Here is a 44,575-nt window from a genome sequence, read left to right on the forward strand (position 1 = left end):
TCGGCGATGTTGTTATGGGCGATGAGTGCAGCGTATGGTTTAATGCTGTGCTTAGAGGCGATGTGAACTATATAAAAATGGGCAACAAGGTCAATGTTCAGGATGGCGCAGTTATACATTGTACTTATCAAAAGAACCCGACCAATATTGGCAATAATGTATCTATTGGCCATAACGCTATTGTGCATGGTTGCACTGTTCATGACGATGTATTGATTGGAATGGGAGCGATTGTAATGGACAGGTGTGTGGTCAACAGCAACTCCATTATCGCGGCAGGAGCAGTCGTGCTGGAAGGTACCATTGTAGAAGCGGGAAGCATTTACGCGGGGGTACCCGCTAAAAAAGTAAAAGACATTTCGCCAGACAAAATCAGCGGTGAAATTGACCGCATCGCTAATAACTATACGAAGTATGCTTCGTGGTTTGAAAATTATAATGCGGTAAAGGAAAATAATATTTAGCAGCACTGCGTTATACATTACTGTTTGTTCTTTTCCGTCTGCAAAAAGTGTTTTACCTTTTAGCTGCTCAAATTGGAAGTGTTCATTGATATTCTTGAATTTAAACGATGAAGAGAAATACAATTTGTTGAAGGGTGCGACGCAACGATGTACAGAAAAGAACTAATGCTGGTAACCAAAAAATTAAAACATGAAAATTGTTCTTGCCGTTATTTTGATTTCAATGTGTGGAGCTTTTATGTCTTGCGCTGCAGGCAAAGGTTGTCCGAGCACCGGAAGCAACGTGGGTGCAGAGAAAATAGCAAGCGGTGACCCCCAAGCAATGAAACAGTTGAAAAAAGCAGGTAAGTTTAAATCTTAAACCCCTGGCAGAAAGTCTAATATCCAATATTTATATGAGCTACCACCTCACCTCTGCCACAGGCAGAATAGAAGCAGTTATTGATGATAACTGTGGAATGAAAAAATTTTTTAGCATTGCGAACATGTTAGTGAGCGAGCATAAAATAAAATTAATAGCTAAAGAAGAGAACAGCGATACGATTGACTGGTACTTCAAATACAAGGGCCACCACCTTAACCTGCATTACAACATTTACAATGGAGTGTCTATTTGCAATAGCAACATACGGGATAACGACGTTGTGACAGAACTTGCCTCGTCGTTACAAGAAAAGTTTTACTAGTACGCTTTACCATCCATTGTATCCAAAATCGTCATGTAACTAACATAACGATCTACATGAATTTTACCTGTGTTTACAGCCTCTTTTATAGCACATCCCGGTTCATTTGTATGCATACAATTGTTGAACTGGCAATCGTTTAGCCGGGTTCTCATCTCAGGAAAGTAATGGGAGAGCTCCTGCTTTGTCATATGTACCAGTCCCAGTTCGCGTATGCCGGGCGTATCTATTACTTTACCCCTCAGCGGAAGGTCAAACATTTCGGCAAAAGTGGTGGTATGCATTCCCTTGCCGCTCCATTCGCTTACCTCCTTGGTGCGGAGATTTAGCTCAGGAAAAATTGCATTTATAAGTGAAGATTTACCTACCCCGCTGTGGCCACTGAGTAAAGTTGTTTTATCTTTTAACCGCTCTTTTACTTCGTCTACCCCCATGTTGTTTACCACACTTGCTAGTATTACCACATAACCGATTGCTTCGTACATGGCTTTTAACTCATTAAACTTATCCATCTCTTTCTGCTTATAAACGTCTGCCTTATTAAAAACAATAACGGCAGGAACATGAAAAGCCTCACACGAGACTAAAAAGCGATCAATGAAACCTTGCGATGTTCTTGGGTCTTTAATGGTAGCAAATAAAAAACTTTGGTCGAGATTTGAGGCTACTATATGATGCTGGTTTTTGTTGTGGGGCGAAACCCTGGCGATGTAATTTCTTCTGTCATGTATGGAAGTGATTGTAGAAGTACTCTCTAATTCATTTTCCAGGTCCATCTCTACCACATCGCCTACCGCTATTGGGTTTGTAGAGGTCAGTCCGCTAATTTTTAAAACACCTTTTATCCGGGCGTTAAAAATCTTTCCGTCCTCAGTCTTTGTCACGTACCAACTTCCCGTTGATTTATAAATAAGCGCCTTCATAAAACCGAAGTTAATACATGTCTAAATCGAATGATGACTCCGCCTAAAAATTGAAGAAGTTCAATGTTGCGTGAAATAAAAAAAGCAACCTTGTGGCTGCTTTTTTATAAAAAAGAATTAATTGTTATTTTACTCTTTCAACGTACTCACCGGTCAGTGTATTAATACGAATAAGTTCGCCTTCATCCACAAATAGAGGAACCATTACAGTTGCACCACTTTCTACAGTTGCAGGTTTCAATGTTCGTGTAGCAGTATCACCTTTTAGCCCTGGTGCGCTATACGTAACCTTCATCACAATTTTATCAGGAAGCTCAACGTTCATTGGCTGATCGGTTTCAGTATTAATCAGTACCGAAACTTCTTGCCCGTCCCTTAAAAACTGCGGAGCGCTGATCATGCTTTCCGCCAACGAAAGTTGCTCAAAAGTCTCGTTATCCATAAAGTTGTAGCCACTTTCATCTTTATACAGAAATTGGTACGGCTTCTTTTCAACTCTCACAGGGTAAACAGTGTCACCGCTATTCCACGTATGTTCAATGCTGCGATTGTTGTCTAATCCTTTCAGCTTAGCCCAAAACTTAGCAGCAGCCCGAGCTGTTTTGTTCTGCCCAAATTCAACTACAGTATAAAGACTGCCATCGAGTTTCAAAATCATCCCGCGGCTGATGTCTGATGTATTTGCCATAAAAAATATTTAATTCAAATTCCTTTTAAACCTTTTAATTTAAGAGCCGCAAAAGTAGGTAATGGATCTGAATTTTCAATTTGAAGTTGTAGGGGTGCTATTAATGATACCGGCCGTTATTTTCATAGCATCATCCTTGTGTCGCAATCACTTTATCTGCAAAGCAATGTTGATCTTCAAGTTTAGTTTACCAGGCGTTTCTATACTTACATCCGGTTCATCGCCTGGTTGATATTCCATCTTTGCTATTGACTCTTACTTTTTTTATACCTGGCAATTAAATCCACAACCTGCTGATTTTGTAAAACAGCGGGGTAAAGGTCTATAAACTTTTTAACTTGTCTTGGAGATTTGGTTATTGCCTTCTCAAGCTGTAGAAGTGCTTCTTTAGATCTTTTCATAGCAAACAGGCAAGCACTGTGATAAAATATAAACAAAGATTTACCCTCCGTTATTTTAATGGCAGCAAGACACTGTTCGATCGCCTCTCCAAAAAACTCTGCTTTAAACAGGCATCTTATTAAAGCCTCCCATCCTGCAATGCTTTTTGGCCGGGTTCTTACCACATTTCCAAAAAACTGAATAGCCTCCTTAAAGAGTCTCAGTTGCATTTTACATTCCCCCATCGCCAGGTTGTATTCGGGAAGGCTACGATGAATTCTCATGGCACTGTCCAGTTGTTTCACTGCACTTTCCCACTGTTCCTCGTTGATATAAGTGAGAGCCATTTTATAGTATAACTTACTATCCTCGGGGTTTAAATGTGAAGCTTTCCTGTAGTTGAACCTCGCCTGAGCAAAATTTCCAAGTTTGTGATAACAGTGACCTATTGCCTCGTAAATCACATCCTCGGGACGGCTTAGCTCTAAAACCTTTTCCAGCACTTCGATCGCCTCCTTAAATTTCCTCAAGCGTAAATAGGCATCACCCATGTTACGATATGCGTAGTCAAACTTTTCGTCAATAGTTACGGCATATAGGTAAGCATCAATAGCTTTTTCGTACAACTTTAAACCCTGGTATGCCGCTCCCAGGTTAAACCACGCTAATTCGCTGTAAGGAAAATCTTCTATAATCTGAAGGTGGAGTGTAATACTTTCTTCGTTTCTTCCGGTAAAATCCGTCCAGAAGCAAATTTTATAAAGCGCTTCTTCATTCGTCGGATCTTCTTCTAGTATTAGTTTCAAGCAGTCAAATACTTTATCAAATTCTTCGTAATCATCGTATACATCGGCTAGTTCAAAAAGTAATTCAATTCTTTCTTCGCCTTCAAATTGTAATAACGCTGCTTCTAAAAGTTCGACTGCTTTATTTTGCTGGTCAAGTGCTAAATATGCATCGGTCTTTAAGATAAAAAGATTGATGTCGTTACTGTCATAAAGTTCTGCTTTCTCAAGAATTTCAAGTGCATCCCAGTACTTTCTTCCAGCAAGCAATAGATCAGCTTTCTTAATCATTAAAACGGATGAAAAAGGGAATTGCTCAATTCCAAGGTCTGCCGCTTCCATAGCCTTCAACAGTTCGTCCTTTTCATCAAAATAGTCAATGATTCGTTCAAATGACTCTTCTTCTAAAAATGAGTGTTGTCGTCCTGTCCTCAAATTTTCAAACTGCTTTAGCAATTCCCGCATTTCTTCTTTGTCTTCTCTGTATGAATTTCCTGCCATTTTCGTCTCTTATATTTGAAAGTTAAGCCACCCTTTAAAAAAAACAAATTTCTTTTTAACTTTTTTTATTCTTCACTGTCTATAATAAAAAGAACAAAAAGTTGTTAAATAATGAATAATACTAGTAAATTTGTACAGTAAATGAAAAATCTATATAACATACAACTTAAAAAAATAACAATTGCCCTGCTTCTGGTAGGTGCTACTCATATTGCTATGGGTTCTTTTACCGGTTCAACCAATAAAAGAACTAAAAACATCTATTCATTAAAGAACTTTAATAGAAATTTCTATAAACCTCTCTCTCCGTTTTCTTTAAGGGCGGGTTTTGAATATAGAGGGCTGCAATTGCTAAGCCAAAAGAAGGAATTAAACGGCGATATAACCTATAATTCTATGATGCGTTTTGAAAAAGGTAATACTACTTACATATATCCATATACGCATAAAGTAACCGTTCCCAGGTTTAAGTCTCCTACTCCTCCCGCTTTTCGTTAATTACATTCCAGTTTTAATTTTTAAGTTACAGTACTCTGTACCCGCTTTTCGGTACATCAAATTTAGCAACTGGAACTGGCACTAAAGATATTTTTGATGCTGTAAAAGTAACTTTAGTCTTTCCTTGTTCAAACTCAGCCTCGTATTCCAAAACAAAGCCGGGCAGATCTCTAAACTGATATTCGTATTCGGTAGTTGAAGGAACAATTGCAGATGTATAATAAACATCATAAGCTGAACCGTCTGCTAAAGTTGCTATTACTTTGCTGCAATCGTAGCCTAGTATGGTTTTCTTTTCGTTTGTTTTTGTGAATTTTATTCCCTCGTATTTCTTATTCTTTTCTTTTCTTTTGTTACCATCCAGGTAGGAGATGTATTTTGTATTTCCCAATTCCCTTAAAATAATGGTGCTGTCATTTTTTGAGTCATAAATCATTGTTTGTTTAAAGTTGGGCGTTTCAAGATCGCTCCTGCTTCGTGCCCCCTTTATATAAACAATTTTTGTCGTACCCGACATGGTTTTTAAAGCCGAAGCGGCAACTTTCGCGTCTTGTACTGTTACATCAAAATTTACGGTGCAGTCGGAGATGATTTTTGTTTCCTGCGCAAAAGATTTAGCACTAACAAGAAAAGCTAAGGACAATATTGTTACTATTATTTTCATCTTTATTTATGTGTAGAAACAAATATACTATGGTAATGACATCAAAAAGCCGAAGCAATTACTTCGGCTTTTTGATGTCATTATACCTGTTACTTTTTATTGTTGTTGGTTTTTTGTTTAAGATCCTGAACCTTCTGTTGCGATTCCATCATCTGCGAGTATCGCTCCTGCCATTTCGATTTCGTTTTGGGCTTTTTCCTCGTTTCTTCCATTTTTGCCAAAATTTTGTCGTGATCTATAATATAATTTTGAATGACAAACTGAAGAATAAGGGTGATAAGGTTTGAAACAGTATAATACCAGGTTAACGCCGATGGTAATTGGTTAAATATAAACAGTAGTATGAAGGGAAAGAAGTATGGCATATACTTCATTACCGGGTTTCCCTGGTCGGGGGTCATGCTCATATTATAAATAGAAATAAGGAAGCTGGTCACAACTGCGGTAATCGTGAAAAGACTGATATGGTCACCAAATCCGAAAGGAATAGAAAAAGGTAGCCTTGCAACTACATCATACGACGAGAGATCTTTTGCCCATAAAAAACTTTCCCCTCTTAACGCGATTTCTGAGTTGAAAAAGCTATACAACGCAAAAAAGATGGGAATTTGTAAGACAGCAGGAATACAGCCCCCCAAAGGGTTAACGCCCGCCTCCCGAAACAATTTCATTTGCTGCATTGCAAAAGCTTGCTGATCGTCTCCCAATTTCTTTTTCAAAGTGTCTAGCTCTGGCCGCAACACCTTCATTTTGGCACCACTTAAATAACTTGTATAGGTTAGTGGCGATGTAACAAGCCTGATAAAAATTGTAAGTAGGGCAATTACCCATCCATAACTACTAATAAAACTTGCAAAGAAATTGAATACCGGAATTATAATATACCTGTTTATGTACTTCACAAAGGAGAACATGCCCGAACCAAGGTCCACGATGCTTTCCATTTTAATATTGTATTTCTTGAGAATGTTAAATTCGTTCGGGCCGTAGTAGAGCGCCATAGGTATAGTAGCTGACGCTGCGGAAGGTAGCTGTATCTTCATATTTGCTACCGCTTTCCCAACTATTTTACTGGTGTCGTTGTCTTCAGGAACAGTAATGTTGAAGTCGCCTCCATTAAAATTATTCTTTGCAATAAGCGCCGAATTGAAGAACTGTTGTTTTACAGAAATCCAGTTTACAGGCTTCTCAAAAGTAGCCGTTGTGCTTGTTGTTGCAGTTTCAAAATCATAACTTCCATCTTCAACATAGCAAAGTCTCGATTGTCTTCTCTCGTAAATAATATCGGTTTGCTTCTTGTTCGCTTGCACCTGCCAATTGAAATTTAAGGTGTTTCCGGTCAATAGGGTATTTGCGCCGTTAATGATGATATTCCAATCTACCATGTAATCGTTAGGCTTAACGATATATTGATGAGTAATGCTTTGACCGTCAACAGAAGTAAGTGAATAGCTAATCACTTGTCTTCCATCTGCGTCCTTAGTTACAGCCGGGGAATTAAAAAAGAGGCTGCTTGTTGGAGCAGACTGATTTGGAGAGGTATTAATGGTATAAGCAATATTATCAAATTGAGAACCGCCCATTACTGCATTAGAGCTGTCAAACGATTTAAACCTTTTAAGTTCAATGCTTTTAGGTTGCGCTCCCTTGTTAGTAAAGGTGATTTTTATAAGTCCATTATCAACTGGTGTAAGTTGTTCAGTTCCATTCGCCGCACTCTGAAAATTTCCAGCTACCGCCAATTTATTAGTAGAGTCTCTTTTTAAAGAATCTAAGGCAGCCACGGCGGGATCTATTTTAGGAGCCGTTACTGCCCGTACACGCGCAATTGAATCTTCTGTCCGTCGTTTATCTAAAAGAATAGCTTGTTGTTGGCGGCTTGAAAACCAAAAATATCCGAGAAAAAGAATTCCTATCAACACAAAACCAATGACCGTATTTTTATCAGTCTTCATATCAAAGTAAAAATTAGGCGGCAAAGGTAATGATTTGCACTTTAGATAGAATTTTGAAGCAGTAGTTACAGGAAACGAAGACCCTTGTTCTCTCTATCGACGCAGTATTGTTAGGGAAAAAATTGTAGTTAAAGTATAGATAAAAGCTTTTCTAAAAACTTTTTGTAAGCGGCAATGTTTTTATTTTACCGTAGTATTTTAGTACTTCCCCTCTTCAACCACCTGTAGTTATTATTTACTTTTTAACTTATTTTGATGAATAAAGCTATTTCATCTATTTCTCAAAGGGAGCAGTATAACCCGACCAAATGGGATGCTTTTTTATGGTGGTTGAGCACAGCAGAAAAAGAATTGCTGATACAATGTGTAGTAGACAGAAACCGGTATAAAATTATCGGTACCACTGTTTTAGCGACATGGAGTTTTGCTACCCTTGCATGGACCTATTTCTGGTGGACTATTACAACTAATGTTATTCTGTCCGTTTTGCTTGGGCTGTTTATGGGTTTTATTATACTTACCATTGACCGGGCGCTGATAAAAGGCATGAATAAGTTTAATAAAAATAAAATTGCCCCTTTATTGCTTCGAAGTATTTTGGCAATTACTCTTGGAACTTTCATGGCCCAGCCAGCTATCCTTTTTATGTTTGATAAAGAAATTAAGCTTCAGGCATCGCTTGATAACGAATTAAGAAAGCGGGCGAAACAACAAGAACTTGATTCTCTTTTTAATCCTCAGAAAAATATTTTGAATACAGAAAGGGCACAGTTGCAAAGCCGGTTGACCGGCAAATACAACGAGGTATCAATGGCGCGCCAGGAATTTTTAGCAGAAATAGATGGAACAGGAGGCACAGGCAAGGTCGGAATTCAAAATATTGCTCGTGCAAAGAAAGCCGAATACGAAAAGCTAGACAGTCAGTACAACCAGGTTAGTTCTTCTCTTCAACCCCTCATACGTTCTATAGATAGCAATCTTACGTCTATCAATAGCCAAATTAAAAAAGAAAATGATGTTTTTGGAGGGTTACTAAATAACGGATTTCTTACAAGGATCGAAGCACTAAATAACCTTGTAAAGAAAAACGGAGCGCTGCAGTGGCGATATATTTTGATTGTAGTAATTCTAATGTTAATTGAATTAATGCCTGTTTTAGCCAAAACCCTTTTACCTGCCGGAACATACGACGAAAAGGTGAAATTGACAGAGGATATGGAAAAAGAAATTGCCGAAGCAAACCAGCTAAAAGAAAAACAGTTAAAAGAGTTGTATAACCGCCTGGCACAGGAAAATGACACTACGTTTATTGAGCAATTTTTTGCTTCAAGCAAGGCGGGACGGAATGAGAAAATGAAATCTCAGTTAGCCAAATGGAGCGAAGATCACGATGAACCTTTTGATGGGTTTTGGGAGCGTTTTAAAAAAGATATGCTCACGAAACAGGAGAATTAAAAGAATTCTTTGTTTGCAAGCTTTTGTGCTTAAATGGTCATTGTTGTGTCACTCACTTGTACTGTAGTTTCTTTGATCGTCTGTAAATAATCATTGGGTGGGGGCTTGTAGTAGGAGGTGACAAATTTGAAATTGCTGCATCATACGAAAAAGTACAAGAGTGCGACGCAACAAAAATTAACCATAGTTCTTATGCCCGGTAAACAAATTATTTACTACATTCTCAATAAGCAACAGCTGTAACAATTTGAATACTTCTCATATATCTATGGTAAGTTTCACTAATAGCATTTTGGGAAGGCAACAGTACCTGATTTTAAAAAGTTAGCTGGTAATAGTTCTCCAACCGATCTAAAGTCTATTCCATTTAATAATAGAAATTCTGCAAAACATACTGCAAATTTGCACTGGTAAGCATTAATAGTTTGTAAAATAGAAAAGGCAATATGCCGGTATTTAACCAATCCCGTAAAAGGGTAATCCAATTAATTTTTCTTGTTGTTTTTCTTGTTATTGTAGGGCAGTTATTCAACCTACAGATTACATCGGGCAAATATAAAAAGCTGGCAGACGATAATGCCGTTGCAAAGAAGATTGCTTACCCAAGCCGTGGTATAATCTTCGATCGTAAAGGGAAAGCTATTCTCGATAACATCGCTCGTTTCGATTTAGTAGTTACGCCTTCGCAAGTAAAAGGAATTGACACCTTTGCACTTTGTAGTCTGCTGCAAATTGATACTGCTGAATTCAACAAACGCATAGTTACCTCTATTATTAAAAACGGAAAATACCGGCCAAGTATTTTCGAACCTTTTATAACTCCGCAGTTACAGGCACAGTTAGATGAAAACATGTACAAGTTTTCGGGTTTTGACCTTTCGGAAAGACCCGTGCGCACTTACCCTTACAAAGCTGCAGCCCATATTTTGGGGTATGTTGGAGAAGTGGATACTGCAATTATTAGAAAGTCGGGCTATTTCTACCAGATGGGTGATTTGGTTGGACGTAGTGGTTTAGAGAAAACGTACGAAAAGGTTTTAATGGGTCAAAGAGGTATTAATTTTCTTATTAAAGACAATAGAAACCGAATACAGGGGAGTTATGATAAGGGCGCTTTTGATACATTGCCAGAAGCAGGAAGAAACTTATATACCAGTATAGATATTGAATTGCAACAGTTAGCCGAGAAATTGATGAAAAACAAGATTGGCGGACTGGTAGCAATTAACCCAAAGACCGGAGGAATATTGGCTATGACATCTGGTCCAAGTTATGATCCTAATGATTTGGCAGGTGCTGCCTTTAGAAAAAATTGGGGTAGGATGGCGCTGGATACTGCACGGCCTTTATACAATCGGGCCATTAAAGGACAATACCCTCCAGGTTCCACCTTTAAACCTTTGGGTGCATTGGTTGCGCTTGATCAGGGGCTTATCACCCCTTCATATGGTTACTCTTGCCCCGGCCGGTACTATGGTTGTGGAATAGGAAAGCCAGCCTGTACCCATTTTGGTGCAGGTCATGCCGCTAATCTCAGAATCGCCCTCGCCAACTCCTGCAACTCTTATTTTGTCCAGATTTTCCGCATGGCTCTTGATAATCCTGCTTTTGCAAATACCACAAGTGGTTATCTTAAATGGAAAGAGTATATGAACTCCTTTGGAATGGGGGTAAGGTTGGGTGTAGATCTTCCAAGCGAAGACAAAGCCTCAATACCGGATACCAGTCGTTATAATAAAGACTTTGGTGGCAACCGCCGCTGGAACAGTTGCAATGTTTTAACGCTTGGCATCGGTCAGGACCGTATGACCGCCACTCCGCTGCAAATGGCTAACGTAACAAGTATTATAGCTAATCGGGGGTATTATTATACTCCTCATCTTGTAGATAGCATACAGGACGAATCCATCGATGACACAGCTTTTATGAGCAAGTACAGAACTAAACATAAGGTTACAAATATATCTGACTCTGCTTACCAGGCAGTGGTAGACGGTATGTATGATGTAACGGTGTATGGTACAGCAAATTTTCTTAGAATCCCCGGAGTCCAGTATTGTGCAAAAACGGGAACAGCACAAAACCCTCATGGCAAAAACCACTCAATATTCACCAGTTTTGCCCCTCGCAAAAAACCACAAATAGCTGTGGCCGTAGTAGTCGAAAACGCAGGGTACGGTGCCACCTGGGCGGGCCCTATTGCAACGCTGTTAATGGAGAAATATTTAAACGACACTATTTCTTCTGAAAGTATGGCTACGTTGGAAAGGGTATCAAAGGCTGATTTGATTCCAGCGGCTATCAAGCATTGGTATTATCAAAAGGACTCTATCAGGCAAGCTAAGGCTGGTTTAAAAGAAGTAAGTATAGATACTGTTATAGAACAACCTGTGGTAGTGGCCAAGAAAACTACTTTCGATCCTGAAGCTGAACCAAATAGAAAGGATACAGGAGACCTGATCTTAGAAAAACCAGCGATGCTTTTACCCAATGAAAAAAAGAATATTTTAGATACCCTTCAGAATGACAAATAATAATACAATTTCGAAGGGGGTAGACTGGAGCATGATTATTTTATATGGAACCCTTGTCATTATCGGCTTGCTGATGATTTTTGCGAATGAGTATAAAGAAGGAGAAAGCATCTTTCAACCAGTCCTAAGCCAGTCAAAAGATTACGGTAAGCAGGCGTTATGGGCGGGAATATGTTCGGTACTTGCTGTTTTTATATTACTTACCGATAGTAAATTTTTTACCGCAACTGCGAATCTTCTGTATGGAGTAGGGATTGTACTTTGCCTGGCTGCTCTTGTTATAGGCTCAGAGGTTAAAGGTTCAAAATCGTGGCTTGTACTTGGCGGGTTTCGATTGCAACCTTCGGAGCTGTGCAAAGTTTTCACCTGCCTAGCTTTAGCAAAATATATAAGTCGGCAGGAAACTGACTTTAGTCGGACTAAATCGCAGGTTATTGGCGCAGCAATATCTTTATTACCGGCAATAATTACCGTTGCACAAAATGAAACAGGACTAGCGTTGGTTTATTTCTCTTTTTTCCTTGCCATGTATCGCGAAGGACTGCCTCCTTTTATATTAATTACAGGTGCTTCCCTTGCAGTTATATTAATTCTTTCATTAATTGTTGCTCCTAATACTCTTTTTATTGCTTATGCTGTTTTAGCTGTTTTAACAATATTCTTTTGCCGTGGTCTGTTTAAACGAAACCGGGCCTTGCTCTGGATTATAATAGTAGTATGGGCGTTTGCGAGCGTAATATCATCTGTTGCTATCCCATATCTTATTAATAATGTAATGAAACCTTATCAAAGAGACAGAATTTATAGTCTTGTTGGTAAGCCTTACATTCCTCAAGACCCCGAAGAACGCGCTGAACTTGAACGAGTGAAAGCCAAAACAAGAGGAAGAACACAAAATCAAAGTGAATACAATGTAATTCAATCTAAAATAGCCATAGGTTCAGGAGGTTGGACGGGTAAAGGTTACTTAAAAGGAACTCAAACAAGATATGATTTTGTACCTGAGCAACGTACAGACTTTATTTTTTGCACGGTCGGAGAAGGCTTCGGTTTTCTGGGTAGTATTGCTTTTCTCTGTTTATACGCTATATTACTATTTAGAATTGTAATAATTGCCGAAAGGCAAAGAAGTATTTTTAGCCGCGTATACGCGTACGGTGTAGCAAGCGTTTTCTTCTTTCATATTACCATAAATATTTGTATGACTATCGGGCTTGCTCCTGTTATTGGTATTCCGCTTCCTTTAATCAGCTATGGCGGATCTTCTTTACTTACCTTTACTATTTTATTGTTTATTCTCATCAGGCTTGATGCAGACCGGCAGATGATTCTGCGATAAAGTATAGTTTAATGTAAGCCGTTTCTACTACTATTTTCATTCTTTCGTTGCGTATTTTTGCGCCAATAAAAGAAGTAGCTATTTAGGCTAGCCGAAGAGGTTAGTAATTAAAAAAGTATCACTTTCGAGAATTAGAATATATGAAAATTATACCGTTGAGTGAAGGGGTTTTTACAATAGACAAAACGAAAGTGTTTATTCCTTTTGGGGCAGCGGACAATGACAATGACTTACAAAAAATACCGGCTGGAAGCTTGCTGGTAGAAGTGCAGCCATTTGTTGTAATAACATCAAAAGACATATTATTGCTTGACACTGGTCTCGGTTTTACGGTTGATGGTAAGTTGCAGATTTATAAAAATATGGAGGAAAATGGAGTAGATCCGGCAGCAGTTACAAAAGTATTGCTTACTCACCTTCATAAAGATCATGCTGGTGGAGTAAGCGTGAAAGATACATTGGGGCATTACTCTTTAGCCTTTCCAAACGCTACCTATTATCTTCCTAAAGATGAACTTGACTACGCTTTTGAAAAAGGCTTTCCAAGCTATATTTCTCAAGAATTTGATATCCTATCCAATAACAATAAGGTGATACTTTTAGAAGAAAATGGAAGTATAGACGATTATATAACGTACACGCTGGTAGGAGGACATAGCCCCTTTCATTATGCCTATTGGGTTAAGGAAGATGATGAAATAATTTTCTTTGGGGGTGACGTAGCACCGCAATTACAACAAATGAAAAGCAGACTTGTTGCAAAATACGATTATGATGGAAAGAAGAGTATGGAGTTGAGGCAGAGGTGGTGGCAGCAGGGAATTGAAGAAGGATGGACTTTTTTATTTTATCACGACGTAAAAATGCCTTTTTATTCTGCCAAGGCTACAAGTTAATTACTTCATAAGGTAAAAAAAAGGCCTGCCCTGAAAAGAGCTGGCCGTTGCTAACCTATGAAAAACACCTCATTTATAATAAGGTAAAATTGTTTTAACAGTCTATTTTATGTTCCTTCTCGATTAATATTACGCTTAATTAATTCTTTTCGCAACATTTCCGTAAAGTTTTTCTCGGCAACAAATAGCTTATTTACTCTTTCATCGGTTCCCAAAACGGCCTTAAAGTCATCTTTATACTTCTTCCTAATATTTAAAAATTTCTCTTCTAACACTAACTGATCGCTCTGGTCTTCTTTCTTGATACTTTTAATTTCATTCTTATAATTATTGTATATAGGCCACAGCTTATCTGATTCGTCCGAGGTAAGTTCGAGTTCTTTTGTTATATATTCAACTTGTAAGGAATCTGCTTTTTTACTGCTTTGGGGGGGCTGGGCAAAACAAAAGTAATTAATGTTTATAAGAAGTACTATTAATAAAGTCAATTTTTTTTTCATATCAAACTGCAATTTACATTTTATCTTTTTCTCCATTTTCCTGTAAAAACTCCTGTATTTCTTCATCTGACATTTTACTTACCGCTCTTTTAATATCGTTATTCTTTTGACGGTCTGTTCCAACAGTTGAAGCGATATTTTCAGTTGGTGACGCTGTCTTTATAAATTCTTCTATTTCCTGTTTGCTTAATTTTTCAACCTCAGAAATAGCCTCAACGTGATGAGCTTTAGTATTTGTATCCTCTTTACCTACAAACATAAAAATGCCAACAGCTAATAATGCAATTATGATAGCTGCTGCTAAAAAGCCTACTATCCTTCTTAAGCGATTAATGGCGACTACCTTAGACTTCTGTTCCAAAAAAGGCTTTTCCCACTTCTTTTCCTCAAAGTAATTAACGGGAGTATTGTAAACAGGATTTTTACTTATTCTATTAAGGAAAGGAGAAATTTTTTCCATCTCATCAAAAACCTCATTCTTGAACTCCTGTGTTGTGACTTTATGTAACAGTGTGTCAGAAAAGTTTTCAAAATAACCAGTTGGAATAAAATACGGCATATCTCTTGACAAAAAGAGTTTTACATCCGTATCCAATTTTATCTTTTCCAAAATAGTATCACTTAACTCACTAAAGTAGGAAAGTGGTATTTGGTAGGGGTTGTTGTTTTTAACCTGTAGTAGTAAAGGTGAGTACTCCTGTAACTCCTGCAATATCTTATTATTATTGTCCATATCCGCTGCTTTGACGAAAGAAAGTCGCCTAAAGTTTAATTGTGCTTTTAATTTTTCTAGTTATTAATAATAAAGTCTTCAATTTTTTTTGCGGCATGATGATAACTTGCTTTTAACGCACCTTCGCTTGTTTCTAAAACCCGGCTCATTTCTTCGTAGGGCATCTCGTCATAATAGCGTAAGTTAAACACTATTCGTTGTTTTTCCGGAAGGTTCTGCATAGCTAATTGCAGTTTCCACTCAAGTTTATTTGCATCAAAACCTTCATCCGCTTTTATTTTATTGCTTAATCCACTTTCTACCTCGCTTAAGCTAACAGCACTTCTTCGCTTTTGCTGGTCGAGGAAGGTAAGGCATTCATTGGTCGCTATCCTGTAAAGCCACGTATACAATTGGCTATCTTCTCTAAAGTTTGCCAGAGACTTCCAAACCTTAATAAACATATTTTGTAGTATGTCGTGGGTGTCGTCGTGGTCTACGACCATCCTTCTAATATGCCAGTACAGTTTTTCCTGATACTTTTTAATAAGATCTGAAAAAGCCCTCTCTTTTTGTGATGGATCCTTGAACCGGTATAATAATTCCTTATCGTCTACATGCATAAAAAAACCATTTAAAAGTATAGGCAATCGAGCAATCCTTTCTATAGTTTAGAGCCCGGCTTGAAACAATTCATGGGCGTAAAAAAGCTGAAATGGATGGAAGGCAACGTGTATTATAAAAGAAATAAACCATTTAACTTCTTCTTTCTTAGCTTGTTACTGGCTCGTTATCGTCAAAGTTAATGGGTCATTCTCTTTTTCTCGCTATTAAGCAATTTTCGAGCGAGATATGCATTATTGAAAACTTTTTTAGCTGTTACTGCTAGATTATTTTATTTTCTTTGCCAAATGAAGCTTTTCTTAATTCGTTTTACGAAATCATTTTTTATAAAACTTCAACTCCATCGCATATTTCAACCTTTGGAGGGGATTTTTTTAAATCTTGTTTATTTATCCCGCTTTTCAAAATGGGCGTATGAAAGCAAGGAGATTGAATACGATGATTTTTGGAGTAAATGGAATTACCATAAACGGTATCCTATGTATGATTGGGTAATTAAAAAAGAGCGCTTAACCGGGCCAATAAATTATATTGAATTTGGAGTAGCGGCGGGACATTCTTTTGATTGGTTTATGTCTCAAAACACACATTCCGATAGTAGGTTTTATGGTTTTGATACATTTGATGGTTTGCCCGAAAACTGGGGACCTTTTAAAAAAGGCTCTTTTAGTAACAATAATGAAATGCCTCTGATAAAAGATTTTCGGGGGAAATACTACAAAGGTCTATTTCAACAAACCATGCCCGGTTTTCTTGTGGAGTTAAACAATAGTCGTAGAAATGTGATTATGCTTGATGCAGATTTATGGTCTGCCACCTTATACGCGCTTTCTTCACTTGCTCCTTACTTAAAAAAAGGAGATATTATTTTTTTCGACGAGTTTGTTGTTCCAACTCATGAGTTTAAGGCTTTCCTCGATTTCACATTGTCGTTTTACATAAGACTAAAATTAATTGCTGCTGCAAATAATTACTATTTTGTTGCGTTTATTGTGGAATAACCGGGTGGATAAATAGTGGAACTATAACTCGTGGAGCATATTGACAACACCCTCTCTTCTTAAGATAAGATAGCCTAATCTATCATTACTAATACCTTCCTTCAGCTGGTAGCTAAAAATTAGCTGATCTTCCTCTATTCGTGTTTCGAAGTAGTAAAATTTGATGTTAGAAAATTGCCGCAGCTCTTCACCGATTTCGTATAGATGAGTGGAAAGGATAAATAAAGTATTTTTCATTTTTCTTAAACCTTCTATGACCGCTGTGCTACATTTCATTGCATCCTGCACATTGGTACCCTTAAAAAGTTCATCTATTAAAATTAGCCAGTTCCTTCCATCGTTGATTTTGACAATCGTTTTTTTTATTCGCTGCACTTCGTTAAAAAAGTAGCTTTCACCTCTTGTAATATTATCTTCTACCTGGATGTTACTTAGTAAACCATCAAAGAGGCTCAGTTCAAGTTTTTTGGCTGGAACTCCCATACCAACATGGGCTAAATAAACAGATACGCCTACTGCTTTTATAAAAGTGCTTTTGCCAGCCATGTTTGCCCCCGTCAGGAATAGAAAGTTCCCCTGCTGGTTTAATTGCACATCATAAGCTGTAGGCGTGTGTACCAATGGGTGATATAATTGTTTTGCTTCTACAAAAGGGGAGCTTGTTACTTTTATTTCGGGGAAACAAAAGCTAAACTTTTTGCTGGCCATAGCCATACTATAATAAGCATCTAATTGGCTGTATATTTCTATCAGTTCTAGTGCATTTTGCTTGAAATGATAAAGCAGAAAATGCCCGAAATTAAGATTGTTGACTGTTGATAATTTTTGTGGGTTTTTCCATTCCACCATTTGGGTAACCACCGGGTTCTTTGTTAATGCCTTTATCCGTTCTATTATTTTTTGTAAAAGTGTTGGATTGTTTGGACTGTCAAAGGAGTCGGCAACTTGTTTACATCCAACAACGAAATTGATAAAGTGTGTGACTGAAAATTTTATTAAGGCGTAATCTTGTGACTTAACTATTCTGTAATAAAGGCTATTGACAGCGTTCGTGTCTCTTGGTATTTTATCTATCTGTGAGTCGTAATATTTCTGTACAACCATTATGGTTCCGTTGGAAATAATGGAAGGCCACTTGTCTTCTTTATGGATAATTAATTTGAGTGTTTGTTGTGTTTCCTGAATTTTTTGGAGGTCTGAGTAAGGATTTGCGAGAAAATATCGAAACCATTCTCTTCCACCTACGGTTGTTGTTAAATCAAGGTGATGAAAAACAGATTGTTCTTCTTCCCTATGAAAAATCGCCAGATCGTGAATCGTTGTCTTGTCTGCTTGCATGATGTTAAGAATTGCCGCGCTTGGTGCTATCTATTTCATTCCGGTTTGATCAGGTAGTAATTATCTATCAAATTTAATTCTCATTCCTTTTATAGACTCATTCCAGAGTCCGTTTCCATAAACTAAGTGACCATTTATGAAAGTATGAGTAACTGAGGCTGGAAACGTTGTTCCCTCTAAAGGACTCCAGCCACACTTATACAAAATGTTTTGTTTGTTAATGGTATATAATCCCTCCATATCTACCATTACGAGGTCTGCAAAATAGCCCTCTCTAATGTACCCTCTTCTCTCTACTTGGTAGCAATCTGCCACAGCATGACTCATTTTTTCTACTACTTTTTCCAACGAAATTTTTTTCTCCTTTACATATTGCAACATAAGCAGCAACGAATGCTGCACGAGGGGAAGACCGGCATGCGCCTTTTCGTAAGGTTCATTTTTTTCGTTCCATGTATGAGGCGCGTGGTCAGTAGCTATAACGTCGAGCTTGTTATCTAATAAGCCTTGCCACAGCGCGTCCTTATTGTGTTTGGCTTTTATGGCTGGATTGCATTTTATTTGGTTTCCTAAAGTTTCGTAGTCATCGCTTGTAAAGTGTAAGTGATGTACACATACTTCGGCTGTAATTCTCTTTTCGGTTAATGGAAGCATGTTACTAAATAGCTGAAGTTCTCTCTCTGTGCTGATATGTAAAATATGTAGACGCGTATCATGCTTTTTTGCCAGTTGTATAGCACGAAAGGACGATTCAAAACATGCTTCTTCATCCCTTATAAGTGGGTGGTCTGAAGGTTCTAATGTTTCTTTTTGCTGTTTAATTTTCTGGAAATTTCTTTTTATTGTTGCTTCATCTTCGCAGTGCGTTGCAATTAATAATTCAACTCCTCCAAAAACTTTTTCCAGCACCAGTGGGTTATCTACTAATAAATTTCCTGTTGAAGAACCCATAAACACTTTCACACCACACACATCATTCTTCTTATCATTAGTCTGTAAAACTTCGTCAAGATTGTCATTACCAGTACCCATGTAAAAGGAGTAGTTGGCAAGTGAAGATGTTGCTGCAATAGAATATTTCTGTTCAAGTAATTCCTGGGTAAAAACAGGTGGAACAGTGTTTGGCATTTCCATAAAGCTGGTTACGCCCCCTGCTACAGCAGCTTTTGACTCAGAATATATTGTTGCTTTATGCGTCAATCCCGGCTCTCTAAAATGAACCTGGTCATCTATTGCACCAGGCAATAAAAACTTGCCGTTTCCGTTTATCTCGGTAACATTTTCCTTAACAGATATGTTTCGGTCGATTTTGTGAATCATACCTTCTTTTATAAAAACATCACCGACCGAAGTTTTACCTTCGTTCACAATTTGTATACCTTTTATTAAATAATTCATCTTAGATATTTTATCAAAACCAGTATTTCATGCAAATTATTAAATCCGTTCGCATACTTGTTTTTTTCTTGCTTCCCCTTTTTGCATCTTCTCAAAGTTCCTATATTCCACTTGGAACAAAAGATTACCAAATGTTGGATCGCCTCGAGATTAAAACAGGAAATTCGAACCTGATGTACTCAACCGTAAAACCTTTTAACCGCAGGCTTACGACCTGGGAGATTGAGAAGATTGATAGTTTAGTGATAGCAGGAGATGCTTCTACAAAAGGCCTCACCGGGGTTGATAAATACAATATGCAACGTTTTTTAATGAATAACAGCGAATGGTCGAAACCGAGAGAGACTTATAACAGCAAAAAGCCTTTTTTAAAGAGTTTCTATAAAACAAAAGGAAATTTTTACGAGGTTAACACACCTGATTTTTTCCTGGCCTTTAACCCCGTAATACAATATCAACAGATGGTAGAAAACGGGAATCCTCAAAACCTCTTTTATAACAGTCGTGGAGCGAGCATCAGGGGTATGATAAGCAAAAAAGTTGCTTTTGATCTATACATAACCGACAACCAAGAGAGAAACCCACTGTATGTACAGGATTGGATAAGAAGAAATACTGCCGTTCCCGGTGCACGTTACTTTAAAAATTTTAAAGCGGCGGGAGGATATGATTATTTTGATAACAGAGGTTCTGTAAGTATAAATGCTACGAAATATATTGATATACAATTGGGCTACGATAAGAACTTTATTGGCGATGGTTATCGGAGTTTATTACTGAGCGATTTTTCGGGAAATGCATTATTTCTAAAGTTTAATACTCGCATATGGAAATTGAATTATGAGAATTTGTTTATGGAGCTTATTCCTAATTATAGAAGAGCGGGCGGAGATTATGTACTTCCCCGGAAATATTTTAGAATGAACTTTTTAAGCTTTAATGCTACTAAATGGCTTAATATAGGCGTGTTTGATGCCGTGACTTTTGGAAGGCAGGATCACTTCGATTTTCAGTATTTAGTGCCGGTTATGTTTCTGCGTCCGGCAGAGTCGGATATTGGAAGTGGCGACAAAGCAAAACTTGGACTAACCGCGAAGGCTAATATTAAGAAGACATTTCAGGTGTATGGCCAGTTTGTATTAGATGAATTTATATTGAAGGAGGTGGTTAAGAATAATGGGTTTTGGGCCAATAAATACGGATATCAGTTAGGCATTAAATACCCTGATGCATTTGGAGTGAGAAATCTTGACCTACAAGTAGAGTCTAATCGTGTAAGGCCTTTTACGTATACTCATTATGATACAGTTGGTAATTATACACATTACAACCAACCCTTAGCTCATCCTCTCGGAGCTAACTTTCAGGAGTTTATTGGCGTCTTAAAATATCAGCCTTTAAACAAGTTGTATCTGCAGGCAAGGGCCATCTATTATTACCAGGGGCTGGATTCAGCAGGTGCAAATTTTGGCAGTAACATAAACATTGGATATAATAACAGAACAAAGAATTACGGATATTTTGTAGGCGATGGAAATAAAGTAAAGTCTATGAATATAAACCTGCTTGCATCTTATGAGTTAAAGGAAAACCTTTTTGTAGATGCAAACCTTCAACGTCGTACGTATAACAGAGCAGTAGGTGGCAATGCCTCTTCTACAATTTTTTCATTTGGTGTACGATGGAATATGGCCAGAAGGAATTTTGATTTTTAATGGTCCTTAGAATTTTATACATCCGGCTTCAGCTAGCGTTGAAGACCGGATTTTTTATTTGTGTGGTATTTTTAAAATTGTAGCCAACGTCTCGCTTTACTTTTTCTGGCATTAGTTCATTGTATTAACTGGTAAACGGGTACAACTTTCTATAATTCGATCAGGTTAAGGGGTTGGAGCAGTAGGATGAGTAGAAATAATAAAGCCGAAGAGTGCGACGCAAGAAAAGCTTAATAAGAGGTATTTCGGCCCGGTAAAAAAAATCAATTACTAATCTTCGAGAATTATCGAAAAAACAAGCATCCTCGAATGTAATTTATCCAGCACGCTACTGTATTTTAAATTTGGATCACGACTGTGAATGTTGGAGAGACCGTTACTGATTTTTAGTTCGGGCGAGAAAGTTACATACCGAAAGAAAAAATTAAAGCCAACACCTGCTTCTATACCAAAATCATTTTTATTTAGCTTAACCAGGTCTTCTGCGTTGCGTGCCTGTGAATTACTAGATAAATCCATATCGTATTTTACGCCTCCCATTAGATAGGTTCGAAAATTGCCGATGCGATCGCTATTGAATTTTACCTGGAAGGGAAAACTGACAATTGTAGAGGGAAGGGTTTTCTTCTCTATCGCTTTCTCGTCATACAACGGATATTTTAAACCGTAAGTAAAGTATTTAGCTCCGCCAATAATAAGCTGGGGATTTGCCCGAAAAGAGAACCGGTTCGATAGCCGAAGGGTGCCGACCAAACCTAAAGCAATACCGCCGCTGCTACCAGGCTCAACAGATAACACGCTGTCGTTTTGAAGAAACGTAGGATGTTTTGAGGGATGAAGTGTAGATGAATTGTAACTAATTGAAAGACCAAAATAGTATGGCCAATCATCGTGATTCGGCCGGTTTTCTTCTCTCTGCTGGCTATACGAGGCCAGAGAAATAAAGCCGGTCAAAACAAATAGTGTGAGTGTTTTGCGTAAGAAAAATGTGCAGTTTGAAATCCCCTTTAAATCTAACATTTACTATTTTGTTATTCTGTCAATCATCCGTTGTAGTAGGTAGATTTCTGCTTATATTTTTCTTTTAGATTTTTGAGGCAATTTACTTGGCTTTTCTCAAGCTTCCTAATCAGGTGTTTAAAGAAGTGTTAATAGTAAAACGAATAACGACAATAATAATTGTAGCGTATTTAACCGATGGGTGAATTGAGAATGTTTAAGTTATTTGCTTCCGCAGTAAATAGAGCAAATTCCGAGAGTAAGTATTTTAGAGTAGGTGGAGGAATAACCGACGTTGTTTAAAATAGTAATAAACTGCTGCCCCTCCGGAAACCTTTGAACGGAGTCATTTAAATATTGATATGCGTCTTTGTTTTTTGCAATCAATTTTCCAAATCCCGGTGCAATCTGGTTCATGTATAAATTGTACACGCCCTTAAACAAAAATTGTTTTGGTCTTGAAAATTCAAGTACAACTAATTTGCCACCTGGCTTAAGTACGCGAAGCATTTCACCAAGGCCTTTCTCAAGGTTCTGATAATTTCTTACACCAAACGCAACTGTAATAGCATCGAAACTATTATCGGGAAAAGCAATTGTTTCACTATCACCTTTTAATAGTTCTATTTTACTTTGTAACCCCAACTTTTCAACTTTTTGTCGGCCTATTTCCAGCATCCCTTCTGAAATGTCTATTCCTGTAATTTTTGCCGGGTGTAATATTTTTTCAGCAAGAATGGCGACATCGGCGGTGCCTGTAGCAACGTCGAGTATATTTTGTGGATGTAGTGGTACTAATTGTTTGATTGCTTTCTTTCTCCAGCTAACATCTATTCCTGCAGATAAAAAGCGGTTTAAAAAATCGTATCGAAAAGCAATTTTATCAAACATTTGTGCGACCTGTTGTTTTTTGCTTTGGTCGCTTTCTTTAAAAGGAACGATTGTGTCATGAGCATACTTAGGCATAGAAGGCGAAGATACAATTTTACCTTTCGGTGGCTTTATTGAGGAGGTTTTTTAACAGGGCAATTGTGCGCTTATTTTCTTGCGGCTTTAAATATATTGAAGCCTTTTTTTAATATCGAAACTATAGCAGAGGGTCTTTTAGCTCCATAAGTAAGTAAATTACCTGGGCTTATTTGAGGGGCAAAAAACGCGTTGATTAACTTTTTGCCGCCATTAAGAGCGGCATCAGTAATTTTTCCCCGTAATATTTTTGGTATAAATGTGTTTACTCCTGCAGCTGCCAGTTCACCGGGTATTTCATACATTTTTAATCGCAATTCATGCTCTTCTTCCACTATCCTCTGCATTACCACCTGTTGTTCTTTTTGTAATGCTTTCAGAGAATTTACGTGAGATAAATTATACTTCATTAGACCAGGTTTCTTTATTACTGAAAGAAAATTTTATGATAGAGTCGACAATAAGTTTTCCTGTATACTTCTTATGAAGAAATACTAAAAGGAAAATAAGTAGCACGTAAATGCCTGCAAGAATAGCAAATCCTCCCGGGTAACTGTCTACTGCCTGCGAAAGATAATAACCTGCAATGAAGCTAATAATCATAAATAAAATCAGGCTTATAAAAGTAATCACAACACCCAGAAATAATGTTGAAGAGGCTTTTGCAGCTTTTTCTGTCGCCTGCAGTTTTAATAGTAACATACGGTCATCAACATACTCTTCAACCATGTCTTTTACCTCAACAAAAAATCCATTTTTTTCCATTGCGCTTCTTATTATTTAATATGGTTAGCAATAATTAAACCAGATGCTTACTCTTAATCAAGCGGTTAGGGCTACTTTTTGTAGCATTCTTTCATTTATTTTTATAAAATTATCCCTTTCTTCATCCTATGAGAGGCAACAATAAAAAGTTGAATATATGCATATAACAGAGGTGGCAGACAAAAGAACGGAGAAAGCATTTCTTGAGGTGAATGCCTGGATGAACAGTCACAACCCGAAGTATATTCAGCCTCTTGATAACGAGGTGAGGGATGTTTTTGACGCAAAAAAGAATAAGGCTTTTAAAAAGGGCACTGCCAAAAGATGGATTTTAAAAGATGCAGACGGAAAGGTTGTTGGCAGAATAGCTGCTTTTGTAAGTGCCAAATACATTAATAAAGGAGACACTTACCCCGTAGGCTGCTGTGGTTTTTTTGATTGCATTGACGACCAGGCTGCTGCAAACCTGTTGTTTGATACTGCAAAAAACTGGTTGCGGAAAAACGGAATGGAAGCAATGGATGGCCCGGTTAACTTTGGGGAGCGTGATAAATGGTGGGGCCTGATGGTAGAGGGTTTTGACGATGAACCCATGTACGGCATTTCTTTTAATCCGCGCTACTACGAAAAGCTGTTCGAAGGCTATGGCTTTCAAAATTATTACAACCAGTATTATTATACTTTAGCTGCATACGGAACGCTCAGCGATAAGTATCGCGAACGGCATGCGAAGTTTGCTGCCAAGCCCGATTATTCTGCCCGTCATGTTGATAAAAGTAATCTCCCAAAGTTTGCCAAAGATTTTTCTACCATCTACAACCTTGCCTGGGCGCAGCACAATGAAGGAAAAGAGATCGGCGCTGAAGCTGCGCTTAAGTTGTTTAACAAGATGAAGCCGATAATGGATGAAACGCTCGTTTGGTTTGCTTATTATAAAGAAGAGCCAATTGGTATGTGGGTCAATATTCCTGACCTGAACCAGTATTTTAAATACTTTAAAGGCAAGTTTGGCTTATGGCAAAAAATTCGCCTGCTGCTGTTGCAAAGAACTAAGCCGAGTCGCAAAATAAATGGCGTTGCGTTTGGAATAGTTCCTAAATTTCAAGGTTTGGGGATTGATGCTTTCATGATTTATTCGGGTACTTTGGTAATTAGAAAAGAGGGCAAGTACGATTTAATTGAAATGGGCTGGGCCGGCGATTGGAACCCCAGAATGATTGGTATTTATAAAGCATTAGGAGGCACTCAAAGTCGGCGGATGATTACGTATCGATATAATTTTGACCGGGCCATACCTTTCGAACGACATCCGGTTGTTGTATAATAACAGGCTTTTGTAACCAGCAATTGTTTTCTGCTCAGCGATAGTGGCGACGCTCCATTCATCGTTGATAATTCTTTTGAGCATTTAAGCGAAGCTTTTTAAAAACAACAAATAATTGAAGCTGCCTGCATTGAGTGGGATGTTTAAAAAAATACGAAAAGTCAGTTCACCTGACAATCTTTTTGGAGGCAAAAATTTAAAAAACAAGACTAAAACAGTTGATCGAAGACTTAAAAGTTGCAGGGTGCGACGCAAGCAAAGCCTGGTTTTGTTTTACCGCTGATGTCATAAAATCGTTTATACTACCCGATAGCAGTAACAGGTGAATTATAATGGATGCTACCTTTGGCAACTATGCGCATAGCAGTTGATACAAGATTTTTGCACAGCCACCACCAGCCCGATCTGAAGGAATTTACAAACGAGGTTTTTAAAAGAATTACAACGAAACACTCTAAGCATCATTTTATATTTTTTAATGATAATGCATCTATTCACGCTGACGGTTGGCCAAAAAATGTAGAAACTGTTACTATCAATCCACGACCAACAAACATCTTTTTGTATAAGTGGTGGTACGACGTAAAGCTTCCGTTGGCCTTAAAAAGATACAAGGCGGACGTATTTATTGCCACTTACGGTATCGGTTCTTTAACCACTTCGACAAAGCAGGTATTAATTGTGAGGGATCTTGCATTTCTTAATAAACAGAGTACTTCACCCCGCAATAGTGCCGGTTTTTTTAAAAGATTTACCCGAAGTTTTACTAAAAGAGCAAAGGCGGTGCTTACCCTGTCTGCGTTTATTAAAGAAGAATTGGTAACGCATTATAATATTAACAGGGAAGCTATTCATATAATAGGTAGTGGGGCAGGGGTCTCTTTTAAATCTGTGGACTGGGACGAAAAAGAATTCATCAAGGAGCAATTTGCAGGAGGATGTGAATATTTTATTTTTATCCAACGGGTTGGAACGCAGTTGAGCTTTATAAAAGTATTAAAGGCGTTTTCCATTTTTAAAAAATGGCAAAAGACAAATATGAAGCTGGTAATAGCCGGAACCTTTGATGCTGCTTTTGAAAAAGATCTGGAAAAAATAGCTTCTTACAAATACCGGGAGGATGTTTTCATTAAGAGAGAACCTTCAGAAACTGAACTGGCTCAACTTGTAGCAGCTTCTTATGCATTGGTGTTTCCATCTTCTTATGAAGGGTTTGCAGTACCTGTATTAGAGGCGTTAAAATGTGAGGTGCCTGTTATTACCTACAAAAATAGCAGTTTGAGTGAAATTGCCGATGGTGCTGCGCTCTATGTAAATTCTGACCAGGCAGAAGAAATAGCTGAGCAAATGAAAAGAATTTTTAAAGATGAACTGCTAAGAAATGAGTTGGTAAAAGCCGCAAAAGATCGGGCCGTGTTATTTAGTTGGGATAGAACAGCAGCACTTCTATGGCAGTCTATTGAGCAGGTTGTTTCCAAATAATCTCCCTTACTTTTGCAAACTGTAATATTTATTTTATTCATTTTCACGAGGAACATTTAAAATATACAAATGCAAAACAGTACGATAACAATTGATGTGGAGTTAGGTGATGACAAGGTACCGCAGCAAATTTTATGGAGCGCTTCAGATAGTACAGCCGATGCCGCTCAAAGGGCAAAAGCTATGATGATTTCGTTTTGGGACGCGGCAGATAAATCTGCACTGCGTATTGATCTATGGACAAAAGACATGATGGTAGATGAAATGGCAGATTTTTTCTATCAAACATTTATGACAATGGCCGATACTTTTAACCGGGCAACGCAGCAAGTTGAATTGGGTGAGGAAATGAAGACTTTTGCTAAAAGTTTTTATACCAAGTTTAGAGAATCTCAAATGAAAACAAACAAGATAGGTTAGACACTGCTACGCTATGTGTTGTTATCTTATTCCATGCTACAATTCAAAATACCTTTAACAGATATATTATGAATCTCGAACAAAAAATTATGGCTGAAATGAAAGACGCCATGAAAGCAAAAAATGAAGCTGCGCTACGAGGGCTGAGGGCTATAAAAGCTGCAATAATTATTGCTAAAACAGCAGAGGGAGCAGGGGGTGAATTGAAGGAGGAAGATGAAACAAAAATGCTTCAAAAACTGGTTAAGCAACGTCGCGACAGTTTGGAGATTTTCCAAAAACAAAACCGTGAAGACCTTGCACAAAAAGAGCAGGAAGAAATTTCGATCATTGAAAAATTCTTACCAAAACAAATGACAGAAGAAGAGTTAAAAGCTGGCGTAGCAGCAATTATAGCTGAAGTTGGAGCTACCTCTTCTGCCGATATGGGTAAGGTAATGGGGGCGGCCACCAAACAGTTTGCAGGAAAAACGGATGGTAAAGCTATTTCTGCAGCGGTTAAGGAACTTCTTTCAAAGTAAGCTGCAACTGGTTCAAACCGCGAATTATTATTTCGCGTTTTGGAACTTCAATTAATAAACAATGTTAATAGACCTTATTTTCCTGCTAATAATAGTGATGGCTATATTTAAAGGGATTAGCAAAGGCTTTATCGTGGCTGTTTTTTCTTTGCTTTCTTTTATTATAGGTCTAGCTGCAGCACTAAAGTTATCTGCAGTTGTAGCGGTTTATTTGCAGGAGAAAATGAAGGTGAGTGGTTACTGGCTTCCCTTTCTTGCTTTTCTTATCGTGTTTATAGTTGTAGTGTTGCTGGTAAGATTAGGTGCAGCATTATTGAAAAAGGTGGTAAGTGTTGCGTTTCTTGGGTGGGCAGACGCGCTGACAGGTATTGTTCTATATGCCATTATGTACCTGATGGTTTTTAGTGTGATCTTATTTTTTGCTACCCGCATTCATTTAATTTCTAATGATATGCAGGCCGACTCACGCACCTATTCTTTTATTGAACCATTTGGGCCGAAAGTAATGAACCTGCTGGGCAAAGCAATTCCTCTTTTTAGTCACATGTTTTCTGATCTTAGCAGGTTTTTTGAAGGTGTATCGAAGAAAGGGTAAAGCTTTAACGTTACTCCCAAACTTTATGCTTTTATAGCTGTTATTACAATCCTATTGATTTTGTTTCCATTACCCAAAGCATTCTTTCATATTATTTGTGTTTATTTGTAGAAATAAGAATGATTAGTAATTGCCCATAATTGCAGATGAAGTATCAAATAAAACAACAGGACAAATTTAAATTTATAGAGGTAGGTTCAGGTGAACCGCTTGTTCTGCTACATGGACTTTTTGGAGCATTAAGTAATTTTAAAGACCTTATTGATTATTTCAGCACCAGGTTTAGAGTTGTGGTACCTATGCTTCCATTGTTCGAGCTGGACATTTTTCATACTACCGTAGGTGGGCTTGCAAAATTTGTTCACCGCTTCATCGATGCACGCGGCTTAAATAATGTGCATTTGTTAGGTAATTCTTTAGGAGGTCATGTTGGGCTTGTTTATATACTCAAGCATCCCGAAAAAATAAAGACACTTACGCTTACCGGTAGTTCTGGTCTGTTCGAAAGTGGTATGGGCGACAGCTATCCGAAGCGTGGTAACAAAGATTACATTCGCAAAAAGACAGAATTAACTTTTTATAATCCCGAAATGGCCACCGATGAACTGGTGAACGAAGTTTTTGAGATTACCAATAACCGGATAAAAGTCATAAAAATCATATCCTTAGCTAAAAGTGCTATTCGCAATAATCTAGGCCAGGAGTTGACTAGAATTAAACAACCAACATGTCTTATCTGGGGTAAGAATGATACGATTACACCTCCATTTGTTGCGGAAGAGTTTAAAAAATTAATCCCAAATAGTGAGTTACATTTTGTTGACCAATGTGGTCACGCGCCAATGATGGAAGTTCCCGGAGAATTTAACGTTATACTTGATCAGTTTTTAAGCAAGCACTGTCAGCCCGTTTCTACCTTGGCTTAGAGTTTGATCATTAAAGAAAAACTGAGAGCATCGGAATGTTAGCAAATCAATTAATAACAACCCATTACCCTACCGTAGAGCCTGATGATAAAATTTCCCTTGCGTTACAGTTAATGGAGGATTTCGACATTTTGCATATTGCTTTAGTCGACCACAACAAATACCTTGGCGTTATTAGTAAAGACGATCTTTTAGATGCAAATGATAATGCGTCAATAAAGGTAGCCTTAGGTGGAATGCTGCAAAAAGCAGTCAGGCCCTCCGAACATTTCCTTACCGCTTTAAAATTAGCTTCTCAAAACAATCTTTCGATGGTTCCTGTTGTTAATAATGAGCAGGAATGGGTAGGTGCAATACCCGCAACCGAATTATTAAAAGCCGCTGCAACATTTACCGGAGCTGAAGAACCTGGTGCGGTTATTATACTTGAGATGGAGCGGAAAAGCTATTCTTTCGGTGAAATCAGTCGCCTTGTTGAAACCAATGACGCATATATTACGCAGTTCAATACTTTCTTTGAAAACGAAACGGGACTTTTAATCGTAACTATTAAAATAAATAAGTTGGAGGTATCAGATATACTTGCAACTTTCCAACGCTACGAGTACAGCGTTAGGTATTTTATGGGAGAAGAACAGTACGAAAACGAGTTAAGATACAACTATGATCATTTAATGTCATATTTAAAAATCTAAATAGCAGCCAAAGAAATACAACAGAAAAACGGTTTTGTTAATGTCTTCTCCTTTTTATTTTAATACTTCTTCCCTTTTTACATTTACAATAATAAAAACGTTTGCTTACTTGTAATGCGAAACCTGGGTAGAACACTGTTTCTTCTTGTACTTTTCTTTTTATTTACGTGGATCAAAGGGTATTCACAGTTAATAGAAAAAGCACCTCCTTCACCTGTTGCTGTAGATACTGCACCAGTAGACTCATTTAGTGTTGTTGTTACCGTCTCTGACGTCGTAGTTACGGGTTTTAAAAAAACAAAGCCTTACATTATTCAACGTGAAGTCCCTTTTAAAAAAGGCCAGTCCCTTGCTTCAAACGAATTAACAGATAAACTTAAGTTGGGCAAGCAGCAGCTAATGAATACGTCGCTTTTTGTTGATGTAGATATTAGGGCCGTAAAAATCGACAGCGAACATATATCTATTAATATCCACGTAAAAGAAAGGTGGTATTTATTTCCTATTCCTTATTTCAGAATCGTAAGTAGAAATTTCAATACATGGTGGGTTGAAGAAAACCGTAGTCTTGACAGAGTTGAGTATGGGCTGAAGTTTATGCAAAACAACGTCAGTGGCAGAAACGATAATTTGAACCTATGGATGGTTAGCGGCTATACGCAACAATTTTCTTTGCGATATGACAATCCCAATATTGATAACAAACTCAAAAATGGGATCAACATCGGTTTTGGTTTCAAAAGGAACCGCGAACTAAATTATGGGATGGACTCAGCCCGTCCTAACAAAATAAGTTTTGTTAAACAGGCAGATCGTTTTTTACTTAATGAACACTATGTTGATTTTGCCTATACGTACAGGCCAGCGATAAGAACAAGGCATACCTTCCGCGCTTCGTATGGAAATGTTGTAGTAGATGACTCTGTCGTAAAGCTTAATCCAACTTATTTTGCTTATTATGGTACACGCTCCCGCCATTTCGATTTAAGTTATAATCTCTCATATATCAATCTCGATTATGCTCCATATCCATTAAAAGGATTTTCAGGTGAAGCAGGTATTTTTAAAAGATTTGGAAATGGTTCTAACTTTTCGCAGCTCAGTGGTAGAGGAAACTATAACATTAGGCTTTCGCCGGCGTCATACATGCAGTTTCAGGCCGCGGGAATATTACGTTTTCCTTTTAACCAGCCCTATATTTCCAATAACCTTCTGGGCTCCACAAGCCTTTACATGAGGGGACTAGAGTATTATGTTATAGAAGGCGTAGCAGGCGGTGTAGGCAGGGCTACTATTAAAAACGAAATATTGTCATTTAATCTTAGAAGTCCTTTAAAAAGTAAGACGCACGATAAAATTCCTTTTCGGGTATTTCTTAAAGCTTTTGGCGATGTAGGCTATTCTTACACGCCCAATTATGGTATAAGCAGGCTCAATAATAAGTTGCTTCGCACATGGGGTTTTGGTGTCGATATCGTTACCTTTTACGATGTAGTCTTAAGGTTCGAATACAGCTACAACCAGCTTGGCGACAATTCATTGTTCTTTCATACCCAAAATGAATGGTAATTGCAGGGTTCAAAGAGGCATCAATTACGCACGCCAATTTTTATTTGGGTAACCAACCCCATATCATTTACAATCTTTAGTTGCGTCGCACTCTTGTGCTCAATATCTTTGTTTTCCATTGTAGAATTGTTTTATATCATCACAACTTATTAGTCGTTTTCGATGTCTTCATTTTACCCCTATCATACTTATTTGTTTAATTTTAAAATAATAGGACGTAATTCACTTTAATGAAAGTAGCTATTTACAGCCGCGGGCTGGATCCCGAACAAGACGTGCAATTGCTCACTCTACTGGAGGAACTTACCCGGCATCACATTAAAGCTTGTCTTCACAAATCCCTGGTCGGTCCACACTCTGCCGTCAATATGCTTCCGGCAACCTATTCTGTTTTCTCAAAACACGAAGACCTCGATCCGAGCATAGATTGCATTATTAGTCTTGGTGGCGATGGAACTATGCTCGACTCTGCAACACTTGTACGTGATAAAAAGATACCTGTGATGGGTATTAATTTTGGGCGTCTTGGTTTTTTGGCAAGTATTAGCAAAGACGAACTTACTCTTGCGGTGGAAGCACTTGCTAATGGTCGTTATGTAGTAGAAAAGCGAATTCTTTTACATCTTGATGCCAGTATACCTTTATTTGGTGACACTCCTTTCGCGTTAAATGAGTTTGCTATTCACAAGCGCGACTTTTCACCCATGATAAAAATTCACACTTATCTTAATGGTGAATTTTTAAACAGTTACTGGGCCGATGGTTTAATTGTTTCAACGCCTACAGGTTCAACCGGCTATAATATGAGTTGCGGAGGTCCAATTGTTTTTCCTGAAAGCGCTTGCTTTGTAATTACACCAATAGCACCTCATAATCTTAATCTTCGACCTATTGTAATTCCAGACAATAACATCATCAGTTTTGAAGTAGAGGGCCGGGCAGAAGAGTTTATCTGCACCATGGATGCAAGGCGCGAAATTGTAGAGAAAGACATTCAGCTTGCAGTTAAAAAAGAAGAATTTGAAGTTTTATTAATTGTACTAAACGAAAACAGTTTTCTTTCGACTCTTAGAGAAAAGTTAACATGGGGTTTTGACAAAAGAAATAAATAGCTTAATTGAAAATAATAGGGTTTTTTTGTATTAATTACTACTTCAGTACCTATAATTATGAAGCAAATTGCAATTGTGTTTTTCGCCGTTGTTATAAGTCTTAGCAGCCGTGCCCAGTCTATGGATAGCTACGTACAGGAAGGTGAATTTGGTGTTGCTATTGGAGCAGCACATTATTTTGGAGATCTTAATACCCGTGCATCACTAAATCGCCCTAAGTTTAGTGCCGGAGTTTTTTTTCGCAAGCAATTTGGCAATTATGTAGGTTTGAAAGTAGGTGCAAACTATGCCCGTCTTGGTTACTCGGATATATACAGCAAAAACGAGTTTCAGAACCGCAGGAACTTAAGTTTTAATACTAACCTGTGGGAGTTTGCCGTAAGTGGCGATTTTAATTTTTTTAAGTTTTATCCCGGTATTTCAGGGTTTACGTATACGCCTTATGTTTCTCTGGGTGTGGGTGTATTTTCTTATGATCCTTATGCCTATTTAGATAGCACTAAACATTATCTACGTCCTTTGGGTACCGAAGGGCAAGGGAGTGCTGCTTATCCTGACCGTAAGCCCTACGGCACGATGGCTGTTTGCTTTCCTGTAGCAGTTGGTTTTAAATATAACGTGAGCCCGGCAATTAATGTTTTTGCTGAAGTTGGTTATCGCTTTACAACTACCGATTATTTGGACGATGTAAGTACTACTTATGCACCGGATGCATTTGTTGTATCTCCAAACGGTCAGCCTTCGCCTGCCATGTTGTTAGCCGACCGCAGTTACGAAACCGGTCCTCTTATTGGTCTTAAGGGCAGGCAAAGAGGAAACAGCACTCAAAAAGACTCGTATGTGATGGCTCATTTTGGTGTTTCATTCAATATCTCATCTTACCGTTGTCCTAAGCCGTAAACTTACTTTTATACAGCTTAAGAAACCTGGTACCAAGACCGGTTTTTTAAGCTATATGCCGTTGCACTGTATGTGTATTCCTTCCATTGGTGAATAAGGGGCAATTGTACAAGTGTGCGACGCAAGTAAAGCTGAACAAAGGCCTTTTGCATGGCACCAAAAAAAGTTTCAGGAGGTTTTATCTGCTCTATCTGTTCAACCTTGTATATAAATCTTTTCTACTTAAACAATTCGTTTTGCTACCTTTAGTCGCTTAAAACAGGATTTTATAAAATGGAGGATTTGAAAGATAAAATTGACCTTTCGCGTTTGCCCCGGCATATTGCAATAATAATGGATGGCAACGGGCGTTGGGCAAAAGAAAAGGGTGAAGACAGGCTTTTCGGTCATTTTCACGGTGTTGAAAGCGTACGGAATATTGTGGAAGGCTGTGCCGAGCTTGGTATTGGATATCTTACTTTATATGCTTTTAGTACAGAAAATTGGGATAGACCGGAAAATGAAGTGAATGGGTTAATGGCACTTTTAGTAGATACCATCCGGCGTGAAGTAGATACCCTTAATAAAAATAACATCAAAATGCATGTGATTGGTGATATGAACCTGCTTCCTAAATATGCCTTTGACGAGTTGGAGGAAGCCAGGGAAATGACCAGTCAAAATACAGGATTAAACCTGGTAATGGCCTTAAGCTACAGCAGCCGCTGGGAGCTGTTAAATGCGGTTAAAAATATAGCGTTAGATGTGCAGTCAGGTAAGGTAAATCCGCAGTTGATCAATTATGATACGCTGGAGAAGTACTTATGTACCAGTGACTTTCCTGACCCGGAACTAATGATTAGAACCAGCGGTGAATACAGGATCAGTAACTTCTTATTGTATCAACTTGCCTATGCTGAACTATACTTTACCAACACACGTTGGCCTGATTTCAGAAAGGATAATCTCTACGAAGCAATACTAGACTTTCAAGGCCGCGAAAGGAGGTTTGGAAAAATTACCGAACAACTTCATGTATCAAGCTGACTTTAGTAATTGTGAAACTCTTTCTCCTAGTATTATAAGTTACTATTAACAAACACTTTTAAATATTCCCGTTAATTTGCCTCAGATTGGAAAATCTGTTCCCGTAAGCTGTGTTCAGCCCGGCCTTAAAAACAACCAAATCAAGATTTTGATGCGTAAAGTTTACAAATTTATTTTATTGTTCATTGCAGCTTGTTGGTTCAGTAGCCGCGCTTCGGCTCAAGTTGTCCCACCTCCGTCTATTGAACCGGAAAAACCCGTATCTATTGATGTTAATCTGGAAAATATCTTTAATCAAAAGGTTCCCCGCAAGTATAAAGTTGCGAGTATAACTGTTGCGGGTAATCAATATTTCGATGCTGCATTGTTAACATCTATTGCTAACATAAATGTGGGTGATGAAATAACAATACCCGGGGGCGATAATTTTGCTAAAGCTATCAACAACCTTTGGAAACAAAACTATTTCAGCAACGTTGAAATTTATATTACACAACTTCAGGGATTAAATATTTCTTTAGAGATTGCAGTAACTGAAAGACCTCGTTTATCAACTTTTACTTTCAAAGGAATTACAAAAAGCCAGGGAGAAGATCTTACGCCGAAAGTTGGATTGGTAAGAGGGCGTATCATTACCGAAAATAATCGCAGATCAGCGATTGAAGCAATTGAGAAATATTTTGCTGAAAAAGGTTATAAAGGCGTAAAGACCGATATACAGGAAGTTAAGGATCCTAAAGTTGATAACTCTGTTGTTATGACTTTAGTGGTAGATAAAGGAAATAAAGTAAAGATCAGCGATATAAATTTTACGGGTAACAATGTTCCTGGTTCAAGGCTTGAAAAGCAGATGAAGGGAACAAAGGAAATGACAAGACTTACTGTTCACCCTCCAAAAGATACTATTGACGGAGCTATTTCGGGAAATCATTTGACGTTTAAAGATTATCTACGACACACCGGTTTTCTCTCTTTCACACAAACTAAGGAACTACTTGATCCATATGTACGGTTAAAGTTGCTTTCTTCTGCAAAGTTTAGCCAAAAAAAATATGATGAGGACAAGGAAAAAATCCTTCAATATTACAACTCGTTAGGTTATAGAGATGCTGCCATTGTTTCTGATACGCAGTATTACAACAGCAAAGGAAATCTTAATATTAAGATTAAAGTTAACGAAGGGCATAAATATTACTTTGGAAATATCACCTGGAGAGGTAATACAAGATATTCTGATAGCGTTTTGGCAACAATTCTTGGAGTACAAAAGGGGGACACTTATGATCTTGATTTGCTTAATAAGAAACTGGGAAAAACAATGTCACCAGAAGGAGGAGACATAAGTGGCCTTTACATGGATGATGGTTATTTATTCTTCCAGTCCCAGGCAGTTGAATCTGCTGTTTATAACGATACTATTGACCATGAGATAAGAATTATTGAAGGCCCACAAGCTACTTTGAAAAATATTCGTATCGCTGGAAATGAGAAGACAAAAGAGCATGTAATCCGCCGCGAGTTAAGAACTATTCCGGGAGAAAAATTTAGTCGTTCAGATATCATTCGTTCTACCCGTGAATTAGCGCAGTTGAACTTTTTCAACCAGGAAAAAATTAATCCGGGCGTAGTTCCCAATGCCGAAGATGGTACTGTTGACATCAACTGGACAGTAGAAGAAAAGTCAAGTGACCAGTTAGAACTGAGTGCTGGATGGGGTGGAGGAATTGGGTTAACAGGTACATTAGGCGTTACTTTTAACAACTTTTCAATAAATAACATATTCAGCAAAAAAGCGTGGGATCCTTTGCCAACAGGTGATGGCCAAAAGTTGAGTGTTCGTTTTCAAAGTAACGGTAAGGCTTTTAGGTCTTATAACATATCCTTTACCGAACCTTGGCTGGGTGGTAAAAAAAGAAATTCGTTCACAGTAAGTGTGTATGATACAAAGTACAGAAACGGTGTGTATAATGGTTACACAGGTTTTTATGATTACACAGCAGCAGACTCATATATTCAAACTTCGGGTGTAGGAATTAGCCTTGGTAAGCAATTAAAATGGCCTGATGACTTCTTTAGCCTTGTTACTTCTCTCAACTATACCCGCTATTTGCTAAAGGACTATGCTATTTTCCAGGGATTTAGTAACGGAGTATCAAACAACGTTAACGTTAAAATTGCCTTACAAAGGTCTTCAGTAAACCAACCTATATTTCCAAGTAATGGCTCTACGTTTTTACTAAGTGGACAGTTTACTCCGCCTTATTCATTATTTGATAAAAGCAAGGCAAACTCGGTAAACCCTTACAAGTTAGTAGAGTATCATAAATGGCGTTTTAACGGAGAATGGTATGTTCCTATTGGAAAACCTTCAGGAGCTGAAAGGAATAAGCAGTTTGTATTAAAGGCTGCAGTGAAGTACGGATACATCGGAAGATATAATAATAAGCTCGAAGTTTCACCATTTGAGCGCTTCCAGGTCGGTGACGCTGGTTTAAGCAACAACTTTGCGCTTTTAGGATATGATATTGTTGCCCATCGTGGTTATCCTGTTTATGAAACCAGTAATCCAAAAGTAAATCCAGATCAGCAAAGTGCTTCCCGGTTTTTCACGATGTTCAATAAGTACACGTTAGAAATGCGATATCCTTTAAGTCTTAATCCTAGCAGTACTATTTTTGCCCTTGGCTTTTTTGAAGCTGCTAATGGTTGGTATAGTGCCAAAGATTATAATCCGTTTAAACTGCGTCGTTCTGTTGGTTTAGGTATGAGGTTCTACCTGCCGATGTTTGGCCTTTTAGGATTTGACTATGGTATCGGTTTAGACCGTTATACACCTGCAGGAGGAATTAAAGATGCAGCGAGATTTACATTTATGTTGGGTTTTGAACCTGAATAAATATATCTTTTAAAATATAAACTGTCAACGTATGAAAAAGTTCTTGTTTATTGCAATAGCAGTGGTACTTGCTTCTGCATCTGTTTCTGCCCAACGATATGCAATAATTGACACCAAGTTTATTTTGGACAAGATGCCGGAGTATAAGGACGCCGATAAGAGATTGGCTCTGGTTAGTGAACAATGGCAAAAAGAAATTGATGCTAAGCAGGGTCAGTTAAACCAGATGTATCGTAACTATGAAGCGGAGCAGTATATGCTGACAGAGGACCTGAAAAAGAAAAGGGAAGATCAACTTTTCAATTCTGAGAAGGAAATCAGGGACCTTCAGAAAAAGCGCTTTGGTTACGAAGGCGACCTTTTTAAAGAAAGACAAAAGCTTGTAAAACCAGTTCAGGACAAAGTTTATAACGCAATTCAAAAAATGGCGGTAAACCGCGGTTACGACTTTGTGCTGGATAAAAGTGAAGGAATTACGGTTATATTTGCCGACCCAAAACTGGATAAAAGTGACGAAGTTTTAAGGGAGCTGGGTTTAAAGAGTTAATCTGTTACAATTATTAATAAATACAAAAAAACAAAGTAGCAATCGTAGGCAGGCATCATAAAAGTTATCGCCTGAGCAAAACGTTTGAAACGGTTGATTAAAAAAAAAGAAAAAATGAAAAAAGTTTTGTTTGTTATGTTGGCCTTTGCAGGGATGTTTTTCTCTGCCTACAATGCCGGTGCTCAGGCTGCAGGAGCAAAAGTGGGTGTATTTGATATTGATGTTGCGGTTTCAAATATGCCTGGCTACCGTACAGTAGACAGTTTACTTGGCATTTATCAACAAGACTCGCTTAGGGGTGAATATGATTTTGCAGTAAGGGAATATAACCGTTTAGATAGTACTTATAAAGCTGACTCAGCAGCTAAAAAAGCTACAACAGTTCTCAACTACCAGAAAGACCAAAGATCTCAAATTGCTACTACCATTATATATTGGCAACAAATTTCTCAGCAAAAAAGTGAGCAAAGAAGGCAGGAATTAGCAGCGCCTCTATATGAAAGAGTATTGGGTGCATATAGCAAAGTTCTGCAGACTAATAACTATTTGGTTGTTCTAAAACCAGGTGCTTATGAAATGGGTTCGAAAGTCGAAAATGTTTTTGAAAAGGTATTTAGGGAATTGAAGCTGCCTGTGCCAGATCAGTTAAAGAGCCAAGGCCCGGATCAGCAGGCTGGTGCTCAGCAGCAAGGTGCCGCCCCCGCAACACCTCGTTCAGGAACAGGAGGAGCCACGCGCCCTACTCCTAAAAAGCCTAGCTAAGAAAAAAATAGATGTTTTATATGGAACCATGCATTATTGCATGGTTCTTTTATTTTTGCCCATGAGACAAAGCGGACCAATCGGTGTTTTTGATAGTGGTTATGGAGGACTAACAGTTTTAAAGGAAATAACGCAGCTAATGCCTCAATATGACTATTTGTATTTTGGTGATAATGCCCGCGCTCCTTATGGCCCGCGTTCTTTTGATACCGTATACCATTACACCCTTCAATGCGTTGAGTGGTTTTTTAAACAAGGATGCTCTTTGGTAGTTCTTGCCTGTAACACGGCATCGGCCAAAGCATTGCGAACCATTCAGCAAAATGATCTACCTAACATAGCGCCTGAGAAAAGAGTACTCGGAGTAATCAGGCCAACAACAGAACGCATAGGAGAATTAACCCGATCTGGTAAAGTGGGCGTACTGGGCACAAACGGAACGGTAAGGTCTCAATCGTATTTAATAGAAATTAAAAAGTTTTATCCTGAAGTTGAAGTATTTCAGGAAGCTTGTCCGATGTGGGTTCCGTTGATAGAAAACAACGAATATGAAACCGAAGGCGCAGATTTTTTTATTGAAAAGAGTTTGAAAAACTTGATGACCCTGGACGCAGCTATTGATACCGTTTTACTTGCCTGCACACACTATCCTTTAATTAAAGAAAAGATTGAGGCGTTTTTACCGCCTGACGTAAAAGTGGTTTCACAAGGAGGTATAGTTGCTGAAAGTCTGGTTGATTATCTTACCCGTCATCCGGAAATAGAGACGAAGTGTAGTAAGAATGGTAATGTCGGTTTTTATACGACTGACTCTACTGCAGATTTCGATCAACAGGGTTCTGTCTTTTATGGAAGACCTGTTCGATCAGTACATGTTAATCTGGAACTATAAATTTTACTGGGGCAAACTTTAGCAGCCCGCGTTTGGCTCTCTGTAAAGCTTTTTGCTATTTTTTTTAAAACTTAAGCTCAAGGCTTACAGATAAAATGGTTAGCCGAAAACTGGCGGGCCAGGTAAAAGATGCTTTTGAAGGTAAATTTCCGGGGGAAAGCCGAATAAAGATTTTTTGTAAAAGTGAGTGACACAACGATGCGGAAGTATGACTGCTGCTAAGTCCAAATCTATTCCGTTAAAAACAGCACATTCTATTAAAAAAATTTGTTCAGCCTTATTTTTATTGGTAAAAACCCCTACTTTTGCCGTCCTTTCACCATAGCAGTACTTATGGGACGTACCGCTGATGTCTGAAACCTTATTTCTCGCTTAGTAAAAACAAGAAAATGAAACGTACATTCCAACCACACCGTCGTCGTCGTAAATCTGTTCATGGATTTAGGAAGCGTATGGAGTCTGCTAACGGTCGTAAAGTATTAGCGAGCCGTCGCGCGAAAGGTCGTGTGAAACTAACAGTTTCCGACGAAAAGAGATTAAAATAAACCGGTACTAACTGGTATGTTTTACATAATTAGCCCTGTCAAAAAAAAGATGGGGCTTTTAGTTTTATAAATTTTCGTGATCAGTACAAAACTTACATATAACAAAAAGGAAAAGCTTAAAAGCCGTAAACTTATTGAACACTTGTTTAGTAAGGGAAAGAGCACGTCTGCTTTTCCTTTGAAGGTTTTGTATGATTTTGCAGAAGATGTTGAGGTTCCGTTACAGGCTGGAGTAACTGCGAGTAGCCGTCATTTTAAAAAAGCTGTTGAACGTAACCGGGTAAAGCGGGTAATAAGGGAGGCTTACCGTTTACAAAAGGTACCGCTTCAGCAACTGCTGTCGGGGCAACAAAAAACGCTTATTTTATTCTTTATTTATATTGGTAAAGAATTACCAGACTTTGCAGAGGTGAATAAAAAGATGCAGGTACTTTTGCAGAGGCTTTCAGACAACATCTTAAAACAGCCTTAAGATTGAAACGCTTTTCTAAAATAGTAGTCTATCCATTTGTCTTGCTGATAAAATTCTATCAACTGGCTATCTCGCCGTTATTAGGACAAAAATGTCGTTATACGCCCTCGTGTTCGCACTACACAAAAGAGGCTTTAGAGAAACATGGGTTATTTAGAGGTGGATGGTTATCGATAAAACGTATTGTAAGTTGTAACCCCTGGGGAGGACACGGATATGACCCGGTGCCTTAAAAATCACAAAAAAATCAGGATAAAAAGTAAAAGACCCTTCTTTTAATGGAGATGCTCTTGTACTTTTTATCACTTATTAGCTTTTGTTAGATTGTATTTTTCTTCAGCCTCGCTATTAAATCTCTCATTTCGGTGTTGGTGTAAAACTTAAAAATCGGCGGCAACTTTCCGTCTTTGTCTGCTTCTATGCTTCCGGGGATTTTGGTGAATGGCCCAAATATTTTTGCTTCCATATCGGGTGATATTTTTACAAGCTGATTTGGAAGGATAAAATAATTATGACTACCGGGAGAAACATTTGCACCTTTAGTCAGTTCTACAAGGCTATCAATTTTTCCTTTCAATTCTTCCTGCGTCATCGTTCGTCCGCTTAAATCCTGACCTATATTTTGCTGGCTGCCTACTATCGTATCTGTTTTGAGATTTAAAATGTAAATCCCTTTTTCTTCAGGAACATTTACCGTCGTTTTTCCTGTACCTGTCGTTACATTCCACGATACTGCTTTGTCTCCTTTTAACTCAACCGTTTCCTCTACATAGCCCGTCCCATCCGTCATCGTTACATTATTATCCTGCACTGTTATTTTTCCACGGCCAATAACCAAGACTTTTTTTGTTACAGGCTCATTGCAAGCTAAAATGGTGACTATGCAACCCAAGGCAATTAATCTTAGTTTTTTCATTTTTCTTTATATTAAAAATAAACCCCGGTAAAACTACCGGGGTTGAAAATTATACATAAAACATTTTATAAGAAAATTATTTAGCTGCGTTAAAGTTCTCAGCAACTTTAGCCCAATTTATAACATTCCAAACGGCACCCAAATATTCAGGTCTCCTGTTTTGATATTTTAAATAGTATGCGTGTTCCCAAACATCAATCCCTAATATGGGCTTGCCTTTTACTTCAGCCACATCCATTAATGGATTGTCCTGGTTGGGAGTTGAACTCACTTCCAATTTGCCATCTTTTGCTATCAGCCATGCCCAACCACTACCAAAACGGGTAGTGCCTGCTGCATTTACTTTTTCTTTAAGCCCGTCAAGCGAACCAAATGTTGAGTTGATAGCTTCTAACAAAGCACCGCTGGGAGGAGCACCGCCACCTGGTCCGAGTAGTTGCCAAAAGAAACTGTGGTTCCAATGGCCGCCACCATTGTTGCGAACGGCAGGAGAGATAGAGCCTGCAGACGCTATCAATTGTTCAAGACTTTTATTTTCGTGTTCTGTTCCTGCGATTGCTTTATTCAAATTGTCGACATATGCCTGGTGGTGCTTACCATGATGGATCTGCATAGTTTGCGCATCAATGTAAGGCTCTAATGCTTCAGGAGCATAAGGCAACTGCGGTAAGGTAAATGCCATAATTATTCGGTTTTAGTTTTTAATCAAATTATTATACAACAACAAATTTATAACCTATAAGTTGAAACTGCATTGTGCTTACAGTAAATCTTTCTGATCTCGGAAATGGTTCGTTTAGTGAACGGGCATTTTTGCTTTGATTAAACATTGTTGTGTCACTCACTTTTACAGCAAATCATTTTGCAGCTTTTTTTAAATCATAGAGGTTCTATTCAAGTTGTGCCCACATTTCCAACTTGTGCCAAACCTCAGAGGTGTGGCACAACTGAGGTTGCACGATAAAGGTCTAAATCACCTGCTGAAAAAAGATTTATAGAATTACTTGAGTCAAACGGAGCGCCGCAACAATTTTTCATAAACGAACAAATGCTGGTTACTAAAACATTCTTTATAAAAAGCAACTACCGGCGTTCTTTAAAAAAGTCTTTAATCAGCTTCGCACATTCACCGGCAAGAACACCACCTAAAATTTCTGTCTTAGGATGAAAAGGATTTTTTTCTCCATAGAAAAAATGGAAGCCTTGTTTTATATCTGACGCTCCATACACAACCCGTTTTAATTTACTCCAATACAAGGCACCGGCGCACATGTGGCAAGGCTCGATAGTGACATACAAAGTGGCATCAGGTAAATATTTAGCTCCTAAATGACTGCATGCAGATGTGATTGCCAATACTTCTGCATGAGCCGTTGGATCATTCAACCGTTCGACCTGGTTATGTCCACGGGCAATAACGTGATTGTTAATCACAATGATTGCGCCTACAGGAACTTCGTCTTCATAATATGCATCCTGCGCTTCTCTTAAAGCTTGCCGCATAAAATGTTCATCATCGTACACTATCATAAAGTGAAATTAGATGAAACAATTTCTTTTAAAGGAACCGATGTAATGAATTTCTTTATTATGCACCAATAACAATTAAACTTTTACCTTGTTTAAATATTGATGCTAAAAGTAAACTCAATAGAAATGGGTGACTACACTTCTTCTGACTTCGATGAAATGCGACACTACTTTTTTAGCGGGGCAACGGTTGACCACGCTTTTAGAAAAGAACAATTGCAAACATTAAAAAGAGCGGTTCAAAAATATGAGCAGCAGATAATGGACGCTTTATATAAAGACCTTCACAAGTCGCAGGAGGAAGCTTTTACAACTGAGATTGGTTTTGTATATGCTGAAGTTTCTCATACAATTAAAAACCTTGGCAAGTGGATGAAGAAATCTTCGGTTAGCACACCACTGTTTTTATTGCCTTCTTCAAGCAGTATTATAAGAGAACCACTAGGTGTATGCCTGATTATCGCCCCGTGGAATTATCCGTTTCAATTGCTGATTGCTCCTTTGATTGGCGCAATAGCTGGGGGCAACTGTGCGGTGCTGAAACCATCAGAAATGGCAGTGCATACGTCAGTAGTTGTTGGTGAAATGATTGCTGAATTCTTCGACAAAAAATATATAGCTGTAGTAGAGGGCGACGGTGCAGTGGTTGTTCCGAAACTGATGAATGAAAACCGCTTCGATCATGTCTTCTTCACCGGAAGCATACCTGTAGGACGAGAGATAGCTAAACTGGCTGCCGAAAAACTGGTGCCGGTAACATTAGAATTGGGAGGCAAAAGCCCGTGCGTAATAGATGAAGATGCTGACATAAAAGTCGCGGCTAAAAGAATTGTATGGGGTAAGTTTACCAATGCCGGCCAAACTTGTGTGGCTCCCGATTATTTACTTGTGCATGAAAAAAATAAGGATGAATTGATTGAAGAAATGCAAACAAGTATTCGGCAGTTTTATGGAGCCGAGCCGATAAAGTCAGCAGACTATGGCAGAATTATTAACCGGCGAAGACTCGATAAACTAAAGAGTTTTCTTAGCCAGGGATCGATAATAACAGGTGGCGAAGTGCAGGAAAGTGAATTATACATGTCACCAACATTGATGCAAGATGTTTCACCTGATGCTCCTGTAATGAAAGAAGAAATTTTTGGTCCTATACTGCCGATACTGACTTTTAAAAAGCAATCTGAAGCTTTACATATTATACAGCAAAATCCTCATCCCTTATCGTTGTATTATTTTGGAAGCAATCAAAAGAATGAAGATTACTTTATTAATAACGTTCAGTTTGGTGGCGGCTGTATCAATAATACACTTGTTCATTTGGCAAATGCAGATCTGCCTTTTGGCGGCGTTGGTAATAGTGGAGTAGGAGCTTATCATGGAAAATTTAGCTTTGAAACTTTTACACGTACAAAAGCCATTTTAAAAACTGCTACATGGATTGACCCTGCTGTGAAGTATCCACCGTATAAGGGAAAGTTGAAATTGTTGCGATGGTTCTTTAGGTAGAAGGATTTCTCGCAGAAGCAAGGCAGAGGAATTTCTCGCAGAAGGCGCGGAAGACGCGGAAATTGAAGAAGTTACGGGAACTATGCTTTTAAATTAATTTTAGAAAAAAGCTGGTAATGGATCTAGATGAACTTACATATAAAGTTAGAGGC

General features: G+C 38.2%; 46 protein-coding genes. 29 read left to right on the forward strand and 17 right to left on the reverse strand.

What is annotated here, in order from left to right; translation table 11 throughout:
• The 3 genes from JWR87_RS02775 to JWR87_RS02785 all read left to right on the forward strand — a co-directional run.
• Nucleotides 1-464, forward strand: a 464-nt coding sequence (locus JWR87_RS02775) for a gamma carbonic anhydrase family protein (RefSeq protein WP_297815312.1), incomplete at its 5' end; no start/stop codon positions are given.
• Nucleotides 465-654: 190 nt separating this feature from the next.
• On the forward strand, nucleotides 655-825 hold the full coding sequence (locus tag JWR87_RS02780) for a hypothetical protein (RefSeq protein WP_297815315.1): 171 nt from the start codon (nucleotides 655-657) through the stop codon (nucleotides 823-825).
• A gap of 34 nt (nucleotides 826-859) precedes the next feature.
• On the forward strand, nucleotides 860-1,150 hold the full coding sequence (locus tag JWR87_RS02785) for a DUF3630 family protein (protein ID WP_297815317.1): 291 nt from the start codon (nucleotides 860-862) through the stop codon (nucleotides 1,148-1,150).
• Here JWR87_RS02785 and rsgA read toward each other — a convergent pair.
• From rsgA to JWR87_RS02800, 3 genes are all read right to left on the reverse strand, one after another.
• Nucleotides 1,147-2,073, reverse strand: coding sequence for a ribosome small subunit-dependent GTPase A (rsgA, locus tag JWR87_RS02790; RefSeq protein ID WP_297815319.1), 927 nt, complete (start codon nucleotides 2,071-2,073; stop codon nucleotides 1,147-1,149). The genes JWR87_RS02785 and rsgA overlap by 4 nt on opposite strands.
• A 124-nt stretch (nucleotides 2,074-2,197) precedes the next feature.
• Nucleotides 2,198-2,761: an elongation factor P gene (gene efp, locus JWR87_RS02795; protein ID WP_297815322.1), complete on the reverse strand. Its 564-nt coding sequence runs from the start codon at nucleotides 2,759-2,761 to the stop codon at nucleotides 2,198-2,200.
• 245 nt (nucleotides 2,762-3,006) lie between these two features.
• The gene (locus JWR87_RS02800) at nucleotides 3,007-4,428 is read right to left on the reverse strand and encodes a tetratricopeptide repeat protein (protein WP_297815325.1); all 1,422 of its coding nucleotides are present in this window, start codon (nucleotides 4,426-4,428) and stop codon (nucleotides 3,007-3,009) included.
• A 141-nt stretch (nucleotides 4,429-4,569) separates the two neighbouring features.
• On the opposite strand from JWR87_RS02800, the gene JWR87_RS02805 reads away from it, so the two are divergent.
• Nucleotides 4,570-4,926 carry a hypothetical protein gene (locus tag JWR87_RS02805; RefSeq protein WP_297815327.1) on the forward strand — a complete coding sequence of 119 codons (357 nt, stop codon included), beginning with the start codon at nucleotides 4,570-4,572 and terminating at the stop codon, nucleotides 4,924-4,926.
• Nucleotides 4,927-4,951: 25 nt separating this feature from the next.
• On the opposite strand, the gene JWR87_RS02810 is transcribed toward JWR87_RS02805, so the two are convergent.
• Nucleotides 4,952-5,590, reverse strand: a complete 639-nt coding sequence (locus tag JWR87_RS02810) for a DUF4412 domain-containing protein (protein WP_297815330.1) — start codon at nucleotides 5,588-5,590, stop codon at nucleotides 4,952-4,954.
• A gap of 89 nt (nucleotides 5,591-5,679) precedes the next feature.
• The gene (gene yidC, locus JWR87_RS02815; protein WP_297815332.1) at nucleotides 5,680-7,545 is read right to left on the reverse strand and encodes a membrane protein insertase YidC; all 1,866 of its coding nucleotides are present in this window, start codon (nucleotides 7,543-7,545) and stop codon (nucleotides 5,680-5,682) included.
• A gap of 255 nt (nucleotides 7,546-7,800) precedes the next feature.
• On the opposite strand from yidC, the gene JWR87_RS02820 reads away from it, so the two are divergent.
• The 4 genes from JWR87_RS02820 to JWR87_RS02835 all read left to right on the forward strand — a co-directional run bounded on the left by JWR87_RS02820 (nucleotide 7,801) and on the right by JWR87_RS02835 (nucleotide 13,769).
• On the forward strand, nucleotides 7,801-9,000 hold the full coding sequence (locus JWR87_RS02820; protein WP_297815334.1) for a DUF4407 domain-containing protein: 1,200 nt from the start codon (nucleotides 7,801-7,803) through the stop codon (nucleotides 8,998-9,000).
• A 446-nt stretch (nucleotides 9,001-9,446) separates the two neighbouring features.
• On the forward strand, nucleotides 9,447-11,534 hold the full coding sequence (mrdA, locus tag JWR87_RS02825; RefSeq protein WP_297815337.1) for a penicillin-binding protein 2: 2,088 nt from the start codon (nucleotides 9,447-9,449) through the stop codon (nucleotides 11,532-11,534).
• A complete protein-coding gene (gene rodA / locus JWR87_RS02830; RefSeq protein ID WP_297815340.1) occupies nucleotides 11,524-12,873 on the forward strand; it encodes a rod shape-determining protein RodA in 1,350 nt (449 codons plus the stop codon). Before mrdA ends, rodA begins: the two co-directional genes overlap by 11 nt.
• Nucleotides 12,874-13,013: 140 nt before the next feature.
• The gene (locus JWR87_RS02835; protein ID WP_297815342.1) at nucleotides 13,014-13,769 is read left to right on the forward strand and encodes an MBL fold metallo-hydrolase; all 756 of its coding nucleotides are present in this window, start codon (nucleotides 13,014-13,016) and stop codon (nucleotides 13,767-13,769) included.
• A 107-nt stretch (nucleotides 13,770-13,876) separates the two neighbouring features.
• Here JWR87_RS02835 and JWR87_RS02840 read toward each other — a convergent pair whose 3' ends face one another.
• The 3 genes from JWR87_RS02840 to JWR87_RS02850 are packed head-to-tail and all read right to left on the reverse strand — an operon-like array spanning nucleotide 13,877 to nucleotide 15,604.
• Nucleotides 13,877-14,269, reverse strand: a complete 393-nt coding sequence (locus tag JWR87_RS02840; protein WP_297815345.1) for a hypothetical protein — start codon at nucleotides 14,267-14,269, stop codon at nucleotides 13,877-13,879.
• Between the two features lie 13 nt (nucleotides 14,270-14,282).
• Nucleotides 14,283-15,002, reverse strand: a complete 720-nt coding sequence (locus tag JWR87_RS02845; protein WP_297815347.1) for a hypothetical protein — start codon at nucleotides 15,000-15,002, stop codon at nucleotides 14,283-14,285.
• Between the two features lie 56 nt (nucleotides 15,003-15,058).
• On the reverse strand, nucleotides 15,059-15,604 hold the full coding sequence (locus JWR87_RS02850; RefSeq protein ID WP_297815350.1) for a sigma-70 family RNA polymerase sigma factor: 546 nt from the start codon (nucleotides 15,602-15,604) through the stop codon (nucleotides 15,059-15,061).
• 288 nt (nucleotides 15,605-15,892) lie between these two features.
• Between JWR87_RS02850 and JWR87_RS02855 the strand changes: the two genes are divergently transcribed.
• Nucleotides 15,893-16,606 carry a class I SAM-dependent methyltransferase gene (locus JWR87_RS02855; RefSeq protein ID WP_297815352.1) on the forward strand — a complete coding sequence of 238 codons (714 nt, stop codon included), beginning with the start codon at nucleotides 15,893-15,895 and terminating at the stop codon, nucleotides 16,604-16,606.
• A gap of 21 nt (nucleotides 16,607-16,627) precedes the next feature.
• On the opposite strand, the gene JWR87_RS02860 is transcribed toward JWR87_RS02855, so the two are convergent.
• Both JWR87_RS02860 and JWR87_RS02865 read right to left on the reverse strand, forming a co-directional pair.
• Nucleotides 16,628-17,944: a DNA mismatch repair protein MutS gene (locus JWR87_RS02860; protein WP_297815354.1), complete on the reverse strand. Its 1,317-nt coding sequence runs from the start codon at nucleotides 17,942-17,944 to the stop codon at nucleotides 16,628-16,630.
• Nucleotides 17,945-18,004: 60 nt separating this feature from the next.
• Complete coding sequence (locus JWR87_RS02865; RefSeq protein ID WP_297815357.1) at nucleotides 18,005-19,342, reverse strand: dihydroorotase; 1,338 nt, start codon at nucleotides 19,340-19,342, stop codon at nucleotides 18,005-18,007.
• A 29-nt stretch (nucleotides 19,343-19,371) separates the two neighbouring features.
• Here JWR87_RS02865 and JWR87_RS02870 point away from each other — a divergent pair, with 29 nt between their 5' ends.
• Nucleotides 19,372-21,057, forward strand: coding sequence for a capsule assembly Wzi family protein (locus JWR87_RS02870; RefSeq protein WP_297815360.1), 1,686 nt, complete (start codon nucleotides 19,372-19,374; stop codon nucleotides 21,055-21,057).
• Between the two features lie 270 nt (nucleotides 21,058-21,327).
• Here the strand turns inward: JWR87_RS02870 and JWR87_RS02875 are convergent, their stop codons facing one another.
• From JWR87_RS02875 to JWR87_RS02890, 4 genes are all read right to left on the reverse strand, one after another.
• Nucleotides 21,328-22,011 carry a porin family protein gene (locus JWR87_RS02875; protein ID WP_297815363.1) on the reverse strand — a complete coding sequence of 228 codons (684 nt, stop codon included), beginning with the start codon at nucleotides 22,009-22,011 and terminating at the stop codon, nucleotides 21,328-21,330.
• Nucleotides 22,012-22,278: 267 nt separating this feature from the next.
• Entirely contained in the window at nucleotides 22,279-23,022 is a 744-nt protein-coding gene (gene ubiE, locus JWR87_RS02880; protein ID WP_297815366.1) for a bifunctional demethylmenaquinone methyltransferase/2-methoxy-6-polyprenyl-1,4-benzoquinol methylase UbiE, read from the reverse strand.
• A gap of 71 nt (nucleotides 23,023-23,093) precedes the next feature.
• Nucleotides 23,094-23,432 (reverse strand): hypothetical protein, encoded by a 339-nt coding sequence (locus tag JWR87_RS02885; protein ID WP_297815369.1) that lies wholly within the window; start codon nucleotides 23,430-23,432, stop codon nucleotides 23,094-23,096.
• Nucleotides 23,422-23,787: a hypothetical protein gene (locus tag JWR87_RS02890; protein WP_297815371.1), complete on the reverse strand. Its 366-nt coding sequence runs from the start codon at nucleotides 23,785-23,787 to the stop codon at nucleotides 23,422-23,424. Before JWR87_RS02890 ends, JWR87_RS02885 begins: the two co-directional genes overlap by 11 nt.
• A gap of 157 nt (nucleotides 23,788-23,944) precedes the next feature.
• On the opposite strand from JWR87_RS02890, the gene JWR87_RS02895 reads away from it, so the two are divergent.
• The 18 genes from JWR87_RS02895 to yidD all read left to right on the forward strand — a co-directional run bounded on the left by JWR87_RS02895 (nucleotide 23,945) and on the right by yidD (nucleotide 40,704).
• Nucleotides 23,945-25,111, forward strand: coding sequence for a hypothetical protein (locus JWR87_RS02895; protein ID WP_297815373.1), 1,167 nt, complete (start codon nucleotides 23,945-23,947; stop codon nucleotides 25,109-25,111).
• A 354-nt stretch (nucleotides 25,112-25,465) separates the two neighbouring features.
• Nucleotides 25,466-26,593, forward strand: coding sequence for a glycosyltransferase family 1 protein (locus tag JWR87_RS02900; RefSeq protein ID WP_297815376.1), 1,128 nt, complete (start codon nucleotides 25,466-25,468; stop codon nucleotides 26,591-26,593).
• Between the two features lie 69 nt (nucleotides 26,594-26,662).
• Nucleotides 26,663-27,013 carry a gliding motility protein GldC gene (gene gldC, locus JWR87_RS02905; RefSeq protein WP_297815378.1) on the forward strand — a complete coding sequence of 117 codons (351 nt, stop codon included), beginning with the start codon at nucleotides 26,663-26,665 and terminating at the stop codon, nucleotides 27,011-27,013.
• 68 nt (nucleotides 27,014-27,081) lie between these two features.
• Nucleotides 27,082-27,534, forward strand: coding sequence for a GatB/YqeY domain-containing protein (locus tag JWR87_RS02910; RefSeq protein ID WP_297815380.1), 453 nt, complete (start codon nucleotides 27,082-27,084; stop codon nucleotides 27,532-27,534).
• Nucleotides 27,535-27,595: 61 nt separating this feature from the next.
• Nucleotides 27,596-28,129: a CvpA family protein gene (locus tag JWR87_RS02915; protein ID WP_297815382.1), complete on the forward strand. Its 534-nt coding sequence runs from the start codon at nucleotides 27,596-27,598 to the stop codon at nucleotides 28,127-28,129.
• A 146-nt stretch (nucleotides 28,130-28,275) separates the two neighbouring features.
• On the forward strand, nucleotides 28,276-29,055 hold the full coding sequence (locus JWR87_RS02920) for an alpha/beta hydrolase (RefSeq protein WP_297815384.1): 780 nt from the start codon (nucleotides 28,276-28,278) through the stop codon (nucleotides 29,053-29,055).
• A 35-nt stretch (nucleotides 29,056-29,090) separates the two neighbouring features.
• The gene (locus tag JWR87_RS02925; RefSeq protein ID WP_297815386.1) at nucleotides 29,091-29,750 is read left to right on the forward strand and encodes a CBS domain-containing protein; all 660 of its coding nucleotides are present in this window, start codon (nucleotides 29,091-29,093) and stop codon (nucleotides 29,748-29,750) included.
• Nucleotides 29,751-29,864: 114 nt separating this feature from the next.
• Complete coding sequence (locus tag JWR87_RS02930) at nucleotides 29,865-31,319, forward strand: POTRA domain-containing protein (RefSeq protein WP_297815388.1); 1,455 nt, start codon at nucleotides 29,865-29,867, stop codon at nucleotides 31,317-31,319.
• Nucleotides 31,320-31,549: 230 nt separating this feature from the next.
• A complete protein-coding gene (locus JWR87_RS02935; RefSeq protein WP_297815390.1) occupies nucleotides 31,550-32,431 on the forward strand; it encodes an NAD kinase in 882 nt (293 codons plus the stop codon).
• 57 nt (nucleotides 32,432-32,488) lie between these two features.
• Nucleotides 32,489-33,331, forward strand: a complete 843-nt coding sequence (locus JWR87_RS02940) for a DUF6089 family protein (RefSeq protein WP_297815392.1) — start codon at nucleotides 32,489-32,491, stop codon at nucleotides 33,329-33,331.
• Nucleotides 33,332-33,604: 273 nt separating this feature from the next.
• A complete protein-coding gene (locus JWR87_RS02945; RefSeq protein ID WP_297815394.1) occupies nucleotides 33,605-34,357 on the forward strand; it encodes an isoprenyl transferase in 753 nt (250 codons plus the stop codon).
• A gap of 151 nt (nucleotides 34,358-34,508) precedes the next feature.
• On the forward strand, nucleotides 34,509-37,253 hold the full coding sequence (locus JWR87_RS02950; protein WP_297815396.1) for a POTRA domain-containing protein: 2,745 nt from the start codon (nucleotides 34,509-34,511) through the stop codon (nucleotides 37,251-37,253).
• 31 nt (nucleotides 37,254-37,284) lie between these two features.
• The gene (locus JWR87_RS02955) at nucleotides 37,285-37,800 is read left to right on the forward strand and encodes an OmpH family outer membrane protein (RefSeq protein WP_297815399.1); all 516 of its coding nucleotides are present in this window, start codon (nucleotides 37,285-37,287) and stop codon (nucleotides 37,798-37,800) included.
• Nucleotides 37,801-37,914: 114 nt separating this feature from the next.
• Nucleotides 37,915-38,562: an OmpH family outer membrane protein gene (locus JWR87_RS02960; RefSeq protein ID WP_297815402.1), complete on the forward strand. Its 648-nt coding sequence runs from the start codon at nucleotides 37,915-37,917 to the stop codon at nucleotides 38,560-38,562.
• A 61-nt stretch (nucleotides 38,563-38,623) separates the two neighbouring features.
• Nucleotides 38,624-39,454 carry a glutamate racemase gene (murI, locus tag JWR87_RS02965; protein ID WP_297815404.1) on the forward strand — a complete coding sequence of 277 codons (831 nt, stop codon included), beginning with the start codon at nucleotides 38,624-38,626 and terminating at the stop codon, nucleotides 39,452-39,454.
• Between the two features lie 389 nt (nucleotides 39,455-39,843).
• Nucleotides 39,844-39,999 carry a 50S ribosomal protein L34 gene (gene rpmH / locus JWR87_RS02970; RefSeq protein ID WP_147204622.1) on the forward strand — a complete coding sequence of 52 codons (156 nt, stop codon included), beginning with the start codon at nucleotides 39,844-39,846 and terminating at the stop codon, nucleotides 39,997-39,999.
• 76 nt (nucleotides 40,000-40,075) lie between these two features.
• A complete protein-coding gene (locus JWR87_RS02975; protein ID WP_297815410.1) occupies nucleotides 40,076-40,471 on the forward strand; it encodes a ribonuclease P protein component in 396 nt (131 codons plus the stop codon).
• A 2-nt stretch (nucleotides 40,472-40,473) separates the two neighbouring features.
• A complete protein-coding gene (gene yidD / locus JWR87_RS02980; RefSeq protein ID WP_297815413.1) occupies nucleotides 40,474-40,704 on the forward strand; it encodes a membrane protein insertion efficiency factor YidD in 231 nt (76 codons plus the stop codon).
• An 86-nt stretch (nucleotides 40,705-40,790) separates the two neighbouring features.
• Here the strand turns inward: yidD and JWR87_RS02985 are convergent, their stop codons facing one another.
• The 3 genes from JWR87_RS02985 to JWR87_RS02995 form a co-directional block, all read right to left on the reverse strand.
• Nucleotides 40,791-41,387 carry a hypothetical protein gene (locus JWR87_RS02985; protein WP_297815416.1) on the reverse strand — a complete coding sequence of 199 codons (597 nt, stop codon included), beginning with the start codon at nucleotides 41,385-41,387 and terminating at the stop codon, nucleotides 40,791-40,793.
• 76 nt (nucleotides 41,388-41,463) lie between these two features.
• Nucleotides 41,464-42,069, reverse strand: a complete 606-nt coding sequence (locus JWR87_RS02990; RefSeq protein WP_297815419.1) for a superoxide dismutase — start codon at nucleotides 42,067-42,069, stop codon at nucleotides 41,464-41,466.
• A 401-nt stretch (nucleotides 42,070-42,470) separates the two neighbouring features.
• Nucleotides 42,471-42,917, reverse strand: a complete 447-nt coding sequence (locus JWR87_RS02995; RefSeq protein ID WP_297815422.1) for a nucleoside deaminase — start codon at nucleotides 42,915-42,917, stop codon at nucleotides 42,471-42,473.
• A gap of 102 nt (nucleotides 42,918-43,019) precedes the next feature.
• Here JWR87_RS02995 and JWR87_RS03000 point away from each other — a divergent pair, with 102 nt between their 5' ends.
• Entirely contained in the window at nucleotides 43,020-44,423 is a 1,404-nt protein-coding gene (locus JWR87_RS03000; RefSeq protein ID WP_297815424.1) for an aldehyde dehydrogenase, read from the forward strand.
• Nucleotides 44,424-44,575 lie beyond the last annotated feature (152 nt).

Origin of the sequence: Segetibacter sp., assembly GCF_025963695.1 — a bacterium.
GTDB lineage: Bacteria > Bacteroidota > Bacteroidia > Chitinophagales > Chitinophagaceae > Segetibacter.

Excerpts from the sequence above, each read along its gene's own strand:
- JWR87_RS02935 (WP_297815390.1), top strand. The coding sequence starts at position 31,550 with ATGAAAGTAGCTATTTACAGCCGCGGGCTGGATCCCGAACAAGACGTG.
- JWR87_RS02840 (WP_297815345.1), bottom strand. The coding sequence starts at position 14,269 with ATGAAAAAAAAATTGACTTTATTAATAGTACTTCTTATAAACATTAAT.
- JWR87_RS02995 (WP_297815422.1), bottom strand. The coding sequence starts at position 42,917 with ATGATAGTGTACGATGATGAACATTTTATGCGGCAAGCTTTAAGAGAA.
- JWR87_RS02800 (WP_297815325.1), bottom strand. The coding sequence starts at position 4,428 with ATGGCAGGAAATTCATACAGAGAAGACAAAGAAGAAATGCGGGAATTG.
- JWR87_RS02895 (WP_297815373.1), top strand. The coding sequence starts at position 23,945 with ATGCATATAACAGAGGTGGCAGACAAAAGAACGGAGAAAGCATTTCTT.
- JWR87_RS02925 (WP_297815386.1), top strand. The coding sequence starts at position 29,091 with ATGTTAGCAAATCAATTAATAACAACCCATTACCCTACCGTAGAGCCT.
- JWR87_RS02805 (WP_297815327.1), top strand. The coding sequence starts at position 4,570 with ATGAAAAATCTATATAACATACAACTTAAAAAAATAACAATTGCCCTG.
- rodA (WP_297815340.1), top strand. The coding sequence starts at position 11,524 with ATGACAAATAATAATACAATTTCGAAGGGGGTAGACTGGAGCATGATT.
- ubiE (WP_297815366.1), bottom strand. The coding sequence starts at position 23,022 with ATGCCTAAGTATGCTCATGACACAATCGTTCCTTTTAAAGAAAGCGAC.
- JWR87_RS02855 (WP_297815352.1), top strand. The coding sequence starts at position 15,893 with ATGAAGCTTTTCTTAATTCGTTTTACGAAATCATTTTTTATAAAACTT.
- JWR87_RS03000 (WP_297815424.1), top strand. The coding sequence starts at position 43,020 with ATGCTAAAAGTAAACTCAATAGAAATGGGTGACTACACTTCTTCTGAC.
- JWR87_RS02945 (WP_297815394.1), top strand. The coding sequence starts at position 33,605 with ATGGAGGATTTGAAAGATAAAATTGACCTTTCGCGTTTGCCCCGGCAT.
- JWR87_RS02990 (WP_297815419.1), bottom strand. The coding sequence starts at position 42,069 with ATGGCATTTACCTTACCGCAGTTGCCTTATGCTCCTGAAGCATTAGAG.
- yidC (WP_297815332.1), bottom strand. The coding sequence starts at position 7,545 with ATGAAGACTGATAAAAATACGGTCATTGGTTTTGTGTTGATAGGAATT.
- murI (WP_297815404.1), top strand. The coding sequence starts at position 38,624 with ATGAGACAAAGCGGACCAATCGGTGTTTTTGATAGTGGTTATGGAGGA.
- JWR87_RS02920 (WP_297815384.1), top strand. The coding sequence starts at position 28,276 with ATGAAGTATCAAATAAAACAACAGGACAAATTTAAATTTATAGAGGTA.
- JWR87_RS02900 (WP_297815376.1), top strand. The coding sequence starts at position 25,466 with ATGCGCATAGCAGTTGATACAAGATTTTTGCACAGCCACCACCAGCCC.
- rpmH (WP_147204622.1), top strand. The coding sequence starts at position 39,844 with ATGAAACGTACATTCCAACCACACCGTCGTCGTCGTAAATCTGTTCAT.
- JWR87_RS02860 (WP_297815354.1), bottom strand. The coding sequence starts at position 17,944 with ATGCAAGCAGACAAGACAACGATTCACGATCTGGCGATTTTTCATAGG.
- JWR87_RS02960 (WP_297815402.1), top strand. The coding sequence starts at position 37,915 with ATGAAAAAAGTTTTGTTTGTTATGTTGGCCTTTGCAGGGATGTTTTTC.
- rsgA (WP_297815319.1), bottom strand. The coding sequence starts at position 2,073 with ATGAAGGCGCTTATTTATAAATCAACGGGAAGTTGGTACGTGACAAAG.
- JWR87_RS02930 (WP_297815388.1), top strand. The coding sequence starts at position 29,865 with ATGCGAAACCTGGGTAGAACACTGTTTCTTCTTGTACTTTTCTTTTTA.
- JWR87_RS02890 (WP_297815371.1), bottom strand. The coding sequence starts at position 23,787 with ATGGAAAAAAATGGATTTTTTGTTGAGGTAAAAGACATGGTTGAAGAG.
- JWR87_RS02950 (WP_297815396.1), top strand. The coding sequence starts at position 34,509 with ATGCGTAAAGTTTACAAATTTATTTTATTGTTCATTGCAGCTTGTTGG.
- JWR87_RS02845 (WP_297815347.1), bottom strand. The coding sequence starts at position 15,002 with ATGGACAATAATAATAAGATATTGCAGGAGTTACAGGAGTACTCACCT.
- gldC (WP_297815378.1), top strand. The coding sequence starts at position 26,663 with ATGCAAAACAGTACGATAACAATTGATGTGGAGTTAGGTGATGACAAG.
- JWR87_RS02985 (WP_297815416.1), bottom strand. The coding sequence starts at position 41,387 with ATGAAAAAACTAAGATTAATTGCCTTGGGTTGCATAGTCACCATTTTA.
- JWR87_RS02955 (WP_297815399.1), top strand. The coding sequence starts at position 37,285 with ATGAAAAAGTTCTTGTTTATTGCAATAGCAGTGGTACTTGCTTCTGCA.
- JWR87_RS02835 (WP_297815342.1), top strand. The coding sequence starts at position 13,014 with ATGAAAATTATACCGTTGAGTGAAGGGGTTTTTACAATAGACAAAACG.
- JWR87_RS02885 (WP_297815369.1), bottom strand. The coding sequence starts at position 23,432 with ATGAAGTATAATTTATCTCACGTAAATTCTCTGAAAGCATTACAAAAA.
- JWR87_RS02870 (WP_297815360.1), top strand. The coding sequence starts at position 19,372 with ATGCAAATTATTAAATCCGTTCGCATACTTGTTTTTTTCTTGCTTCCC.
- JWR87_RS02915 (WP_297815382.1), top strand. The coding sequence starts at position 27,596 with ATGTTAATAGACCTTATTTTCCTGCTAATAATAGTGATGGCTATATTT.
- JWR87_RS02865 (WP_297815357.1), bottom strand. The coding sequence starts at position 19,342 with ATGAATTATTTAATAAAAGGTATACAAATTGTGAACGAAGGTAAAACT.
- mrdA (WP_297815337.1), top strand. The coding sequence starts at position 9,447 with ATGCCGGTATTTAACCAATCCCGTAAAAGGGTAATCCAATTAATTTTT.
- JWR87_RS02785 (WP_297815317.1), top strand. The coding sequence starts at position 860 with ATGAGCTACCACCTCACCTCTGCCACAGGCAGAATAGAAGCAGTTATT.
- JWR87_RS02810 (WP_297815330.1), bottom strand. The coding sequence starts at position 5,590 with ATGAAAATAATAGTAACAATATTGTCCTTAGCTTTTCTTGTTAGTGCT.
- JWR87_RS02910 (WP_297815380.1), top strand. The coding sequence starts at position 27,082 with ATGAATCTCGAACAAAAAATTATGGCTGAAATGAAAGACGCCATGAAA.
- JWR87_RS02850 (WP_297815350.1), bottom strand. The coding sequence starts at position 15,604 with ATGCATGTAGACGATAAGGAATTATTATACCGGTTCAAGGATCCATCA.
- efp (WP_297815322.1), bottom strand. The coding sequence starts at position 2,761 with ATGGCAAATACATCAGACATCAGCCGCGGGATGATTTTGAAACTCGAT.
- JWR87_RS02940 (WP_297815392.1), top strand. The coding sequence starts at position 32,489 with ATGAAGCAAATTGCAATTGTGTTTTTCGCCGTTGTTATAAGTCTTAGC.
- JWR87_RS02780 (WP_297815315.1), top strand. The coding sequence starts at position 655 with ATGAAAATTGTTCTTGCCGTTATTTTGATTTCAATGTGTGGAGCTTTT.
- JWR87_RS02820 (WP_297815334.1), top strand. The coding sequence starts at position 7,801 with ATGAATAAAGCTATTTCATCTATTTCTCAAAGGGAGCAGTATAACCCG.